Here is a 57,671-nt window from a genome sequence, read left to right as displayed (position 1 = left end):
GGGTCGCCCCTACTTGCGACCAATAGGCATTCAAAATCCTTATATTGCTAAAACCATTTATTCTTCATTTTATCTAGACAAAGGAGTAACTATTCTAAAACCATATTTTACCGGCTACAATAATGAACACACTGCTTTTATTGGAAGCAAGCAAAATGAACCCTTTTTTAAAAATGTAGAATTGCAATTCACAAAAGATAACGGTGTTGATAGAAGCGCAATTATTGCGAAGAACGTTTCAAAAATTAAAGCTTACCGGTATTCTATTCATTTACTAAAGCAATTGTTTTATTACAAGGACAAGTTTTTAAACGATGATTTAAAAAATCAGCTTTCTTTTTTCGACGACGATATTAAGAAGACACCTCTTTTCGAAAGCTTTTCTGAATATTTCACTACATCATCAATGTATGATAAAGCCTTTCCCTTAATTGAATTCGAAAATCAGAATGGCAGTTATCAAAAAATACATAGGGATGGTGCGGCCTATTATCTGATTGTTTACTGGGCCAGTTGGTGCGGACCTTGTAGGAAAGAAATACCAGATATTGTTGATCTCTATACCAAGTTTAATAAAAGAGGCTTAGCCATAACAAGCATTTCAATTGATGGAGACAAACATAATTGGAACACAGCTTTACAGCAAGAGAAAATGCCTTGGCAGCAGTTGATAGCAATTGATTCCTCGAAGGCATACATAGACTTGCATTACAACATCAAAGCGATTCCAAAAGCATATTTATTCAACGGAAAAAAGGAATTAATCAAAACGTTTGATGATGCATTGATGATGACTAAGACCATCGATCAACTGTTTGAAAATGCTAAGTATACACAATGACAAGGAATGTAACTATAGCAAGCCGGCTTCGGGAAGTGTTCCTCGATGGGTATTGGATTGCTAACACGAATTATAAGGAGCAAATACTAAGCGTAAGTTGGCAGCAGGCAATTCGAAAAGTTGACAACTTAAATACCATTGCGGCTTTGACTTATCATATAAACTATTACTTAGCAGGACTATTGAAAGCTTTTGAAAATCGAAAACTTGAAATAAGCGATAAATACAGCTTCGACCTTCCCCAGATACAATCAGAAGCAGATTGGAATAAATTAGTAATAGACTTCCTCAACAATGCTGAAAAGTTTGCAAGCAAGGTTGAACAAATGGAAGACAGCGTCTTTGATATGCCCTTTGTAGACGAGAAATATGGAAGTTATTTGCGAAATGTTGAAGGTGTTATCGAGCACAGCTATTACCATTTGGGACAGATTTCTTTAATAAGAAAAATGATACTATCAGATCAGTTGTGAGGTTTTCATGCGCAAGGTTTGAACGTTTAAAGAAGACATAAGTCAAATAGTCAAAATGCCTATTATAACGACAAGGCTATCGAAAAAACAATGTTTATAGAATTACAGCGTCGTGCTAAGCTTTCAACCTTTAAATCACTATTTTGCTTTTTCGGTTAATTGAAGCTCGGGTTTTCAATTACCACAACTTCAAACATTCTAACGTTGATAGCAAAACTGTTCTATGGCTTGGACAAATATTCTAACAGACCTTTTGAAAGTAAATTACCCAATAATACAAGCACCAATGCTTGGGGTATCTACACCAGAAATGGCGGCTGCCGTTTCTAATGAAGGTGGGCTTGGCTCCTTGCCTGTTGGCGGGTTGTCGCCGGATGCAACAAAACAACTTATTCGTACAACCAAAAGCCTTACCAACAAGCCTTTTGCCGTTAACTTGTTTGCTCATAACATTCCATCATATTCCGAGGATGACCTTGAGCCGATGCGAAAGCTACTTTTGCAATTGGCAGCAAAAAGAGGTTATGACCTCAATGCAGCGGACTTATCCAACTTTAAACTCTACAATTATCTTGACCAGATTGACATTTTAATTGAAGAAAAAATTCCCGTCGTCAGCTTCACATTTGGCTGTTTAGACCCCGATAGCATCGAGGCTTTAAAACGAAATGCCTGCACGTTGATAGGAACCGCAACCTGTGTAGAGGAAGCATTGTATTTGCAGCAGCAGGATATTGACATAATAGCTGTTCAAGGCATTGAAGCGGGTGGACACAGAGGAACGTTCATAGAGGACATGCCACTACCTCAGATAGGTCTTTTCTCCCTACTGCCTCAGATCAAAAAGGCTGTACGCATACCGTGCGTCGCAGCCGGAGGAATAAATAGTGCCAGGACCATGAAAGCAGCTGTTGAGTTGGGCGCTGATGGCGTTCAGATTGGAACAGCCTTTATCGGAACAGAAGAAAGCCAGGCAATACCTTCTTATAAAACCCGGCTTAACAACGCAAAAGATACAGACACAGCTCTCACAAAAGCTTTCTCAGGAAGATGGGCAAGAGGCATTAGAAATGAAATGATGAATGAAATTGAACAAGCTGGTATTCCCATTCCACCCTATCCTTTACAAAATAGTTTAACCGCCCAATTTCGAAAGTTAGCCCAGCAGAACAACGATATTGAATATACTACCTTGTGGGCAGGGCAATCCGCCGTACGGACAACACTGACGCAATCAAAAGACATAATTAGAAATTTGATTGAAGGGTACGAAGCGTTATAACAATCCAGCCGTGAATTGCTATTTTGCTTGTGTGGCTATTTGAACCTGAAATTCTCCAAATGCCACTACTTCATCAATACTTAACGTTAGTCAGAATTACAAAGAGAAAAAAATTAGTAAGAGCTTAAGATGAACCAGAAGAATGGACAATAACAAACTTGGCACAAAGCCGCATTATCAAATATTAGATGGACTTCGGGGTATAGCAGCCGTTATCGTGGTATTCTTTCACCTTGCCGAACCACTTGCCGCCAGCCGTCTCGACAATGTTGTAAACCACGGTTACCTCGCTGTCGATTTTTTCTTTCTCCTTTCGGGCTTTGTAATTGGTTATGCGTACGACGACAGATGGGACAAAATGACCATTGGCAGTTTTCTTCGTCGCCGCATTGAGCGGCTGCAACCACTCATCGTATTGGGCATGACACTTGGCGCCATTGGCTTTTACTTTACCGACTCAACTATATGGCCGCTCATTCATACAGTTCCTGTATGGAAGCTGATAGTCGTTATGCTAATAGGGTATACGCTTATACCTATACCCCTTTCTATGGATATACGCGGCTGGGAAGAAATGCATCCTCTTGATGATGTTGCCTGGTCTCTTTTTTTCGAGTACATAGCCAACATTCTGTACGCCCTCGTGCTAAGAAAATTATCTAATAAAGCATTGGCTTGTTTTGTTGTACTGGCAGGTGCAGTGCTTTTGCATTTTGCTGTTACCAACCCTAACGGAGACGTCACAGGAGGGTGGACCCTTAATGCCCATCATATGCGTGTTGGCATTACGCGTACGATATTTCCGTTTTTTGCCGGTTTGCTTTTATCTAGGGTAGCACGGCCGGTCTATATTAAAAATGCTTTCTTATGGTGTAGCCTGCTGGTTGCGGTTGTTTTGTTTATGCCAAGAATAGGCGGTGCAGAACATCTGTGGATGAATGGTTTGTTCGAAGCTTTTTGCATCATCTTTGTTTTTCCATTAATTGTGTATATAGGTGCGGGCGGTGTAGTACGTAGTCAGACGGAAGAGAAAATTTGTAAGTTCCTTGGCAATATTTCCTATCCCTTATACATGACGCATTATGTGCTTGTCTATTTTTACGTTGCCTGGGTAAGCAACCATAAGGGTATTACATTATCAGAAGCGTGGCCAACTGCCCTGTTAACATTTTCAGGAGTTATCATATTGGCTTATGCAAGTTTAAAGTTGTACAATGAACCGGTAAGGGCTTGGCTGCGAAAAAAGCTGAAGTAGCAAAAAGAGAAGAAGCTATTCACTTGCAATGTTTTGCTTTTTGCCGCAAAAGACCCTGCAAAACGTCGCACTTAAGCCCTCGTTGAATCACTAAAAGAAGCAATTTTGTGAACTAAACTAATTCTAGAAAAATGAGAAAGATAATTTCTTTTATGCACATATCGCTGGACGGTTTTGTTGCAGGACTGAACAGAGAAATGAACTGGATAAAAGTTGATGAAGAAATTTTTGATCATGTGGGTAAGCGAATAAGTGGGACTGACGCGGCGTTATACGGACGGGCAACCTATGACATGATGGAGAATTACTGGCCAGAAGCTGGCAAAAAGCCAAACGCCAGCAAGCACGATATTGAACATTCAAAGTGGTATAATGAAGCTCACAAAATTGTCTTATCAAAAACACTGAAAGAAGCTGACTTAAGCAACACAACAATTATTAGTAACAACCTTTCGGATACATTAAATGAAATAAAGCAACAGGCGGGCAGCGAGATCTTGCTTTTCGGTAGCCCAACGGCAACACATGCACTTATCCAGGAGAACCTAATTGACGGCTACTGGCTATTTGTTAACCCAATTATTCTTGGCCAAGGCATTCCTTTGTTTGCAAACATCAAAGACAAAACAAAACTAAAACTAGTAAGTACGCGACAATTTACTAGCGGGGTAACTGAATTAAACTACATAGTGGAGAGACCATAGTAACGAAGGGCTAAAAAAAGTATTGAGAGTCCAGAACTTTTTTGACGAGTCGAGAAAATGTGGATTGGATGTAAGAATGTGGGATGATGTTAGATTTTGGCGGATAGCTGACTAAAGAGGTTTTGTTGATCTTGTCTAACATATCGAAATTCGGTAGCAGCAACAGCTACAGAATCATTAAGTGTTTCTTAACGCTAACTTCCCCAGGTTTGATGTCTACACGAGTTAACTAAAAATGAACGCTGATGAGAAAAGGCTTACTAATCTTTTTTACTTTATTGTATGCCTTTACAAATGCACAGGTGCGAATTGGATTACAAGGTGGCTACAACTCCGCTCACATTTCTCCACGGCATTCGTCTTCTGTTATTTTTAGAAACGAATCTTCTTCGATAAGCTATGATTATACTACCTCCAGCTTTAGAGGCTTCCAGGCCGGAGCTGTTGCCGAGTTAACTCTTGCGCATGATTGGTTTCTTCGTTCGGGCTTGTTAGTAGACGGAAAGGGGACAAGATTAAAAAAGATTGGTTTTAGTGATACGAGTACAAGGTTTATAGAGCTTCTCTACATCGAGGTTCCTGTATCCCTGGTTCATAACTGGAAAATAGGTGAAAGATTGGACGCTTTCGGAGGCGTTGGATTATATGCTGCAAGAGCTTTCAGGGGTGTAGAAAAAGGCGAAGGCAATACACCCGGCATATCATACTATCTGTATAATCGGGTAAAGTTTACTTCGAGAAACGAAGAGAATGGGAGTGTTCCAACTCGTATAATTCCTATTGATTATGGGGCTACGGCTATAGCAGGGTTAGAGTGGCAAAGAATACAATTGCTGGTTAGCTACTTTCAAGGTTTTCAACGGGTTTTTCCTAAATCTCTTATATTTCAGGAAAAGTATACCAACAGAGTTTTAGGTTTTTCGGCTGTATACCTTTTCAACATAAAAAGGAAATAGAAAGCTCTGTATGAACACAAAAAGATCATCATGGAAAAGCAAATTCAGGACTTAATTTATAAAGCCTATTCCGCCTTTAATTCGAGAGACATTGATACCGCACTTTCAACAATGCATTCAAACATTCAATGGCCAAAAGCATTTGAAGGTGGTTATGTGACCGGGCACAATGGAATAAGAGAATATTGGACAAGACAATGGAAAGAAATTAATCCTACGGTTGAGCCAGTTGAACTTAATGAAAGGCAAGATGGAACTTTAGAAATTACTGTTCACCAAATAGTAAAAGACTTACAAGATAATTTGATGTTCGATGGAACAGTAAGGCATCTGTATACTTTAGAAGACAGCTTGTTAAAAAGAATGGATATAGAACTTGTGTAAGCATCAAAAAAATGCAGGACCAACGCATAAGCACGCCTTAATAAAATTGTTAACCAGCCCTTAGTTTCAAACAATAAACCTGCATTTTGCTTAAACTGTTAATTGAACTATGACTTTAATACACTTAAACGAGAGGCTTTGTTTCATTGCACACTCTCCTGATAAACACTTTTAGAATACGAAGAAAACAACTTAAAAAAGTAAAAACTATGGCACTTATCAATCCTCACATCAACTTCAATGGAAATGCCGAAGAGGCATTCAATTTTTACAAATCGGTATTTGGCGGAGAGTTCGCAATGGTTATGCGCCTCAAAGATTTATCAAGCCCTGAATTTCCAGTAGCAGAAAATGATGCAAATAAAATCCTGCACATTGCTTTGCCAATTGGCAACAACGTTTTAATGGGCAACGACGTTCCGGAAAGTTTGGGACCAGTCAATGAAAATGAAAACAGGTCTAAGATATCTGTTAGTGCAGAAAGTCGCGAAGAAGCCGACAAGTTGTTTGATGGACTTTCAGCAGGCGGAAATATTGAAATGCCAATGGACGACAGTCCGTGGGGTTCATATTTTGGTATGTTCAGAGATAAATTCGGTATCGAATGGATGATAGATTTCGACCCAAAACACAAGGGAAAAGTATAGGCACAAAATAACGATCGCACGTGGTGTGTTTGTCAGCTCAAGTTGTCGACTTTATTTTTTTAAAATATCTTAACGTCGGCAAGCAACTGTTATTTACAAGCAATAAGATCAGCAGTTCATTTTGAAGATAAATGTATACATACCGCAGAATGCACTTCGGGACTATGTACAATCAATTATGGTTTTCAGCTTAGAGACTGAGAAAACCAGTCCGATGCCGGTAAACCCATTTCCTCCTGTCCCTCAACATAGCTTGTTTTTTTACCTACATGATCCAATACAAACACTTTCAGACACAGATGAATTTATTACAGGACCACCTACTTTAATTGTAGGGCCACAGCTATCAAGGGTCGATATTAAAATGGGGCATTGTCACTTAATGGTACATGTTGGCTTTAAACCCGGCGGTCTCCATCAACTCATTAAGGTGCCGATGAATGAATTGGTCGACTCCAGTTGTTCTGCTTCAGATATTATCGGCCCGGAAGCTGACGCGGTTTTGGAGCAATTAAGAAATACGACGGGATGGCAACAAATGGTCATCATCTTAGAAAAGTTTCTATTAGAAAAGCTGAACAGAAGCAGACAAGCTGAACCGTTTGACAGCGCTATTTCTGCTCTGCTCGCTAAAAATGGAAACATCCCTATTGAAAAAGTAGCCGCAACGGCTTGTCTTAGCTTGAAACAATTTGAGCGAAAATGTAAAGAACGAGTTGGAATACCACCTAAACTATTTGCCAGGCTCATCCGCTTTTCAAGTGCATACCGCCTTAGGGAAACGAACCCCCAGATAAGTTGGACATCTATCTGTTATGAATGCGGCTATTTTGACCAGATGCACCTGATAAAGGATTTTAAAGAGTTTGCTAACGTGACACCTAAAATTATAGCCAACGATCTTAAAAAAACGCCCTACCGTCTGCAATCAAACATTCAACTCTAAGATGTCTGTTTTGTACTATTTCTTGGTATCAGCCAATAATAATTTTGGTTGATAAAAAATGAAAGAAATGAAACAAACGATTTTATGTTGCCTCTTAATTGCAAGCAGTTTTGTGGCGAGTGCCCAGGACAGAGCTAAAGATGAAAAACAAATCAATGACCAGATTGATTCGATGATCGCAGATTGGAACCGACACAATTTTGACAACCTCTCCAGGTATACCACTGCTGATTTCGATTGGGTAAACATAGTGGGCCATTGGTGGAAGGGGCAAAAGCAAAATAAGTTCGGCCTAGAAGCCTTCCACAATTCCTTCTTCAAAAACACGCCGCAGAAAAAGTCTCAAACGCACGTTCGATTCGTGACCAATGATGTAGCCATCGTTCATCTTTTCTGGAGTGTAGGCGCTTTTTATCCCCCTGATGGAGTTAATCGTGGTACCAATAAAATGGGAGACGACAAAGAGTTGGCTACTCTTGTTACGGTTAAGCAAAACGGTAAGTGGCTTATTACAGCAGGACAAAATATTGTTATTAATGAAGATGCTGAAAAGAGTAATCCAGTTAATTACATGCCGAAGGAATAATCTTTTCTGGTGTTAGGACCTTTCTTAGGTAATTCAAGTAACGTCGGCTTTAGGCAATGACAACAGGATATTCTTACCACGAAGTAAAATAATCATTCAATTTTATTGAAAGCGCTAAGTAAGGTCTGCTACTTCTGTCAGTGCTTAAAGCCGTTTTTGTTTGCTACTCGACGGTCATTAGTTTGATGCTTTCGTTCTTGCTGCCACTTTTGAGACAGGTATCTTCGGAGGGGTATATCATAGAAAACCATTACCAGGTAAGCAATAAACACCAGGAGAATGATGCCGGGTATGATGATATAGGGTAGCTGTGCTGCCGGTGGTTTTTTATTGGTAAAATAATTTCCAAAGACCCAGATGACTGCATAATGGGACATGTAGAGAGGATAGGAAATGTTGCCCGAAAACGTACAAACCTTTTTCCATCCGGTTGACAGGCTTGAACCAGCTCCCAGGGAAACAAGCAGTGGAAAATAAAGCAGTACAATCATTGGCTCGGTTAGCCAGTTCCATTTAGATCCGGGCATGAGAAAAGCTAAAAACAGCAAGATGCCCAAAGCCATAAACCCAAGGCTGTTTTTAATAATCCAGTTTGATCGATAAATTAATAAGCCCGCTAAAAAGGAGTAAGCTACACGTGCACCACCATCTAAAAAATTATCTTTAGACCATCCGCCCAGGAGATTGCCAGCCCTGTTGGTAACCATAAAAATGCCGGCGGCAGCGATCATAGTTAATACTGCGAGCATGCGACGACCAACCTTGTAAAGAACGAAAGCATAAAAGATATTAGCGACATATTCCCAAAAAAGTGACCAGGAAGGAGCATTGAGTCCAAAAAGATTAAAAGCCCGGTCTTGCATTACCGGAAACGGAATAAGGAAAACGGAGCAAACAAACAGCAAAGCAATTCTGCTCGCGTTGTAAGCTACGGGCGAAGCAAAAGGATCTAAAAAAAAGCCAACCAATCCCAATACAGAACCCAACACTACCAAGGGGTGAAGTCTTATCAATCTCAACCTGAAAAATTTCCCGACTCCCATTTCGGTGATACGGCTATCGTAAGCATATCCCATTACAAATCCCGATAAACAAAAGAAGAAATCCACGGCTAAAAATCCATGACCAATAAAGTTTTTATTGGGGTCAGTAAAAACCCATTCCATAAAGTGAAAAATGACAACGGCCAGTGCCGCAACACCACGCAACCCATCAAGGATCTCAAAATGCTGTCTCGTTTGTAAAACGTCCTGTTTCAAATTTTCTTTTTTCATAGTGCTTAGATCGGCCGAACAAAATGTCGCTGACACTCCCCCAGTAATAGCGACAGAATCGATAAATTTAAGCAACAAATTGTAATTAGGATTAATGGCTTGGGTGATTTAAAAATTACACAGCTGCCACTAATTACCTGCTTTAGTATCAGTTCAGTACGACTTTAAGTGTACCATCAATAGAAGATTATACCTTAAACCAGATTATCTTCAATAAACATTGAAAGTAGATGATGGGTAAGATTATAATAGCCTTGCTTCTTGTAGCTTTCACACTCCAGAACGATATAAGATGAGAAAAGTAATTGCAGCGATCAATATGTCCCTTGACGGCTTTTGCGATCACACTACATTGATTGCTGACGAAGAAATACATGATCACTACACCAAACTGTTAAGCAACGCCGGTACCCTTCTGTATGGAAGGATAACTTATCAACTTATGGAATATTGGCAGCCTTTCGTAAAAAATCCTAGTGGCGAGAAATCGTTTGATGATTTTGCGGTAATAATTGACAAGGTTCCCAAAATCGTCTTTTCCCGCACGCTAAAAAAAGTGGAATGGGAAACAGCAACGTTGGCTACGAAAGACATCAAAGACGAAGTTTCCGAACTTAAACAACAAGCAGGTAAAGACATTTTAGTCGGCAGCCGAAGTATAATTGTAAGCTTGTTAAATCTTCATCTAATCGATGAACTCCAGCTGTGTATACAACCAATTATAGCAGGAAAAGGTTTGGCATTATTCGAAAACATACATGATAGAAACGAGTTTAAACTGATAAAAACAAAAGTCCTGAATAGCTCTGGCTCGATGATACTTTATTACGAGCCCTTAAAGAAATAAGCTCGTGCCTTTATTAAGTCTTCTATTTTAAAATCTTTAAACGTTGTTCAATAACTCTTTACTATGAAGACAGAGAAAGAAAAGATGGTGGCGGGTGACATGTATGATCCGCTCGATAAGCAACTTGTTGAAGACCGATTACAAACACGATTGCTTATAAAAGCGCTGAACGAAACAAGTGAAGACAACATAACAGAAAGGAGTCGCATACTCAAAGATCTTGTACCGAATGCAGCACCTGACTTATGGCTGCAACCACCTTTTTATTGTGACTATGGATACAATATGAAAATAGGTGAACGTGTCTTTTTCAACTTTAATTGTATTGTCTTAGATGTTGCTCCGGTAACAATCGGTAGCCGAACTATGTTTGGTCCTAATGCGCAGGTGTATACTGCCACGCATCCTCTAAATCATATAGAAAGAAGTTCGGGGCTTGAATATGCCAAGCCTATTGTTATTGGGGAAGATGTATGGATCGGGGGAAGTGCTGTTATTTGTCCGGGAGTAACAATAGGAGATCGAAGCGTAATTGGAGCTGGCAGTGTAGTTACGAAAGACATCCCTCCCGATGTTTTTGCAGCTGGAAATCCTTGCAAAGTCATTCGCAGCCTGAAACAATAATGATGGGTTTGAATGTCGCTAAGCTTGCTTTATACTTTATTAAAGAATACAGCTTTGCCACCGCAAATTCATGAAATCGTAACGATTATTACAAGGCCAAACAAATATCGAAGATGAAAGAAATTGTTGTTACTAAAAGTGCCGCAGTTACAAAATTTCTTGACGCATTAAATCACCCGTTAATAAGCGAAATTGAACAATTAAGATCGACAATTTTAAGTGCCGTTAGCGGGTTAACGGAAAACATAAAATGGAACGGACCAAATTATTGCTATGAAAATGCTGACAGAATTACAATGAGAATTCAACCACCAAAGCAAATTCAATTAATCTTCCATCGAGGTGCAAAAAAACTTGCTCAACCTACGGGTAAGCTTATAGACGACAACTCGCAGTTGCTTATTTGGAAAGAAAATGATCGGGCAGTTGCAACATTCAATTGTATGGATGACATTGTAAAGCATCAATCTAACTTAATAGACATAGTTAACAAATGGATTGAAGCAGCGAAGTAAAAAACTACCAGAAGGCATGGTGGAAGCAAAATAATCTAGCATTTTATGAATTAAAATCTCAAAATGAAAAAAGCAAAACCGCCAGCAATAGTCACAGAATTTCTGTTTACAAGTGCACAAGGATTTTTGGATAATGCAATTAATCTTGCTCGATTAGCTAAACAACACAAAGGGCTTCAACTAATTTATTATTTAGCACCTGCAACTGTCAATATTAGCTTTGCTATTGAACTTCTTTTAAAAGGTGTAGTTTTTAAATCAACAGGAAAGAATGCTTACGGGCATGACCTTTCTAAATTATTTAATCAAATCCCATCTGGTATTCAGGAATTAATAAGGGAGAGTTATCTAAGTTACAAATTAACTCAAACAGCTGAATTAGGAAATTACAAAATAATGGCTTCTGATACAGATAACTCGTGCGTTAATAAACAGATAGAAACTAGTACAGTGGAACATTTACTTACAACTCACGCAAACTCGTTTGAAAAGTGGCGGTACGCTTATGAACTAAACGACTACGAATACTTTTGCATCGGCTTCAATGCACTGCATACTTTTGTAAAAGCAGTTAATGATGGCTGTAAAAAATACGCTCCTACCTGGGAACACAATGCCTAAAAATGGCGTAACACAAGTTTTAAGAGTCTTCACTATCTAGAAATAACACTTTGGGAGCAAACCCGCAAATGATAAGAATATTGCTACTAGTGGTCTAAAAGAGAGAATTAGCTCAACATCGTTATTGCCGTTGATCGTTGAAGAAGCAACTCGCTTTGAACAATAAAATAAATTTTTAATCTTTGATTAGATAGCTCATCGCAATGCAGACTTTTTTTAATGCTCTCGCGCATTAGAAATACTTTTTTCGTTTTACGTCATTTTAAAAAATTTCCCTAAACTCAAAAAAAAATTTATGGAACCACTCTCAGTGAAAACCTCTTTTGGCAACTGAAATCGGCGGTGTTACAGAAGCAGGATTAGATTTTGTTCAACAGTTAAGGAATTAAACTATCTGAATTGTAGGACCAACATTAAGCTATGTAAGAAAATGAGACGCTAACTAATAACCACCTTAGTAAACAGCTTTTGCAAAATCGCTTAAAATAGTTGTCACATTTACCCACCATAATTGTCGCATTCGCACTGCAATGTCTTCATGCTTGTTGACGAAATTTGTATTATAACAAAACCGAAATGTCATGAGAAAAATAATAGTTTTATCAATGATCACCTTGGATGGCGTTATGCAAGCGCCGGGAGGACCTAAAGAAGATACATCGGACGGATTTAAATTTGGGGGTTGGACGGCACCGTACGGAGACAAGGTTTATGATGAGGTGGTGCATAAAGAACTGCAGCCTGCAGATTATCTGTTAGGCAGGAAAACGTATGAAATTTGGGCTGCCTATTGGCCCCACCACGGAGATTTCTGGCCCGGCATTAATGAAGGCACTAAATACGTGTTTTCAAAAAACCTCAAAAAGTATGACCCTCTCGTTACAGGTTGGAAAAATTCCGTAGTGATTAAAAGCCCCGCAGATATTAAAAAGATCAAAAATTCAGAAGGCTCCGACATTCATGTTTGGGGTAGTAGTAAACTAGTTCAGCTACTGCTTAAGAATGACCTGGTGGATGAACTCAAACTCAAAATTCACCCGTTAACTTTGGGCAAGGGAAAAAAACTTTTCGACACTGGCGCAATACCGGCAGCATTTACATTAACGGATAGTATCGTTACATCCACCGGCGTTATCATTGCTAATTACAAGCGAGCCGGCAAAGTCACAACAGGCACTTTGGGAGTTTAAGAATGCGGTTGCGACACTCCCGAAGAAGAATCTCTAAACGTAAAAGTGACGAGGCATTAGCTATTCGACCCTATCAGCCTTTCTATTCTTTATCATACATTTGAAAGGACGAGAGCCTGTATGTTGAAGATAAAAATCCTCTTAATTAGTTGCCTGTTATTGGCCGCATTCTATCTACCTGCCTGTGATAATAAGCCTGAACAAAAGAATACCAGGAAAGCGGTCGATTATATCAGACGAATACCCGGTACGGATGATAGCATACCTGCCAGGGTAGTCCAAAAGGGTGAAGTGCTGATTGCCTATTCAGACTGCTACATTTGTCACAAGGAAGATCAAAAATCGGTTGGACCGGCTTTTAAAGATATAGCAGAAAGGTACCCTGCAAACAAATTGTATATTGAAATGCTTGCCCAAAAAGTAATTAGGGGAGGAAGTGGAAGTTGGGGTTATGCCGTCATGGATCCCCATCCTAAACTTTCACTTAAAGACGCTAAAACGATGGTTACGTATATTCTTTCGATGAAGAGTAAGTAACACTAAGACCGACACCGCACAATTAAACTAAACAGAAATTGCAAGGAACATAAGCTTACTATACTTTAGTATACAACAATAAATTACCATGAATCCAAAAGTTGATTTTTATTTCACGAAAGCAGACAAGTGGCAAAAAGAATTTGAAAGACTAAGAGTAATTGTTCTTAGCTGCGGGCTTACCGAGGAATTAAAGTGGGGTTGTCCTTGCTACACTTTCAATGAAAATAACATTGTTTTGATACATGGCTTTAAAGAGTACTGCGCACTTCTGTTTATGAAAGGCGCCTTACTAAACGATACCGATGGCATTCTCATTCAACAAACTGAAAACGTGCAGGCCGCCCGTCAAATTCGCTTCACAAACCTTAGAGAGATAGTTGAGAAAGAGGCTGCGATAAAAGCGTATATCTATGAAGCAATTGAGGTGGAAAAAGCAGGTCTGAAAGTACCCCTGAAAAAGACAGAAGAGTTTGCAATGCCTGCAGAATTCGAAAGTAAATTGAATGAAATGCCTGCTTTGAAAACGGCGTTTGAAGCTTTAACGCCGGGACGTCAAAGAGCTTATAAACTTTATTTTTCTGCACCCAAGCAGGCAAAAACGCGTGAGGCCCGGATTGAAAAATGTATACAGCAAATTCTGAATGGAAAGGGATTAGATGATTGATCAAAACATTGAAAGACCCGAAAAAGATCGTTGCACATTATACTGCTAAGGACTTTTTATAAGAAATAACTTGAAAGTATGAATGAGAATAAAAAGCAGTTGTCACCAGAACAACTTAAACAACTACTCAACATATTGAAAGCTCGGTTTGAAAAAAACATGAAGCGACACGAGGATCTTGAATGGTCTGCAATACAAGCAAGGCTGGAAGCGAATATTGAAAAAGTATGGTCGTTGCAGGCAATGGAAGAAACCGGCGGAGAACCAGATGTGGCCGGCCATGATATAAAAACTGGTGAATACGTTTTTTACGATTGTGCCGCCGAAAGTCCCAAGGGTCGCAGAAGTGTTTGCTATGATGGCGAAGCACTTGAGTCAAGAAAGGAGTTTAAACCGAAAAACAGTGCTATCGACATGGCAGCGTCCATGGGCATTGAGCTTTTAAGCGAAGAGCAATACAGGAATTTGCAGCAGCTGGGAAATTTTGACACGAAAACATCGAGCTGGGTGAAGACACCGACCGCAATTAGGGAACTAGGCGGTGCGGTCTTTTGCGATCGCCGCTACAACCATGTTTTCTTATATCACAATGGCGCCGAGTCTTACTACGCTGCAAGGGGGTTTAGGGGATCGCTGAGAGTGTAAGGTAACTGCGAGAGGTCTAGGCCGATTTCGAAGAACGCGTTAAGCAATACTATAATTTAAGCCTTTAAAATTGAAGTAAAAATGTTGTCCCCTGCCCTTCTATAGACTGTGCGTGTATGTTTCCATGATGAAGCATCATAATTTGCTTACAAAGGCTAAGTCCAATTCCACTGCCGCTTTTCTTTGTACTGAAAAAAGGAATGAAAATTTTATCAAGCACTTCCTCACTCATTCCCGGCCCGTTATCTCCCACTTTTATAATTATCTTTTTATTGTTGCTCACCTCTGCTGTAAGAACAATCCGGGCGTCTTCGCGGTCTTTTACAGCATCAATGCTATTCACTACAAGGTTGATTAAAACCTGCTCAACCAGCGTCACGTCAGCCTCTACCGCCAGGCTCGGATCTTTAAGAACAATCTCCATGTCGATGTTCTTTTTGTCAAGCGTCGGTTCCATCAAGGTGTTTAGGTTCTCAAACAAATCCCGCACATAAACCTTCTTTAGGTTAAGGGTTGTGATCTTATTAAGATTCCGATAAGTCTCCGCAAATTTCAACAAACCCTCACTTCTTCTTTTGATGGTATCAATACCAAGTTTCAAATCATCAACACTCCCCTCACTATTATTTAAATCTGAGACTGAGTCGTCCAACCGGTTTTTGAGTGTATCGGCAAGAGACGAAATGGGTGCAATTGAATTCATGATTTCATGCGTCATTACACTCAATAATTTTTGCCATGCCTTTGACTCTGTCTCGTCTAAAGCCTCATCCACATTTTGAAAAGCAATGAGGGTAAACTTTACTCCATCAGTTTGAAAACCCGTCGCTGACAGCAGCACTTTGAAAGATTTCTTTTCAGTGTGTGCAGTGGCAATTTTGCTCTCCCCCGGCTTCAGAGAAATTACCTGGTTATACAAATCTTCATCCCTTTTGCTCAAAGAATGAATCGTCTTTAAATAAGGCAGGTAAAGCATGCGTTTCAAAGTCTCGTTCATCCACACAACTTCGCCGTCGTTGTGCTTGTAAGAAAGAATACCGGTGTCAACCAGTTCGAGTATTTTCTGCAGATATTGATACTGCGTTTCTTTTTCTTTACTGATTACCTTAAATGTTGAATTGATTTCATTAAACCCTTTTCTTAGCGGTTGAATATCCACCGGTGCGTGCTTCACATCGAAGTTGCGCGAAAAGTCCCGGTAGTGAATAGCTTCAACAAATTGACTTAATTCCTCCTGGGCTTCACGATGAAAATTGAAGAAATCTACGACGAGGTAAATAATCACCGGCGCAAGCAATGCGGCGGCCAGGTACCAACTTTTTACAAGGCAAAATGACTCGGCGCAAAGGGTTACCAATAGCAGTACAACCCTTATTACTATGCGCCATTCAGTAGTTTTAAAAAACATTGATATTTTTAAAAGTGATGATTAAAGGTTTAAAGTAGCAGGGAATTGATGGAGTGAAAGTGGCTAAATATTTACCAAGAGCTTTTAAGCTTTTTGCAACATAAAACTCAAAACCGGTAAACATAAAATCCTATATATCATATTTACTCAATCTCCTGTAAAGGGCAGTCCGTGTAAGACCTAGTTCTTTTGCTGCCTTTGAAATATTTCCGTTGTGTTTTTCGATCACCCGTAAAATAGTGTTCTTTTCAACCAAGCTTAAATTCAATTCATCAGGCTCATCTTCTGATGGACGACTTGATTCGATAGGCGAAAAAATAATATCATTTCCTGATAGCACATCATCCTCTGCCATTATCACAGCACGCTCGATGGTGTATTGCAACTCTCTTACGTTGCCCGGATAGTTATAATGAAGCATTTTGTCTATCGCACTTTGATCAAGCTCTACACAAGGTTTTAAATATTTGGTACAATAGAATTTGCTGAAATAATTGGCTAAAAGAACAATGTCATTTCCTCTCTTTCTTAGAGGAGGTACCATTATTTCAACTGTATTAATTCTATAGATCAAGTCTTTTCTAAACCGGCTTTCGTTAGCCAGCTCCTGCAGAGGGACGTTGGTAGCACAAACCAATCTGATGTCTATTGGTATAACGCGGTTGTCGCCCAACCTCATGACCTGCCTGTTTTGTAAAACGCTTAAAAGCTTAGCCTGCTGGTGCAAAGAAATATTGGCTATCTCGTCGAGAAAAAGAGTGCCACCGTTCGCGGCTTCAAACCTGCCGGCCCGGTCCTCTCTTGCATCTGTAAATGCACCTTTCTTGTGTCCAAACAATTCACTCTCAAATAATGAGTCCGTTAGTGCGCCGACATCCACTTTTACATAAGGTTTATTAGCCCTTAATGATTGCTGGTGAATGGCCTTGGCGATTAAATCTTTTCCCGTACCGTTTTCACCTAATATTAAGATATTGGCGTCGGTAGGAGCTATTTTTTGAATCTTGTAAAAGATATCCTGCATGATGGAAGACTGGCCCAACAACTCTTTGTTGACGATACCATCTTCAGCAGGAGTCGTAGTTGACTTGCCTGTTGCCTTTTTATTCAGTGCTTCTTTTATGGTTGACAGCAGCTTTTCATTGTGCCACGGTTTTACTACAAAATCTGCAGCACCTTCTTTTAAACAGCGAATTGCAAGGTCAATGTCCCCATAAGCTGTGATCATAATGACTTCAGCATCTGACTTGAGTTCTTTCACCTTCTTTAGCCAAAACAAACCCTCATTACCGGTATTGATAGAACTGGTAAAATTCATATCGAGCAGGATAAGATCGAAAGTTTGTTTGGCAAGTATGGCCCGCAGGTTTTCAGGGTTCTTTTCGGTAAGTACTTCCTTTACCTGCGTCTTTAACATCAGCCTTACTGCAGTGAGCACATCCGGGTCATCATCAATGATTAATATCGAAGCGTTTTTGAGCAGCATGTCTTTAAAGTTGCCTTGGTTTATTGACTGCAAGTTTACCATAAATTCGAGAGGATTTTTCTTAAATTTTATATAATAACCTTTTCATTATTAGCAAATTACAGTAGTTAAAACATTGAAAGCTTGGGGCATCTCCATCCATTAGTAATCGAGCTTGAACTGCTACTTAATAACCCCTTTCTTCTTTGGTTGTAACATTCAGTGCTTTCTCCTGCAATTGCGTTAGGGTTACTACTAGCATACCACATACCTAAAACAGTGATAACTAAATAACTACCTAAAATAAAGTCTGAACGGTTGTATCAAAAGCGAACACTTATTGTAACACAAGCGAACATAACCAGCCAGATAAAAGATTTAAAGCAGGGTGAATATCAGTAAGTTATGGAATCGGCACGCTATTGCAGAGGTGTTAGAAGCAGGGGTTATTGTACAGGTAAAGTATAAAGGCGGATGAAGCAAAAGACGCATAAAGAAATCCGGTACAAGTGAGTGACACAACAACCGCCTGGTAAAGAACCGATGTTTGACACAAAAAAGATAGTAGTTAACTAAAAAAATAATTGAGACAGTGGATAGAGTTATTCAGAAAAAAAAGTGGAGTACTAAAAGAATTCTGACAATTGCAGGTATCGTGGCGGTGTGCGGTTTGATAGCAGCAAGTTTATATTTCACATCTGGCAAAAGCAGGCTGAACGTAGATACAGAAAGAATTACCATTTCTGAAATTAAGAAGGGTTCCTTCCAGGAGTTTATACCTGTAAACGGAATTGTTTTACCAGTAACAACCATCTACCTCGATGCGATGGAAGGCGGACGGGTGGAAGAAAAGTATGTTGACGATGGTACAGAAATGAAGAAAGGCCAGCCGATTTTGCGCCTGTCAAATACTGACCTGCAACTCGGTTTGGTGACACAGCAGACGAATGTATACAACCTGCTCACTCAAATGCAGATCTCAAGAAATGCTGCTCAACAAAATACGGTCAACAAGTTGAACCAGATGACCGATGTTGAAAGCCAACTAAAGGAGGCAGAGCGCGTGTACAAACTGAATAAACACCTGTACGAACAAAAGGCTATCGGCCTGCAGGAATTTAAGCAAGCAGAAAATAATTATAATTACTACATGCAGAAGAAAAGCCTGACCAAGACTATTCTTAAGCAAGACTCATCATCGAACCTGCAACAGTTAACCCAGGCAAGGCAATCGTACGAAGGCTCACAAAACGCCTTGAACGTCATGCGTAAAAAGGTTGGTGACCTGATTGTTCGTGCGCCGGTAGACGGGCAATTAACTTCACTGGATGCAGAAATTGGCCAAAATAAAAACAAGGGCGAACGCCTTGGTCAACTCGATGTTACCAGCGGTTTTAAAGTAAGAGCTGATATCGATGAGCATTATATCTCCAGAATATTTCCTGGTCTGATGGGCGACTTTACGCTGTCGGACAAAACGTATAAACTGAAAATCAAGAAGGTTTATACGCAGGTAACCAACGGGCGCTTCCAGGTAGATATGGAATTTACAGAAGCAGTTCCGCAAGGCATACGCCGCGGACAAACGCTGCAGATCAGGCTTGCATTGGGAGATGAAACACAGGCGATACTACTTGCCAAAGGAGGGTTCTTTCAACAGACGGGCGGCAACTGGATTTTTAAAGTATCAGAGAACGGGAATGTGGCCTATAAAGTTGACGTACAACTGGGTAGACAAAACCCTGACTACTATGAAGTTCTACAGGGTTTAAAACCGGGAGACAAAGTAGTAACGTCGAGCTATGAAAATTATGGAAATATGCAGGAGTTGGTTTTAAAGGCAGGCAACTCACAATAACGCAACCGGAAAAAACACCAAAACTAAAAGACTTTAACCCTTTAATGGGCACAATACCAACATGAGATTATGAAAAAGCTGTTTACAAATCTGCTACTTGCTGTGTTATTATACGGCTTTAGTTCCGCCACTCCTGCAACTTGCATTGGGCTGGTAAAAGTTCCCAACATCAGTAAGACATACGTTTCTGCCGATTATGAGATAAAGGTGCAGAAAGAAGTAGAATTTCAAGTTCATCCGCTCGATATACTTGCATTTAGATTTCGTTAAACCAAAACCAGTACAACTCAAACCACAAAAAATATGATAAGGATTCAGCAGCTTGAGAAAGTATACCGTACCGAAAATGTGGAAACGGTAGCCCTTAACAAACTAACTTTTGAAGTAAAGGAAGGGGAATTTGTAGCCGTGATGGGACCATCAGGCTGCGGTAAATCTACCTTGCTTAATATACTCGGGCTACTCGATGATCCCGATGATGGTAGCTTTCTTTTTAATGGAATTGAAGTCGCAAAATTTAATGAGCGCAAGCGAGCCGAATTACGCAAGCGCAACATTGGATTCGTGTTTCAAAGCTTCAACCTAATTGATGAGTTGACTGTATTTGAAAACGTAGAACTTCCCCTGATTTATCTGGGCATAAAAGCTCCCGAAAGAAAACAGCGCGTGGAAGCGGTGTTAGACAAGATGCAAATCATGCACAGGCGCAACCACTATCCACAACAGTTATCCGGCGGACAACAGCAGCGTGTTGCGGTAGCAAGAGCTGTTGTAAATAACCCTAAGCTAATACTAGCGGATGAGCCGACCGGTAACCTGGATTCGTCTAACGGTAATGAAGTGATGCAACTGCTCACCGACCTTAACGAACATGGAACTACGATAGTAATGGTTACTCACTCCGAGCACGATGCGCGATACAGCCATCGTATTATAAGAATGCTGGATGGACAAACAGTGACAGAGAACATTATGGTGTGACCTCACCCCGACCCTCTCCTTCCCAGAGAAGGAGGAAAGCCCGTCGATGATGTGGAAGTTATATTGTTTAAATATTTTAAAGTACCACTCTCTTTCCTGGGAAGGAGCAGGAGAAGGCGAAGGAGGATGAGGTTATGATCCGTAATTATTTCAAAATAGCTTTTAGAAATTTGCTGAAACACAGGTTTATTTCAGCCATTAATTTGTTTGGGCTAACTGTTGGTCTTGCCTGCTGCCTGCTGATACTTACTTATATTTTAAATGAAACAAGCTTCGACAAATTCAATGCTAAAGCTGACAGAATTTACCGGGTTACCAGGTCATGGTTTGGCCCAACAGGAGATGTATCCTTAAACCTTGGCGCAGTTGCTCCGCCATTCGGTCCGCTTTTAAAAAATGATTTTCCTGATATTGAAAAGGTGACCGTTTTACTGCCAAACGGAACAAGCACCTTTAAATATGGCGAGAAAGTATTTAATGAGAACAATGGGGTATTTGCGGACCAGAACCTCTTCGATTTCTTTAATGTAAAAGTGCTTCGTGGGAATCCTGCAAAGGCTCTGTCAGACCCTTTTAGCGTAATGCTCACGCCTGAATTGGCGAAGAAATATTTTGGCAACGAAGATCCAATCAATAAAGTAATCAGGTTAGACCGCCAGTTTCAATTTAAGGTAACGGGCATTTTCGAAAACCTTCCTTCAAACAGTCACTGGCACGCCGATCACTTATTATCGTTTAGCACTTTAAAAGACACCGCTGTTTACGGAGAAAGAAATCTCCAAACAAACTTTGGCAACAACTCTTTTTACACCTATTTGTTGCTTCCCAAAAATTACAATACAAAAAGCATGGAAGCGCAGTTTCCTGCTTTCATTGATAAGGTGATGCCAATGGATAATAATGGCAAACAAAAAACTTCTGCCGGTACTGCGCTTGCACTTCAAAAGTTGACTGATATCCATTTAACCTCTCATCTTGATTCTGAGATTGAGCAGAACGGAGATATAAAACGGGTCTACATCTTTTCTGCTATCGCTTTATTCATTCTTTTGATTGCATGTATCAATTACATGAATCTTTCCACTGCCCGTTCTGCTTTGAGAGCGAGAGAAATTGGCGTGCGAAAAGTAGTCGGTGCACAAAAATTTGAATTAATAGCCCAATTTCTTTTTGAGTCTGTTTTACTTACATGGGTCGCACTTCTACTGGCGGTCTTGCTTGCACAACTTGCTATGCCTGCACTTGATGCTTTGTCTGGCCAGAACTTGTCGTTAGGCTTGCTACTAAAATGGCAGGTACTGGTACCATTAACGCTTGTACCCTTTATTGTAGGCATTGTATCCGGCCTCTACCCTGCTCTATTCATGTCATCCTTCAAACCAATACTCGTTTTAAAAGGATTATTTAAAGTTGGAGCTGGTAACATCTCTTTTAGAAAAGTATTGGTTGTAACACAATTTTCCATTTCCATTATTTTAATCATTAGTACTGCTATTGTTTTCAAGCAATTGAAGTACATGCAAAAAAAGAATTTGGGTTACGATAAAGATTACGTCGTAACGATGGGTTACAATTCGTCATTAAACGACTCGTACCAAAGCTTTAGAAACGATCTTTTGCAAAACCCATCTATTAAAGAAGCTGCCCGTTCATCAAGGATACCATCGGGTCGGCTATTGGATTCAAGGGGTGCAGCAGCACCAAGCGGAGATTCTGTAATGCCGGTGACAACACCCATTAAGTACCTGGCCGTAGACGAAGACTTTATACCGGCTTATCAAATAAAGATGGCTGCCGGAAGAAATTTTTCCAGAGCTCATGCAAATGATACTGCATCTTTCATTTTAAACGAAGCTGCAGTTGCTGCATTAGGTATCAAAAATCACAACGATATTATTGGCAGGCCTTTTAAATATGGCAATACAAAAGGAGAAGTGATCGGTATTATGAAGGACATTCATTTTGAATCGCTTCATCAAAAGATTGTTCCGCTGATAATGCTTCATCCCCCTCAACCAAATTACAGTCGCTTGTCAATTAAACTAAGTGGACAAAACCTACCTGCAACTGTATCGCAGATCGAAAAAACATGGAAAAAATATTTGCCTGAAGTGCCTTTTCAATACACCTTCCTCGACGAGAGTTTTGGAAGATTATACGAGTCGGAGTTAAAGCAGGGTACCATCTTTACCACCTTTGCCGTCATAGCAATTTTCATCGCATGTCTTGGTTTATTTGGGTTATCAGCTTTTGCAATTACACAAAGGGTGAAAGAAATTGGCATAAGAAAAGTACTAGGCGCAAGCATAGGCAGCATCGTTACTTTATTATCAAAAGACTTTTTGAAGCTTGTTTTAATTGCTGCAGTGATAGCCTTCCCTGTTGCCTGGTATGCTATGCACAATTGGTTGCAGGATTTTGCTTACAGGATAAATATTCCGTGGTGGGTATTTATAGTCGCTGGTATTCTTGCAGCAACGATTGCCTTTATTACCATTAGTTCCCAGGCAATAAAGGCGGCGGTTTCAAACCCGGTGAAAAGTTTGCGAAGTGAATAGAACCGGCTTTTAGGGATTGGATTACAAAACTCCCAACTCGTTTATATGCTTAAGAATTATCTCAAAGTTGCTTTAAGAAACTTGTGGAAGAACAAGACGTTCTCCGCAATTAACATTCTTGGATTGGCAATCGGGATGGGAACTTGTTTGCTGATTGTTTTGTTTGTGCTGGACGAGTTAAGTTTTGACAAGTTTAATAAAAAAAGCGATAGGATTTATAGGGTGGATGCAGACCTTCGGTTTGGTGGGGCCGAACAAAAGTTTGCCGTTAATAATGCACCGCTAGCCTTTACGATGGTAAAAGAATATCCACAGGTTGAAAACGCTGTGAGATTTAGAAATTATGGTCCATCGGTGGTAAAGAAAGGCAACCAGAATATTAAAGAAGAACGCATTATTTATACAGATTCTACCCTGTTCGATGTCTTCACACTTCCAATGATTGCAGGTGATCCAACGAAAGCACTTACAGCACCAAAGAGCGTAGTGATTACCGAAAGCATAGCAAAAAAATATTTTGGTAAGACAGATGTTGTAGGGCAAAGCCTTTTGTTCGATAATAAAGACCTTTATTCAATTACCGGCGTAATTAAAGAGGTGCCAGAAAATTCTCATTTTCGTTTCGACTTTTTTATATCACTTGCAGGAGATGCAGCAAGTAAAGAGGATAACTGGCTAAGTTTTAATTTCAATACATACCTTTTATTAAAACCGGGAGTTGAGCAAAAGATAATACAGGCAAAGTTTGATGAAGTGTTGCAGAAACACTTATGGCCGCAGGCCGAGGCTATTATGCATACCCGGCAGGATGACTTTAAAAAGTCTGGCAACTATATGCATTTTAAACTTACTCCGCTTACAGATATTCACTTACAGTCGGACCGAATAGCTGAACTGGCGCCCAACAGTAGTTTGCAAACAGTTTATATCTTTTCGGCTATTGCTATTTTCATTTTGTTGATTGCATGCGTCAACTTTATGAACCTTTCTACAGCCCGTAGCGCCAACCGAGCAAAAGAAGTAGGTGTGAGAAAAGTATTAGGAACCCAACGATCAAATCTTATAAAACAGTTCCTGACAGAGTCTGTTGTGATGAGTCTGATTGCCTTTGTAATTGCTTTGTTGTTCTGCCTGCTTACAATGCCTTTATTAAACCAATTAGCTGCAAAACAATTTACCCTATCCCCTATTGTACATCCTTACCTGCTACCGATCTTACTTGGCTTTGCTGTAGTTGTTGGATTGATTGCAGGAAGTTATCCCGCTTTTTATTTATCAGCCTTTAAACCAATTGAAGTATTAAAAGGTAAGCTTAGCACTGGTTTCAAAAGCAGCTATTTCAGGAGTAGCCTAGTGGTGTTTCAGTTCTTCATTTCTATATTTCTTATCATAGGTACCATTGTTATTTATCGCCAGTTGAATTACATCCAAAACAAAAAGCTTGGCTTTAATAAAGAACAGGTGCTGCTGATTAAAGACACGTATGTATTAGATAAAAAAATACAAGCTTTTAAAGATGAAGCATTGAGGCAACCGGGCGTTATCTCAGCCTCCATTTCAGGCTTCCTACCAGTACCCTCTAGTAGAAATGACAGTCCGCTTTTTCCTGAAGGCGAAATAAATAACGATAAAGCCGTGTCAATGCAACAGTGGGAAGTAGATCACGACTACATCAACACTTTGGGAATGGAGATAATAAAGGGACGTAAATTTTCAAAAGAATTTGCTACAGACAGTACTGGAATTATCTTAAACGAATCGGCAGTAAAGCTGTTTGGTTACCAGGATCCAATAGGTAAAAAAGTGTCGAGAATGATGGATAGTGAGGGTAAGATTTTAAAGAGTTATACAGTCATAGGAGTAGTCAAAAATTTTCATTTTGCTTCCTTGAGAGAAAATATTGGAGCCCTTGGAATGTTCCTTGACCGGTCGACTGGTGCTGTTTCACTTCGATTACAAACAAACAATGTTGGAAGTACCATAAAGAGCATCGAATCCCTTTGGAAAAAGATGGCGCCTGGTGAAGCATTCACTTATTCTTTTCTGAACGAAGACTTCAACAACATGTACCGCTCTGAGCAACGAGTGGGTCGCATCTTCATAGCCTTTGCAATACTAGCACTCTTCATTGCCTGTCTTGGTTTGCTTGGCCTTGCTACGTATGCTGCTGAGCAACGAACAAAAGAAATCGGGATAAGAAAAGTGTTGGGCGCAACTGTATCAAATATTGCAGGCATGTTATCAAAAGATTTTTTAAAGCTTGTGGTTGTCGCGGCTGTCATCACATTCCCGGTCGCATGGTGGGCAATGAGCAAGTGGTTACAAGATTTCGCATACCGCACTAGTATCAGTTGGTGGATTTTTGTATTAGCCGCTATTGTTGCCGTGGTTATTGCGTTAGTAACGGTTTGCGTACAGGCTATAAAAGCAGCTATTTCCAATCCTATAAAAAATTTAAGAACTGAATAGAGTAATGGGATATTGTAACAATTTGAAAATTTGAAAATGACGCAATTTGAAAATCGTGCAACAACGCTTTATTGACTTAATCACCTGGTAAGTATGATTAAAAACTATTTCAAAATAGCCTTCCGAAACCTTCTGCGAAACAAGGGTTTTTCTTTTATCAACATAGTTGGTTTAGCTATTGGTATGGCTAGTGCACTGCTCATTCTGCTATGGATAAAGAATGAAGTGAGCTATGATCAGTTTCACGTGAAAAAAGATCGCATCTACGAAGCCTGGAACCGGGCTGCGTTTAGCGGCGAACTGCAGTGCTGGAACACCACTCCGAAGGTGTTAGCCCGCACGTTGGAAAAAGACTTTCCCGAAGTTGAGCAGTCTGTAAGGGTAAACTGGCCTAGCAGCATTCTCTTTACTATCGGTGAAAAAAAGTTAACTGTAAAAGGCAACATGGTCGATTCAAACTTTTTACAAGTGTTTTCTTTTCCGCTCATAAAAGGAAATGCACAAAATGTTTTAAAGGACCAGCACTCCATAGTACTTACAGAAACCCTTGCTAAAAAAATCTTTGGCGAAGAGGATGCAATGGGTAAGGTGATAAAACTTGATAACAAAGACAATGTTACTGTTTCAGGCATTGTAACAGATCCACCTGCGAACACCAGGTTCAAGTTCGAATACCTTCTGCCCTACAGCTATTTTCGGTTGCAAGGCGGAGACGATGAGAATTGGGGCAATAACTCCATTCGTACTTATGTCTTGTTGAAGCCCAACGCCAGTCTTGCTTCTGTAAATGAGAAACTGAAAACTTTGAAGCCTCGCTATGACAAGACCGAGCCGAAATGGGAGATGTTCATTTATCCTCTTAAAAGATGGAGACTGTATTCAAGTTTCACAAATGGTGTAGAGGACAATGACGGACGAATAGAATTTGTGAGACTATTTGCTATCATAGCAGGTTTTATTTTGTTGATTGCCTGTATCAACTTCATGAACTTAAGCACTGCCCGTAGTGAGAAAAGAGCAAAAGAAGTAGGCATCCGCAAAGTGGTCGGCGCGCAAAAAGGTTCTCTCATCGGCCAGTTCATTGGCGAGTCAATTTTAATGGCATTCCTTGCCGGCATTATTGCAATTATTATTGTTGCAATTACTATCCCCGCTTTCAACAGGTTAGTAAATGAAACAGTAGCGCTTAACTTAACCAGCATAAGTGCATGGCTTGCAGGGTTAGCGTTTATAATCTTCACTGGTTTGCTCGCTGGCAGTTATCCCGCATTTTTTCTTTCTTCTTTTCAGCCGGTAAAAGTGCTGAAGGGCACCTTTAAAAAAGCCCATGCACTTGTTACTCCACGTAAAGTTCTTGTAGTACTGCAATTCACGTTTGCTATTGTGTTAATCATTTGTACCATTATTGTGAAACAACAAATAGACTACGCAAAGGACAGGCAAACCGGCTACGACAAGAACAACCTGGTTTATCATTTTATGACAGGAGACATAGCAAAGAATTACGACCTGATCAAAAATGAGTTACTCGGCTCAGGCATCGCTTCATCCATCACCAAAACAAGTTCGCCGCTAACTGAAAGCTGGAGCGACGGCTGGGGGCAGGAATGGGAAGGCAAAGATCCGAACGATAAAACAGACTTCTACAGGTATACTGAAGATGGTGGACTTGGAGTTACAGCAGGCCTGCAGTTTGTTATGGGCCGTGACATTGACTTGAAACAATTTCCTACCGACTCTACAGCAATGATCATAAACGAGTCGGCCCTGAAAGTAATGAAGTTTAAAGACCCAATTGGCAAAATCGTCAAAGACAATGGGGTTGAATGGCACATCGTAGGAGTGATAAAAGATTTTATTCTTACCTCACCTTACGAACCAACAAGGCCGATGTTAATCGCAGGGCCAAAAACGAAATGGCTTAACGCAATGCTGGTAAAGCTGAACGACAAAAACACTACTGCAAGCAATTTAAAAAGAGCTGAAACGATTTTCAAAAAATACAACCCTGAGTATCCTTTCGACTACAAATTTGTGGATGAAGAATATGCATTAAAATTCGAGGATGAAAAACGAATAGGAACATTAGCCGGAATATTCTCAGCCCTCACAATTATCATCTCTTGTCTCGGTTTATTTGGTCTTGCCACTTACATGGCAGAAAACCGCATTAAAGAAATTGGTGTTCGCAAAGTACTGGGAGCATCAGTGTCCGGTATCACTACTTTGTTATCCAAAGACTTTCTAAAACTGGTTTTTGTATCCTTTGTTGTAGCGGCACCAATAGCATGGTGGGCGATGCATTCATGGTTAAAAGATTATCCTTACCACGTCGAGATCAAGTGGTGGATTTTTGCTTTAGCCGGGCTATTGTCTATCCTTATAGCTATTGTAACAGTAAGTTACCAGGCAATAAAAGCAGCAGTTGCAAACCCGGTAAAGAGTTTAAGAACGGAATGATAAGGGCTATATATGTCCTGTCAGTTGTGAATGGTAAATAAATCCGAAATCAACTTCTATGTTTAAGAATTATTTTAAAACGGCATTTAGGAGTTTGACCCGCAACAGGAATTACGCTATGATCAACATAGCCGGTTTGGCTGTTGGTATTGCCGTTTATATAATGATCTTTATGATCATTCAATTCCAAACCAGCTACGATGGCTTTCATGCAAAGAAAGATCGCATCTATCGTGTACTAACTGAGTCTCATAATACAGACGCCGCAACTACTTCCTATGCGAGAAACGTTCCTTTTCCAATGCCAGAAGGATTAAAAACGGCCTTTCCCCAACTGGAACAAGTAGCTCCTGTTTATGCAAGTCACAATGATGAGTTACAGGTTCTTGATGCAAATGGAACGCACATAAAAAATTTTAAGGAGCAAAGCGGTGTCTTTTATACATCGCCTTCATTCTTTGATATATTTAGTTTTCCTCTACTCGCAGGTTCCTACGAATCATTAAAAGATCCGAACAATGTATTGCTTACAAAAGAGATTGCAGAAACGTACTTCGGCGACTGGAAAACAGCAATAGGCAAAACCATAAAGCTATCGGGATATTACAGCATGGGAGCAGCATTGTTCCAGTTTCCACCAGTTGCGCTAAAAGTGTCGGGCATTCTTGCAACCATGCCGGCAAACACCGACTTTCAGCTGAAATTAGTAGTTGCATGGGGAACAGATTTTACCGGAGATAAAGAATACGGATTTCTACAACCTGCCTGGACTGGAACAGCCGCGGACTTCGGCTGTTACGTGTTGTTGCCGCCTAATACCTCTGTTGACAATTTCAATCAACAGCTAAGAGCATATTCGAAAAAGGTACTGCCTGCAGACATTAAGGATAGTCATATTCTACAACCATTAAATGCGGTGCACTATGACACACAAACAGGTAATTACAGCAACAAAACTATCAGTCATGAATTAATTAATGTATTGTGGCTAATTGCAGCATTCATCCTGTTAATTGCCTGCGTAAACTTTATCAATCTTTCCACTGCACAGGCGGTTAATCGTGCAAAAGAGGTTGGCGTAAGAAAAGTTTTAGGAAGTAATAAACTACGACTGCAGATCCAATTTATTGTCGAAACCCTTTTGATTGTTGCGAGTGCTGTAATACTTTCGACAGGTATTACCATGCTTGCATTGCCTTATGTAAACCAACTTTTAGAACTTTCACTATCATTCAACATTCTAAAAGATCCTGCAATTATTTTATTTCTTTTGGCCCTAACAATTGTTGTGACCGCACTTGCTGGTTTTTATCCATCTATTGTCTTATCCGGTTTTAACCCCGTAAATGCTTTAAAGAGTAAACTCACCGTAAATGCTACAAAAGGAATTTCTTTAAGAAGAGGGCTGGTGGTGTTTCAATTCATCATTGCACAGGCACTTATTATTGGAACACTCATCATTGTTCAGCAGATGAAGTATTTCATGAACCAACCCTTAGGGTTCGATAAAGATGCCATTGTAAATGTTCCTTATCGTCCGACCCACAATAAAGCTGAAGACTTTGTAAAGCAGCAACTACTGTCTATAAACGGCGTGCAAACTGTAAGCTTTAGTTCCGCCACCCCTGTTGAAGATGATAATAATATGATGAGCTCGGTAAGATTTGACCATGCAATAAAAGAAGCAGATTTTAAAGCTATTACAAAGTTCGCTGACCACGAATATGTGCCGGCTTACAAACTACAACTGGTTGCCGGAAGAAATTTGCGACCATCCGGTCCTACAGCAGAATTTCTAGTGAATGAATCGTTCGTAAAAAGTTTAGGACTCAAAAAACCGGAAGATATATTGAACAAAGAAATAAGCATCATGGGTGGCCTGATAACCTGCCCCGTTGTTGGCGTGCTAAAGGATTTTAATGACAGGTCTTTTCGCCATGATCTTGCACCATTGCTGATTACTACAAACAGTACCATGTACCGCCAGGCGGCGATAAAACTTACAACTACAAACATTTCTTCAACGATGCAATCAATCCAGGAAGTCTGGCAAAAAACGTTTCCTGATTATGTGTATGAGTACACGTTTCTTGATGATAAGATTGCAAGTTTTTACAAGCAGGAGAACCAGTTAGCTCAGTTGTATAAAATTTTTGCGGCCATCGCCATATTCCTTAGTTGTCTTGGCTTGTATGGATTAGCCTCATTTATGGCAGTACAACGAATTAAAGAAGTGGGCATTCGCAAAGTGCTCGGCGCTACAGCCGGCAGTATCATTTACCTCTTCTCAAAAGAATTCGTCATACTTATTTCAATTGCATTTTTAATAGCTACGCCTCTTGCATGGTATTTCATCAACAGATGGTTGCAGGATTATGCTTATCGCATCAACATCAGTTGGTGGCAATTTGCTGCAGGAGGGGTTGCTGCAATAATCATTGCACTTGCAACAATTAGTTTCCAGGCAATCAAAGCTGCGATAGCAAACCCAGTGAAAAGCTTGAGGACAGAGTAGAAACAGATTAAGCGAATTTATGAATTAGAAGTAGATAAGAATTTATGGACCGGGCACTCGTACAAGGATAGAATATTGTTGCGTCGCACTCTTATACTATAAATGAAAATTCGGCTTTTTTTTGTTCAAACTAAAGTTCATCAATGAATACGAGGATGAACGTAATGCGACGCAACGCTGAAGCTATGAAAAGCAAAAGCTGGTAACAAAAACATAACTGACCAAAACAGGAACCACATGATAAAGAATTATTTAAAAGTTGCACTACGTAAACTTTGGAGACACAAAGCTTTTTCGTTCATCAATATCATTGGATTGGCAGTAGGTATGACCGCCTGCTTTTTAATTTATCTCTATGTCGGTTTTGAATTAAGTTATGACGCGTTTAATACTAAAGCAGATAGGATTTACCGCGTCGTAGCCGATTTGAAAACGCCTACTGAAACCGTACATCCAAGTGGTCCGGCTTGGGCTGTTGCGCCCAATGCAAAAGATGAATTTCCTGAAATTGAGGAATTTGTACGCACTACAGGAACCAGCATATTGGTGCGAAAAGGAGACGTAAAGTTCCAGGAGCAAAATGCAATGTGGGCAGACTCTGCCTTGTTTAAAGTGTTTGATTTTAAGCTTATCAAAGGCGATCCCCGTACTGCATTAAAGGAACAGCTGAGCATAGTACTTTCAAAAACTGCAGCTAAAAAATATTTCGCTAATACAGATCCCATCGGGCAAACTGTATTGGTTACGGGAGATGCTTTTCCGGCGAAAGTTACCGGGGTGATGAAAGATATACCGGAGAATTCCCAGATAAAAGCGGACGTAATCTTGTCTATGTCTACTCTGACTCAGAAGTTTAACAGCAGCCTCGACAGCCAATGGACCAACTACGGTGCTTCGGCCTACTTGCTTTTGAAACCCAGCGCCGATGCAGAGAGATTGGAAAAAAAGTTTCCTGCATTTTTAGAAAAGCGCAACGGAACGGAGATGAAAAAAATTCAGATGTTCCCAACCCTCAAATTGGAGGCATTAAAAGACGTTTACCTGCGATCAACTCACGGGGACAATAAAACAGGTAACATCGTCAATGTCTATATCTTCTCAATTGTGGCTGTTTTTATCATGTTGATTGCATGTATCAACTTTATAAATTTAACCACTGCCAGGTCAGCAGAGCGGGCCAAAGAGGTAGGCATCAGAAAAGTAGTTGGAGCAGCAAAAACACAACTTTCGGGGCAATTTATCGGCGAGTCAATTATGCTGTGTTTGATTGCATTTGTAATCACCGTTCTTTTATCGGCGATCTTACTTCCGTCGTTCAATACGTTGGCAGGAAAGACAATCAGCACGGGCGTTTTTGCCAGGCCCCTCTTAATACTCGGACTATTCTTAGCAGCGATCGGAATAGGTCTATTGGCGGGTATTTATCCCGCACTTGTGTTGTCTTCTTTTAAACCTGTGGTTGTTTTAAAGGGCCGCTTCGCAACAGGCAATAAGGGAATTGCTTTGAGGAAAGGATTAGTAATTGCACAATTCACTATTTCGATTGTATTGATCATTTCAACCATTGTTGTCTACAACCAGATGACGTACATGCGCAACCAGGAACTCGGTTTCAATAAAGAGCGCATGCTAATCATTGACACGAATGGAGATCCTAATAAGAAAGCTTTCCAACAATCGATTGCTAGTCTGCCTAACGTAGTGTCAACCGCAACATCATCGAGTGTGCCCGGAGGAGGAAACCCCGGCGCCTATTCGGAGGTTGAGAATGTAAGAGGCGAGTTACAAATCGCTAACCTCGACCTGTACTTTGTTGACTTTGACTATATCAACCAGTTTAAAATTAAGATGGTTGCAGGTCGCGCCTTTTCAAGGGAATTCGGCACAGATACCACACAAGCCATGGTTCTTAATGAAGCGGCAGTAAAAATGTTTGGCTACAGCTCGCCTGAGGCTGCCGTAGGAAAACGCTTTAAACAATGGGGTCGCGAAGGAAAAATTATTGGGGTGATGAAAGACTTTCACTTTAAAGGTTTGCAACAACCGATCAAGCCTTTAAGCATGCGGATAGAGCCTGACAACAGTGGACTTGTATCGGTTAATCTTTCCTCAGCTAATCTACCGTCCACCATAGCTGCTATCGAAAGCAAATGGAAAACCTTCATCCCTAACAGGCCCTTTAGTTATTATTTCCTCGACGAATTTTTTGATAAACAATATCGCACCGAAGAAAGATTTGGTAAGCTCTTTTTAAACTTCGCCATTCTTGCCATCATCATCTCGTGCCTTGGCTTGTTAGGGCTTGCATCTTACAGCACCATGCAAAGAACCAAAGAGATCGGCATTAGGAAAGTATTGGGAGCCTCAGTGTCAGGAATTGTAAACCTGCTGTCTAAAGAGTTTTTAACGCTGGTAATTATATCATTTGTAATTGCTGCACCAATAGCCTGGTACTTTATGTACAAGTGGTTGCAGGACTTTGCCTACCATACCTCGATAAGCGTTTGGGTGTTCGGCCTTGCCGGACTTTCTGCACTTGCCATTGCCTTATTAACCGTAAGCTTCCAGGCAATAAAAGCGGCAGTCATGAACCCGGTAAAGAGCCTGAGAACGGAATAGCGAGAACCGGGATTTATAGGATTGATGGATACGAGGATCTGGATTTTTTATGAGGTCAGCTTTAGTACAAGTATCTGGCTTTGGTTGCGTCGCACTCTTGTACTGTCTATCGTAATGCAACACCTAACCGCGGAAACTAAAGTTGCTCAATGATCAGCATGATGAACGTAATGCGACGCAACAATGCCACTATGAAAAACAAACGCAGGTAACCGACAGACGTTAAACACAAAACTTATAACTGGTTTATGTTTCAGAACTACTTTAAAACAGCACTGCGAAACTTATGGCGAAGCCGTACTTTTTCGCTGATTAATATTTTAGGCTTGAGTGTTGGTCTTGCCTGTTGCATGCTGATTTTTTTATACAGCAAAGATGAAATCAGCTACGACCGCTTTCATGAAAAGAAAGACAACCTCTATCGCCTTACGGTCGACATGACCCATAGTGACGGCAAAGTCGATAAGATTGGCAGCACGGGAATGGTTCCTGGCCCGGCTTTCAAAAGAACTATCCCCGAAGTTGAAGATTTTGTACGGGTGCAAAGCGCTTCCTTCAATATAAAGCATGGCAAGGATGTCTTCGATCAACCTGCGCTTTATGTTGACTCTAATTTTTTCTCGGCTTTTTCTTTTCCGCTTGTAGCCGGTAACTCAAAAACAGCACTCAATGATATTCATTCAGTAGTGTTGTCAGAAGATGTAGCTAAGAAGTATTTTGGGCAACAAAAAGCTATTGGCCAAATTCTGGAGTTGAACACCGGCGAGAGGTTTGAGCCTTTTATTGTTTCGGCAATTGCCAAAAGATCTCCTCAAAACTCTTCTATTAAGATTGACATGTTGGTGCCCATGAAATTTGCACAATCGCAATCCGAAGACAACCAGTGGATGAATTTTTTTCTTAACACTTTTATCGTTTTAAAACCAGCGACAAATCCCCGCGAAGTAGAAGCAAAATTCGAAAGTGTTTTTAGAACAGAGGCCGCTGTGCAGGTAAAAGAAATGGAAGAAAAATTCGGATTAAAGGACAAGGTCCGATTTGGATTGCAGCCGTTGCTACAAATGCACCTAAGCAAAGATTATCCTGCCGATAATGGTTTAACGGATGCCAGTAACCCGATATACTCATATATTCTTACCGGCATTGCCTTGTTTATCCTGTTGATTGCCTGTATCAATTTTATTAACCTCACGGTAGCTCATTCTTTAAAAAGAGCAAAAGAGATCGGTATTCGCAAAGTGATAGGCGGACAAAGAAACCAGCTAATTCTGCAGTTTTTAGGCGAGACGTTTATACTTACATTCATCGCATTTGTGTTTGCAATTCTCCTGCTGAAACTTGTACTTCCATTCTTTAATGAACTTGCTAACAAGTCTCTCGCTATCTCATATCTTTTCGATGTAAAACTGGTAGCGGGCTACGTTTTCTTATTTCTGCTAACCGGTCTTCTAGCCGGTTTTTATCCGGCGCTGGTCTTATCACGTTTTAATCCCGTTCAAACTTTGTACGGAAGATTTAGATTAACAGGGAGAAATTATTTAGCTAAAGGCCTCGTCGTTTTTCAATTCACACTGGCTACTTTTCTTATTGTCGCCACCATGATCATTTACTCGCAATTTAATTACCTAACCCATTTTGATCTTGGATACAACGATGAAAATGTCGCCATTTTAAATACAGGCCATATCGATAGAGAAAAGCTGGAAGTGTTTAAAACTGAATTGCTGAAAAATTCATCGATAGCAGGTGTAACGGCAGACCAGGGTGGCAGATGGGGAACTATAGCTCATGTAAACGATGGAAAGGAAATGAACTTCGACTTTAAACATGTTGACGAAAACTATTTTCCTCTCTTTAAAATACCCATAGTAACCGGCCGCAATTTCTCAACTGATTTTGTATCTGATACTGCCGAAGCTGCAATCATCAACCAGACTTTCGCAAAAGAAGCAGGTTGGAAGGACCCGGTCGGTAACCAGGTTGATTTTTTCTACATGAATAAAAAGTACCGCGTGGTAGGCGTTATAAAAGACTACCATTACTTGTCGCTCGCAGAAAAAATTGGCCCGCAACTCTTCACTATGAACCCGCGGTACAAGTATCGTGACGTCTTCATAAAATTAAAACCGGGCAATGTTTCCGCTTCCTTAAAATACCTTGAAAAAACGTTCAAAGCCTTGTTTCCTGCCCGCCCATATCAATACAATTTTAAGGATGCACAGAACGATGCGCAATATGAACGCGAAGCAAAGTGGAAGCAAATTATTACGTTCGGAGCTGTACTCACCATCTTCATTTCGTGCATCGGGTTGTTTGGTTTAGCAACACTATCTGCAGAAAAGCGCACCAAAGAAATCGGTATAAGAAAAGTGTTGGGTGCGTCAGTGACTATAATTGCAGGCAAGCTTTCTACAGATTTTCTAAAACTTGTTATGCTCGCTTCAATCATTGCCTCGCCAATTGCGTGGTGGGTGATGAACAAGTGGCTACAGAATTATCCCTATCGTGTCCCAATAAACTGGTGGATGTTTGGATTTGCAGTGCTGGCGGTTGTGCTGGTAGCATTTGTTACAATTAGTTACCAAGCTATAAAAGCTGCCATCGCGAATCCTGTCAAGAGTTTGAGGACAGAGTAGAATAATTTGAAGATGACCGAATTTGAAAATTTGAACATGGAAGAAAGCGAATTTTTCGCAGTGGGCTTCTAATGCAAATTTGGGTTGCAGTGGTGATTGCTAATTTGAAAGCTTGAAAATAGCTACGCCGGGTAGTTTCAAAACCTTCTTTTAAAATGGGATTGTATGTTTAAAAATTATTTAAAACAAACCTGGCGAAGCATAACGAAGAACAAGACGTATTCAGCTTTGAATATTATTGGTCTTTCCGCTGGCTTAACCTGTTTTGCATTTATTGCTCTTTGGGTAACTGATGAAATAAGCTATGATAAATTCAATACTAATTATGACAGGATCTTTCGACTAATCTCAACCACCAAAACTGAGACCGGCACTACAGAATCTGCAGTCTCCAGTGCTCCAATGGCTAAAGCCCTTAAGAATGATTATGCTGAAGTAGAGAACACGGTTAGGTTGAAAATGCGGGAAGAAATAATTACGCACGAAAATCAGCAAGTACTTCAACCGGGAATATTACTAACAGATCCTTCTTTCTTCGACGTTTTTACATACCACCTTACAAGGGGAAACGTGGCTAACGCATTAAGCGAACCTTATTCGATCATTCTAACAGAATCAACCGCAAAAAAATACTTTGGTAACAAGAACCCAATAGGCGAAACACTTGTGATGAATATGTATGACAGTACTAACTCTGGTGCTTCGTACAAAGTGACCGGTCTAATGCCGGACCCGCCTCAAAACGCCCATTTTACCTTTAGCATGCTTGCTTCTTTTAAAACAATTGAAGTTGCACGGCCGGATGTACTTACCGTCGATGGTTGGGGTGATGGAAGTTTTTATACTTATTTGCTACTAAAGAAAGGAGTTGACTATCGGGCTTTTTCAGGTAAGATTCAGCAATTCTATGGAAAGTATGTTGGTGAGTTATTTAACATCTGGCGATCAATCTATTTTTATAGGCTCCAGCCTTTGAGGGATATACATCTACGGTCCAATCTCGAACATGAAATAGCACCAACAGGAAACATCACACAGGTTTATATCTTTTCATCGGTAGGCATTTTTATTTTACTGCTGGCAGCAATTAACTATACCAATCTCGCTACCGCACGTGCGGCAGGCAGGGCAAAAGAAGTTGGTATTAAAAAAGTAGTTGGCGCTGCTAAAAAGCAACTTATCCTGCAATATTTATCAGAGTCTGTCGCCACCGCATTCATAGCTTTATTGCTTTCATTTTTATTTTCTTTTTTGCTGCAGCCTCTTTTCTACCGGGTTACGGCCAAAAATCTTTTACTGTTTTCATCGCCACCACTCCTGTTTTTCCTTGTTGCTGTAACTGTTTTCCTGGGAGTTCTTTCAGGTGTTTATCCCGCCATTATTCTTTCGGCTTTTAAACCGGTGGTTGTATTAAAAGGCTCATTTAAATCGGGCGATAAAGGAATCTTGTTAAGAAAAAGCCTCGTCATTTCGCAATTCGTTATTACCATGATCCTGGTAACGGGCATCGTCATCATCTACTCGCAGATGTCTTTCATTAAACATAAAGATCTTGGATACAATAAGGATGAACTACTTTTTCTACGGGCAAATGGAAACGCAGAGGTGGTAGATAATTATGAAGCTTTCAGGAATGAGCTTAGAAGCAGTCCAATGATTTCAGGTATTGCCAGATCCAATTCATCCATTGTAGGTGGACTAGGCACTGGCGGAGCTGAAACCGTTGATGATGCCGGAAGTCCACTGCAGGTAAATACCTCAAGATTACGGGTGGATAGCAATTACTTCAATGTTTATGGAATTAAATTATTAGCCGGGAGAAATTTTACAACTAATGCACTAACCGATACCATTCGCCAGGTTATTGTAAATGAAATGGCGGTCAAAGAATTTGGATGGAAAACCGCTGAAGCAGCAATTGGTAAGCCGTTTAAAATGGGTGATCAAAAAGGGATAGTGGTGGGCGTAACAAACAATTTTCATTTCAACTCTTTGCAGCATGCAATTGATCCTTTAGCCATCTACCCTGTTGATAAACATTTTTCAAGAATTACATTGAAGGTTGATATTAAAAAAGCCGACCAGGTCATAGCAATGATTGAAAATACATGGAAGAAGCATTTTCCGTCCGCCTTATTTGACTATGATTTTGTAAGTCAACAGATAAAGCAGCAATACCAGTCAGAAGAACGTTTTTCAACCATATTTCTTTATTTCTCTATCCTCTCATTACTGATCGCCTGCCTCGGTTTGTACGGCCTCATCTCTTACACCATATTTCAAAAAACAAAAGAGATCGGAATAAGAAAGGTGCTCGGTGCTTCTGCCCAGGGCGTTGCAGCTATTTTATCAAAAGATTTTTTAAAGTTGGTTTGGATAGCGTGCCTCTTTGCCATGCCCGTGATCTGGTACACAATGAATAAATGGCTTCAAAATTTCTCCTACCGGATCAACATATCGTGGTGGATGTTTTCAGCTGCAGCTTTATTGATTCTGCTAATTGCTTTTATTACTATCAGCTTCCAGGCTATAAAAGCTGCCCTCGCCAATCCTGTCAAGAGTTTGAGGACCGAGTAGAATGGATGGAGGACTTTATGGCTTTTAAAGAAATAGGGTGCTTTTTGAACCAAACCTTAGAATAACTATTATACATAGTTGCGTCGCACTCTTGTACTATTATTTATAAACTCATCCTATACCTAATCCCACGAAGGGCTCACAAAATCAAAACTTATAGCATGTTCAAAAGCTACTTTAAAACTGCCTGGCGAAATTTATGGAACAACAAACTGTTTTCTCTCATCAACGTTTTCGGACTTGCGCTCGGTATAGCAGTATTTGTTTTCATAATGCAGTACGTGAGTTCCGAATGGAATGCAAACCGCTTTAATAAAAATTATAACAGGCTATACCGCACCAACGTGCAAGACAAAGATGGAAACGCCGGCTATCTTTTACCTTCCGGGTTTGCTCCAATCATTAAAAATAATATTGCAGGAATTCAAGAATGTGTAAGAGTTGCAGAAGGTATTGGAAGCGGAGTATTAACTATCACAGGCCAAAACAAGCCTGACGAAATAGCCTCTTTTAGGGAAGACAAAATTGCCTACGTCGACGGAAGCTTTTTAGAAGTTTTCACTTACCCCATAATAGCAGGCACTCCTTCATTGCGCGAGCCTAAGACTTTAGCTATATCTGAAAACCTTGCTAAAAAATACTTCAACGATGCCAATCCCATTGGTAAAACTTTGACTGTAAGTAACCAGTTTGGAAACACTCTTTATACAATTAATGCGGTATTTAAAGACATGTCTGAGCAAAGCGACATCAAGGCCAACATTCTTTTATCACTTCATACACTGGAAAGCGCTGCAAATAGAGATGGCAACGACTGGGCCGATCCGAATGGCACAAACGCTGGGTTTACAAGTATCTATGTTTTGTTGAAAGAAGGGATAAACTCAAAGCAACTAGGTGACCAGATAACCCGGTTTATAAGATCAATTAATCCAGATTCTAAAGACGACCGCGTTGCCCTGCAACCCTTCAGTGAACTACATCTCGCGCCTTCATTCAATTATCCTTTTCAAACTTTTGGAAGTTTATTATTAGTTACCGTTTTCTCCGTAATCGCATTCCTGATACTATTGATTGCCTGGGTAAACTATATAAATCTATCTACTGCCCAATCCATCAATCGTGCAAGGGAAGCAGGTGTAAGAAAGGTGTTGGGAGCAAGACGTTTTCAACTAATTACACAATACCTAACAGAAACATTCATTGTAACGATGGCTGCTGTAATCCTCGCTTTGCTGCTGGTTAATAGCTTTCAACCTTTATTCAATGAATTTACCGGGAAGCAATATTCTTTATCGACGCTCAACCCCGGCAAATTCTGGATAAATGGACTGGCAATGATCATTGCAGGGTCAATATTAGCAGGCGGATATGTAGCCTTCGTATTAAGTTCATACAAACCCATCAAAACAATTCGTGGGAAAATAGAGAATGTTGGAAATGCATTTTCCTTAAGAAAGAGCCTGGTTGTTTTTCAATTTACCATTTCTATCGTTTTCATAATTGCTGTAGTAGTTGTCTACAACCAGCTGCAGTATATGAAAACCGAAAATCTCGGTATGAACCTGAAACAACTCCTCATTATAAAAGGGCCGACTGTATCAAGCGATGGCCAGGCCAAGAGAAACCTCGCATTTAAAAATCAGTTGACACAGCTGCCGTTTGTAGAAAAACTCTCAGCTAGTAATAATGTACCGGGTATCGGTTATAACTTTTCTGCAAATGGAATAACAAGTCTTAACCCACAGCCCGGTGACGATCAGAAAGGTTATTCGATGTTCATTGCGGACGAACGGTTCTTTGATACTTATGGAATAAGCTTCGTTCAGGGTGGAACTTTCTCCGTTGACGATGCCGAGAAAAGTTGGAACAATTCGCCGAAAGTAATCATCAATCAAAAGGCTGCAGAACAACTTGGTTTCAAAAAAGATGAAAATGTAATAGGCAAAAAAATTCTATGGGGAAAGCCATATGAGATTATCGGACTGGTCAAAGACTACCATCATCTTTCTTTAAGAGAAACTATTCAACCCGCCATACATCTCGCATCTGTATCGTACGGGTTCTTTACTATCCGCACCTCGCAACAAAACATGGCATCGAAAATTAGCACAATCAAAAAGTTATATAACGAGCAATTTCAAGGCAACCCGTTCGAATATTTTTTTGCAGACGAGTCGTACGACAAACAATACACGCAAGAACAAAAGTTAGGAAGAATATTTATAGCGGCTGCGCTGATTGCCGGTTTAATTGCAGGCATGGGCCTTTTTGGGCTGGCCACTTTTTCTGCACAACAAAGAATAAAAGAAATCGGAATAAGAAAAGTATTAGGCGCGTCAGTAACACAAATCACTACGCTGTTATCAAAAGACTTTGTAAAGCTGGTGATAATTGCTTTCATCATCGCTTCTCCCATTGCTGGCTATGTAATGAACAAGTGGCTGCAAAACTTTGCTTATAAAGTAACTATAAGCTGGTGGATCTTTTTGTCTGCAGGAATAATTGCCATAATAATCGCCATACTAACCGTCGGTTTCCAGGCAGTAAAGGCAGCCGTTGCAAATCCATCAGATAGCCTGAGAACAGAGTAACGAATTGCAGCATCTTTCAAAAAAAATCAACAAGCAAAGGCTTGCCGTTGCGCAACCCTTTTTATCAATCTAAAATTTATACTCATGTTCAAAAGCTATTTAAAAACTACGTTCCGTGGTTTGCTAAATAACCGCTTATATACTTTTATAAATGTTACCGGCTTAAGTATAGGTATTGCCTGTGCCATTTTTATTTTCATGTACATAAAAAACGAATTGAGCTACGATAGCTTTCATGTCAATTCATCTAATATCTATCGGGTAACATCTGTGCAGGACAATGCAGGTGAAATTAATTCAATAGCAACTACATCACCGCCTTTAGCAGCCACACTAAAAAAAGACTTTCCTGAGATAGAAAATGTGACGCGCGTGGGGCGCTGGCATGCAGACTTTAAAAGTGGAAAAGACGTTTTTGAAGAACAGAATATATACGCTGCCGATCCATCTTTTTTGACTGTTTTTACATTTCCACTTATCCAGGGAAAATTCACCAGTGCTTTACTTAATCCCGAAGCAATTGTGTTAACCGAGAAAACAGCAGAAAAGTATTTTGGAAAAAACTGGAAAACGGAAAATGTAGTTGGTAAAACGGTATCCTCAAAAGCCGGAAAAAGTGAATTCAATTTTACAGTGACCGGCGTATTGAAAAACATTCCTCTTAACTCTTCAACGCAATTCGACTTTTTGATACCCTTTTCGTTTCTGGAGAAATTTGATAATGCAGAAAATCAGTGGGCTTTTAGTTCCTACTATACCTACATCCAAACCAAAAAAGAAGCAAATACAAACGCCTTAGCAGAAAAAATAAAAAACCACATAGCCACTTACGGACCCAACTCTTCGACTTTATTGCAAATACAACCTTTAAAAGATATTTATCTCAATTCTCATTTTGCCTTCAACTCCGAACTTGTATCTGTAGGAAACATGACCTATGTAAAAATCTTTACCGTAACTGGTATTATTATTCTTTTACTGGCTTGTATAAATTTTGTAAACCTAAGCACTGCACGTTCAATAAAAAGGTCAAAGGAAGTAGGTTTGCGAAAAACGATAGGAGCATCAAGAGGCCAATTGATATTTCAGTTTTTGTCTGAAGCACTCATCTTATGTACAATAGCTTTAATTCTTTCAGGCTTGTTGGTTGAAGTATTTTTCCCTGCTTTCAAAATACTTTATGGAAAAGACATCCAACTAAAATATGATCGCTCTTTCTTTGCGGGCTTGTCTTTACTTTTTTTAGTAACCGTATTGTTGTCGGGCTTTTACCCGGCGTTTTATCTATCATCTTTTCAGCCATTGAAAGTATTGAAGGGCGTTTTTGTTGAAAACAAAACCAAACGCTTTCGTGAAGCAATGATCTTAACGCAGTTCACTTTCTCAGTTGTAATGATTATTGCAGCAATGATTATCTCAAAACAATTAAAATACTTGCAGTCAAAAGATTTAGGTTTCGATAAGTCGCAACTGATGTATGTGAGATTAAAAAATCCGGATGTTAAGAAGAACTACCAGCTATTGAAATCAGACATTCTTCAAAGAGCTGATATTGCTGGTATTACTGCAACTACTGCAAGCATGGTTGATGTCAGCAATTCGACCAATGGAATAAAGTGGCAGGATATGAAAACGGATGATGATTTTTTAATGACACAAATGACGGTAGATGAAGACTTCGTGAAGACAATGGGAATGAAGATAATCCAGGGGAGAAACTTCTCAAAAAATTTCCCAGCCGATTCGATGGGCTATATCATCAATGAGACTGCTGCCAAAAGAATGGGAATGAGTGACAACGCTATCGATAAGAAATTGACCTTTTGGGGAGTTGAAGGTCGTGTGATCGGTATTGTAAAAGACTTTAATTACCAGGCTTTAACTACCACCATTCAACCCATGGTTTTAAGGTATCGACCAGATGAATTTCATGTTAATTTAATCATTAAAACTAAGCCAGACAAAATACCTGCAACGGTCACTTTGGTGGAGAGCTTATATAAAAAGTATGATACGGACGGGGTTTTTGAATATGGGTTTGTAGATCAGGGTATCGATAATCTTTACAAATCGCAGCAAGGCACGGGCAGAATTATATCTTCCTTTACCGTCTTAACCATTCTTATATCGTGCATGGGTCTCTTTGGTCTTGCTGCTTATACAACCGAACAACGCACAAAAGAAATTGGCATTCGCAAAGTGCTTGGTGCAAGCGTGGCAAGTATTACCTCAATGCTTTCAAAGGATTTTGTAAGGCTTGTTTTGATAGCAATAATTATTGCCTCCCCCATCGCCTGGTTTGGTTCGTATAAATGGCTCCAGGATTTTGCTTACCGCATTGATGTGGATGCATGGGTCTTTGTTGCCGCCGGAATTTCAGCCATAATGATTGCGTTGGTAACGGTAAGTTTCCAGGCAATAAAAGCGGCAATTGCTAATCCAATGAAGAGTTTAAGGACAGAATAGTCTGAACCAGGATTTAGAAAGATTTTATGGATTTTGTTGAAATGAGGAATTGGGTTTCGAGTCTTGGGTTTTGCGTTTGACTATTGAACATTGAATATTGAACATTGAATATTAAACGTTGAATATTAACACTAAGCAGCTGCAACCAAACAAGGGGTATTATTTGTCATTCCGCTTTTGGTAACCAACAAATCTGCATTCATCCCTGCCCATATTTTTCAATTGAAAATCGAACAATAACTGTACGTTTTCGTACAGTTATTGTTTTATGGCCAAAGTATAAACACCTCAAAAAGAATGAGTTATCTTTTCGGCACTGGCATTGTTTCTTTCTTTTATCTCCAATAATATCTAAGCCATTCTGTTGAATTTTAGAATAAAGTACAAGTGAGTGACACAACAGAAGCTGCATAAGGAACAATTGCCGGTAACAAAAAAGATATACTATGTTCAGGAACTTTTTTAAAACAACACTTCGCAATCTCTGGAAGAATAAAAGCAACAGCTTCCTAAATATTTTTGGTTTAGCCATAGGCATTGCATGTGCAGGCCTCATCTTTTTGTGGGTCGAAGATGAGATGGGCTTCGACAAGTTCAATGCAAAAAAAGACAGGCTGTATAATGTGCGGGTAAACCAAAAGTATGATGCTTATGTGCTTACCCACAGCTCAACACCCGGCGTAATGGGGCCTGCAATGAAGGAAGAAATTCCGGGGATTGCAAACACCTGCAGGGCAACTGAAGGAGAGACTGCGGTTCTTTTTAGAGTGGGTGAAAAATCATTATATGCCAACGGACGCTACGCTGAAAGTTCAGTGTTTAGCATGTTTACATTGCCTTTCATACACGGTAACGCAGCCTCTGCTTTCGCGGAACGCTATTCGATTGTGCTTACAGAAAAGGCAGCGGCGAAGTTTTTCGGAGACACAAAAGACGCAGTCGGCAAAACGGTAAGAGTAGATAACAAACAGGACTTTGTGGTAAGCGGCGTGGTGCAAGACCTTCCATCTAATTCAACCTTGCAATTTGAATGGTTGATGCCTTATGACATTTGGTTTCAACAAAGCCCATGGGCACATGAATGGGGTAATTCAAGCATAAGCACTTATGTAGAATTGAAAACAGGTGCAAGTCCCGAAACAATCAACAAGCAGCTATACAACTACATCCAGAAAAGAGTTCCTGCATCTATCAGTCACCCGTTTCTGTTCAGTATGAACGACTGGCATTTGTACGACCAGTTCGAAAACGGGCAGCAAACAGGCGGGGGAAGAATAGAATATGTAAGACTCTTTTCTATCATCGCGTGGATTATTTTATTTATTGCGTGTATCAACTTCATGAATCTTGCTACCGCAAGAAGTGAAAAACGTGCAAGGGAAGTTGGTGTAAGAAAAGTGCTGGGCGCAGGGAAAAAAGCCTTGATTATACAGTTTATTGGCGAAGCATTATTTATTTCAGGAGTGGCGTCGGTATTAGCAGCGATATTTATTTCACTCGCACTGCCGGTGTTTAACACCATCGTACAAAAGCAACTTTCACTTGACTTATCGAAGCCGCTTCACATCCTATCCCTGCTAATTATACCGATCATAACCGGGCTGGTTGCAGGCAGTTACCCGTCTTTATACCTTTCATCGTTTAATCCTGTTTTTGTCTTAAAAGGCATAAAAATGAAAACGGGAAGTGCTGCTTTTATCCGCAGAGGTTTAGTGGTAGTACAGTTTACCATCTCTATCGCACTCATCACGGGAACGATCATCATATACAAGCAGATACAACACGTGAAAGGGCGGAACCTCGGGTTCAATAAAGAAAACTTGTTGGAGGTAAGCATACAGGGAGAGGCAGCCTATCATTTTGCTGCAATCAAACAAGACCTGCTTTCTGCCGGGGTCGTAGAAAATGCAGCTTTGTCTGACCATACAACATTGTATGCCGGCAATAATACTGATGCTCTAAGTTGGGCAGGCAAAACTGCCGGAAGCAAAGTACTCGTGTCCGGAAGAAATGTTACTCCGGAATTTTTTGGCACGACCGGGCTACAGGTTTTAGAAGGCCGTATCCTGCAGGAAAGCGATTCTGTGCAAACGGATGGCTCATCAAAAGATATCAATGTGGTGATTACAAAGTCGTTGGCTAAACTGATGGGAAAAGAAAGTGCAATAGGTAAAATATTGTTCAACGAAGGTGACCCTACAACCAAGCTTACGGTGGTTGGGGTTGTAAATGATTATGTATATGGCAACATGTATGGAACACCCGATCCTGTAGCCTTTATGTGGCTGCCACCTAAATATGCCAGCGTAATGTATGTGCGTACGAAAGCGCAGGCAGGTACAGAAAAGGTGCTGGCAAATATAGAAGCGGTGCTTAAAAAATACAACCCGGCCTACCCTTTCAATTACCGGTTTGTAGATGACCAGTTTAATAATATGTTTTTGAGTGAAATGCTGATTAGCAAATTATCACGGGTATTTGCTGCACTGGCCATCATCATTTCATGCCTTGGTTTGTTTGGCCTTGCAGCTTACACTGCAGAGCGTCGCACAAAAGAAATTGGTGTTCGAAAAGTATTGGGTGCATCCGTATCAGGACTTGCTGGTTTGTTGTCGAAGGACTTTTTAAAACTCGTCGCGTTATCATGTCTCGTTGCATTCCCGATATCATGGCTCGCTATGAATAAGTGGCTGCAAAACTATACTTATCGCATCGATATCAGCCTTTGGATTTTTGTTGCAGCGGGCGCGTTGGCCATAGTAATTGCTTTGGCAACAGTAAGTTTCCAGGCGATTAAAGCGGCTGTTGCAAACCCTGTTAAGAGTTTAAGAACCGAGTAGAAGCCCCGACCCTAAAGGGAGAAGAGAGATTTTTATTAGCCCCCCCCTTTAGGGGGTTGGGGCAACATCGTTGCGTCGCACTCTTGTACTGAAGCAATTTGCTGAGCTAGCTAAAAATGTACAAGTGAGTGACACAACAGAAGAAGAGTGGAATACTAATGTCGGCCAACAAAAAAAACTATGCTAAAAAACTATATCACGATTGCCTTTAGAACGCTTTGGAAGAATAAAGCTTTTACAGCTATTAATGTCTTTGGCCTTGCCATTGGCATCAGTGCTTCTTTGGTTATTTTTCTGCTGGTCAACTATCATCTCAGTTTTGATAAGTTTCAAAAAGATAATGACCGCATTTATCGTGTTGTTTCCAACTTTAGTTTTTCAGGCGAAATCTATCATAACTCAGGTGTTATGGATCCTTTGGCTAATTCTGCCCGGATTGAGCTAACAGGGCTTGATGCAGTTATTCCTTTCCGCACCTGGAACGGGGATGCAAAGGTTTCAATACCTGGTGTAGCAAAGGAGCCGTTGGTACTGAAACACGAAAAAAACATTGTTTTTGCTGACAGCAATTATTTTAACCTGCTCAACTATAACTGGCTGGCCGGTTCATGGAGAAGCTCTTTGAACAATCCGTACAGTGCGGTACTTACTGCCTCAAATGCCAAACGTTTTTTTCCAAACCTCACTCCTACCCAAGCCATCGGCAAACAGGTATATATTGATGATTCAGTAGGTTTAACCGTCACCGGAATTGTACAAGACATCGCTGCAAATACTGATTTCACTTTTAAAACATTTGTTTCTTATGCCACTTTAGAAAAAACCTCTTTAAAACCTCAAAACTGGGACTCGTGGGGATCAACCACCGGCTCGCAGCAATTGTTTTTGAAATTGTCAAAAGGCGCTTCAGTCAAGCAGGTTGAAGATAAGATTGCCGGATTGGTGAAGAAGAACAAGAAAGTCGACGCGGGTGATAATAGTAAGACATGGCATACTCTACAACCATTACAAGACATTCATTTCAATGGCGATTATGGCACTTATGATTTACCCGTTGCAAGTAAAGCGACATTGTACGGTTTACTCGCCGTCGCCGTGTTTTTGTTGTTACTTGGCTGCATCAACTTCATTAATCTAACAACAGCCCAGGCATCGCAACGATCAAAAGAAATCGGCATCCGAAAAACAATGGGTGGGTCGAAACGGCAACTTGTTTTTCAATTCCTCAGCGAAACATTCCTGCTTACATTATTGGCCACAATACTGTCTGTTGCATTCACTCCATTGATCTTGAAAGTATTCTCTGGCTTCATTCCTGAGGGACTGCACATCGATTTACAATCGCAGCCGCTTATCATATTGTTTTTGGTTATCCTTATCGTAACAGTTACCCTGCTGGCCGGCTTTTATCCTTCCCTTGTACTTTCCAAGTTTAAACCTGTTACCGTTTTAAAAAACCAGGTCAATGCCAATACAGGTAAAACGAGGAATGCATGGTTACGAAAGTCATTGACGGTTTCTCAATTTGTTATTGCACAGGTTTTCATCATGGCTACCATGCTGGTAAGCAAGCAGATTTATTATTCGCTCAACAAAGACATGGGCTTTAAGAAAGAGGCTATCGTCTACCTGCAAACAAATTATAATGATACAGTAAAAGCAAACAAGCGAATATTACTCCAAAAGCTGCGAGCTATTCCTGAAATAGCGATGGTAAGCCTTAGCACGAATCCACCGTCGTCAAATAGTACCTGGAGCGGAACTGCAAAATATAAGGATGGAAAAAAAGAGGTGGAAACGGATGTTCAGCAGAAATATGGAGACACCAATTACATTAAACTTTACCAGCTTAAATTGGTCGCTGGCCGTAATCTCGTTCATTCTGATACTGTAAGAGAATTTTTGATCAATGAAACTTATGCTCGAATTCTTGGCTTTCAACAACCACAAAAAGCTGTAGGCAGATACATCGAATGGAGTGACAAGCAAATACCTATTGCTGGTGTCGTGGCAGACTTTAACCAGAAGTCTTTGCACGAACCAATAAAGCCGCTAATGATCGGTAGCTGGGATAATACAGAGCGTACAGTAAACATTGCGCTTCAGCCGCAAAACAGTGCAGGCACAACCTGGAAAACGGGTATAGCAAAAATCGAAAAAGCATTCAAAGAAGTTTATCCTAATGATGATTTCGATTACAAGTTTTTCAATGAGGACATTGCTAAATATTATGAAAGCGAGCAGAACATTTCGAGCTTGTTGACATGGGCTACAGGTCTCGCAATCTTTATTAGTTGTCTTGGCTTACTCGGTTTGGTTATTTACACAACTACGCAACGAACGAAAGAGATCGGCGTAAGAAAAGTATTAGGTGCGTCCGTCTCTCAAATCGTGACACTGATTTCAAAAGATTTTTTAGGGTTGATCATGCTTGCCTTTGTAGTGGCAGTACCGCTGTCGTGGATTGCCATGCATAAGTGGTTAGAAAACTTCGCCTATCGCACAGAGATCAGTTGGTGGATTTTCATTACGGCAGGAGCGGTGATGATAACAACTGCATTTGTTACACTTGGCTTTCAAACTATCAAAGCTGCCATTGCAAACCCGGTGAAGAGTTTAAGAACGGAGTAAGTCTGAACCTGGATTTTGGGGGATTTTTGGATTGTGAGGAAATAGGAGATTTTTTGTTCAAAGCTTAAGAATAGGAATTAAGCTTTCGTACTAATGAACTTGAAGCCCCTTTTCAGGTTGGAGTTTCTCTTGCGGCCCACTCTTGTACTCCTATCGTAATGCAGCACTTGGCAGCAGAAACTAAAGGTGCTAAATGATCTGAATGATGAACGAACTGCGACGCAACGATGCTGCCATAAAAAACAGACGCCCGTAACAAAAGACGTTAAACACAAAACTCAAAACACAAAACTCAAAACTGGCTATTCATGTTTAGAAACTATTTAAAGATTGCATTCCGCAACATGGTTAGGCAAAAAACTTTTGCCATCATTAACCTCGGCGGATTAGCATTGAGCCTGGCTGCAGTTTGGGTGATCGCACTTTTTGTAATGGATGAGTGGAGCTATGACAAGTATCATCTAAAAGCTGAGCGCATTTTTAGGGTCGTTTCTCATGGTCATTGGGGTGAAGAAAAGTTTGATGTTACAGGTACTTCCGGGCTTGCGGCTGCAACTTTTAAAAAGGATTTTCCCGAAGTAGAAGAGGCGGTACGTATTGATAGGGAAGGTGGCGGAGTCATGAATTATGGTGACAAAACGATAAAGGAAGATGCAGTTTTTTTAACCGATCCTTCGTTCTTTTCTGTCTTTACCTATCGTTTTCTTGCAGGTACCGCAAATGCGTTGCGGCAGCCAAATACTATTGTTCTTACCAAAACATTCGCAGCTAAGTTCTTTCCAAATCCACAGGATGCGCTTAACAAAGTAATTTATGTAGACAAAGCTCCAAATGTCGTAACGGGAGTTATTGAAGACGTTCCTTCGCAATCGCATTTTTCGTTCAATGCATTACGTCCCTTTCCTGAAAATTACCAAAGTGACTGGAGCAACATTAGCATCTACACATACCTACTGCTCAAACAAAATGCAGACATCAATTCTTTGCGCTTAAAAATGCCTGCGTTTGTTACAAAGTATCTTACTCAAAATGCCAACGACATTAATTATAATTTGGAGTTGCAGCCTGTTACTTCAATTCATCTGCATTCTCATCTCGCTTACGAATTGGGAGAAAACCACGACATAAAATACGTCTACGTTTTGTCTGTGGTAGGCCTGCTGATCCTCATCATTGCGTTAATTAATTACATCAACATTACAACTGCCCGGGCAGCTGTTCGACTAAGGGAAGTTGCAGTAAGAAAAATAAGCGGCTCAAGCAGAACCAGCCTTGTTAGCCTCTTTCTTACAGAGTCAATAATCACTATTCTTTCCGCTGCAATTATCAGTGTTTTTTTAGTTAGTCTTGCCATGCCTGTCTTTAATTATTTAACCGGGAAGCAACTATCCATCTGGCAGTTTGGCATCGCTACGAGCATTTTATCGTTACTCACATTTTCTCTGGTGGCAGGACTAATTGGTGGCTTATACCCTGCTTTTTTCTTATCCCGCTTTCAACCCATACCGGCTTTAAAAAATCAACTGGGCGATGTAAAGGGACAATCCCTTTTTAGAAAGTCGCTGGTGATGTTTCAGTTTGCAGTAACCGTTGTTATGATAGCTGCCTCGTTTATTATTTACCTGCAGCTGAAATATGTGCGTAACAAAGACCTGGGATTTAATAAAAACCAAATGCTCACCTTCCATATTGATACAAGGAGTGTGAGAGAAAAAGTGCCGGCCATTCGAACTGCATTGTTACAAAACCCGATGATAAAAGCAGTCGCATCTGCAGGTAATCCGATTGGCAATAACGATATTGGTATGATGGATTACAGCGTCGAAAAAAACGGCGTTTTAGATGAACATTCTAACCTTGCTTATGGGCTTACCGTGGATGCTGATTTTATTCCGGCAATGCAAATCAAAGTCTTGGAAGGGCGCAACTTCTCTAACGACTTTTCCTCTGACAGCAACGACGTGGTAGTAAACGAAGCGTTTTTAAAGAGGCAAGGTTGGACGACAGGAATCGGCAAGCGTATATCACGTGGAAAGGATTCAACCGGAAAAGTATTCTTTGCCAATATTATCGGTGTGGTAAAAGACTACCATATCTACTCGTTGCAACACATCATAGATCCTATTGTCATGCAGCTACCCAAAAAAGCCACGGACAGGGATAACATGTACGTGCGGGTGGATGAACGCAACCTTTCGCAATCTTTGGCTTTTATCGAAAACACCTATAAAAAGTTCGATGCTGCTGCCACCTTTAACTATAGCTTTCTGGATAAAAATTTTTCGACACAGTACCAGGCAGAGCAAAGGCAAGGCGAAGTATTGCTTGCATTTACCATTCTTACTATCAGCATTGCCTCTTTAGGTTTGTTTGGTTTGATTACGTTTACTGTTGGCCAACGGGTAAAAGAAATTGGCATACGCAAAACGCTAGGCGCAAGTGTTACCAGCTTGGTTTCTTTGCTAACTGGCAGCTTATTGAAAGTAGTATTGATGGCTATGTTTGTAGCAATTCCCCTTTCATGGCTTGCTATGAACAAATGGCTGCAAGACTTTGCATACCGCATCACCCTTCAATGGTGGATGTTTGTACTGGCAGGAGCGATCGCGGGCATCGTTGCTATTATTACAGTCAGCTTTCAAGCTATTAAAGCAGCAATTGCAAACCCGGTGAAAAGTTTAAGAACGGAGTAGAACCTGGATTTAAGGGATTTTTAAGGATTGGGAGGAAATGAGAGATTTTTTGTAACCAGCTTATGAATAGGAGTGGAGCTTCTGTTGCGTCGCACTCTTGTACTTAAGTAATTAGTATCAGCAATTGCAAGCTAGATAGCAACTGTTCTCCTTGATTTGGAGTTTTGAGTAAAAGGGCTTCAAAAGGTTCGAACTATCAAAATAAAGCGTCATGAAAATTGTCATCATTTCTTTTTGTCTATTGATCCTCGCTACTTGTATTGCGAGCAATTTAAATGCACAGGTAGTCAAGCCCGATCTGCAAAATCTGGCTGGCTTAAAAGTCATCAACCGATCTGCAGAAGCCATCAATGAAGACGGCAAAAAGGCAATTCGCATCAGCGAAGCAGCAAACGAAGGATTTGTTATTTTAAAAGAAATTGACTTTTCAAACGGAACTATTGAGTTCGATGTAAAAGGTAAAAATGTAGTACAGCAAAGCTTTGTTGGCTTTGCATTTCATGGCCAGGATGAGAAGACCTATGACGCTATTTACTTTAGGCCATTCAATTTCGTAAACCCCGATACAGCACGAAGACGCCGCGCAGTTCAATATGTTTCGATGCCAAATTATCCATGGGAGAAATTGCGGGAAACTTTTCCGGGAAAATATGAGAACAAGGTCAATCCTGTTCCAAATCCCGATGGTTGGTTTCACGCAAAAATTACTATAAACGGAAAACGAGTTGCTGTATTTGTAGACAACGCTACAACGCCATCCCTTGAGGTAGAAAAGCTGACAAGTGTATCAAAAGGCGGGGTTGCACTTTGGGTAGGAAATAGTTCAGGGGGAAGTTTTGCAAATTTATCTATTACGAATCTGTCATCTAACACAGGTGCCGGTAACAAATAATTACAACTGTTAATCATACTATGCTTATCAACTATTTTAAATCCGCGATGCGTAGCATCTTAAAAAATAAGATGACTTCCTTCATCAATATTGGCGGCTTAGCCATAGGTATAACAGCAGCAGTACTGATATTATTTTGGGTACAAAACGAATTAAACTTCGATGGGGATCACCCAAATGCGGATCATATTTTCAGGGTTACTACCAGCATTAAAGAGAACAACTGGATTTGGGAGAGCAGCCCTTTGCTTCTTGCTGAAGCTGCAAAAAAACAGGTACCAGAAATTGAAAAAGTTGCAAGGCTTAATACTTCTAACTGGCCGGTATTTAAAATAAATGGAAACCTTGCTTACGAAAAGAAAGTTGCTTATGTGGATGACGATTGGTTCAGCATATTCAATTATAGCTTTCTTGATGGTAATGCAGCCTCTTTTAAACGAGATCCTAACGGCATTATCCTGACTGCCGCTACTGCAGAAAAATATTTTGGTAAAAGCAGTGCATTAGGTGCAACGATTCGAATTGATAGTATGAATTACGAGGTGAAAGGCATAGTAAAAAATGCTCCCTCCAATTCCAGTTTTCAATTTGATGCCTACCTGCCTTTGGCAGCTTTATTAGCTGATCCGAATAGAAAACAAAACGATGAGAACTGGGACAATTTCAATTACATAACTTTTATACAGTTGAGGCCAGGTTCCAATACAAATGCTACAGCAAAAAAGCTTGCGCACATTTTGCCGGGCAATAACGAAGAAGGGACCACTATTTCACTGACGCCGCTAAAAGACATGCATTTTGATACCGAGGTACAATTTTCGTCGTTTGTTCTTGGCAGCAAAAACACTGTATACGTCTTTTCCATACTTGCTTTCTTATTGTTATTAATTGCTTCGATAAATTATGTAAACCTGACAATAGCAAAAGCAAGTCTCAGGGCAAAAGAAGTAAGTGTAAGAAAAATGGTAGGTGCAAAAAGGATTGACCTTTTTTACCAGTTTATTGCAGAATCATTATTAACCAGCCTTATCTCATTATTCATTACACTCGTTCTCATTCGACTGTCTTTGCCGCTTTTTAATAATGTTACCGGAAAAGCTTTTGATTTAGATCTTTCATCTCCAAGTGTATGGCTTGTTATAGGGGTTACACTTTTAGCAGCATTTACGCTTACCAGTATTTACCCTGCATTAATGTTATCTACTTTTAAGCCTTTGAATGTTTTTAGGGGCTTTACTGTTCTTAGAGTAAAAGACACCTATTTCAGGAAAGGTTTGGTTGTAGTACAATTTACTATTTCTGTAATGTTGATTTCCGCAACTATTATCATCTATAGCCAAATGAGATTTGTACAACAAACGAATCCTGGTTATAACCGCTCTCAGGTGCTGTCGTTTCCTTTACCGATGGATATTGATATGAATAAAAAGGAATCATCGGTGCAATCAATAAAGCAGGAATTACTTGGTAAAACGAGTATTCAAAGCGTAACGCTATCAAACCAACCAATCATAAATATTGGAAGTATATCAACGGGTAGCGCCGATTGGAACGGACATGATACGACCTTCAATCCTAAAATCGCCCAGCTATCCACCGATGCCGACTTTCAGAAAACAATGCAATTACAAATGAGGGAAGGCAGGTGGTTGGAGCATGGTAACGAAGCCGATAAAAATAATGTTGTACTAAATGAAACCGCTATAAAGGAGTTAAACATACCACGACCTTATATTGGACAACGCTTCACTTTTAAGGGCAGAACGGGACAAATCGTTGGTATAGTAAAAGACTTTACCTATAAAAGTTTCCACGAAAAGACGGGTCCGCTTGTTGCCTTTACTGATCCTGCCTGGTTTAGCTATTTTACGGTTCGCATTGCCGCAGGAAACGTAACAAAGGCAATAGCTGATGTACAAAGTACCTGGAATAAAACCTTGCCTGGGCGACCACTTGAATACAATTTCTTAGACGATAGTTTTGACAATTTGTATAAAGAAGATCAACAAGCCTCTTTCCTCATATTCCTGCTTGCTATAATTGCCGTTGTAATTTCTTCACTTGGCCTATTCGGCCTGGCTGCCTTTACTGCTGAGCAACGGACAAAAGAAATGGGCATCCGGAAAGTGCTGGGCGCAACCATTGGAAACATCACTGCACTATTGTCAAAAGATTTTGTAAAGCTTGTATGCATTTCAATATTGGTAGCAACGCCAGTGGCCTTTTGGGCAATGCATCAATGGATACAAAGTTTTGCATACCGCATCAACATTACATGGTGGATGTTTGCTGCGGCTGGCCTTCTTGCATTGCTGATTGCGTTACTAACAACATGCTTCCAGGCAATAAAAACAGCATTGGCTAATCCTGTGAAAGCTTTGAGAACGGAATAGTCTGAACCTGGATTTGGAAGGATTTTATGGATTGCGAGGAAACTGTCTGAACAGGAAGTGTGAGATGATTGGGATATGTGGGATAAGACGATATAGATAGAGTGACCGGTTAATGTATATAGTTTGATGTGGAAGATAAAAATGAATGGCAAAGAACTTTTGCGCGGCTCCGTCTGCCTAGAGAATGAGAACCGGGATGAGCCGATACTACAATCAACCAAACTCTAAACAAAAACCTATAACTCAGAACTTTAAACTCGAAACTTTTTCTCATGCTTCAAAACTATCTAAAGATCGCCTGGAGGAATCTCACCAAACACAAGCTGTTTTCATTCATAAATATTTTCGGACTGGCATCAGGTATGACTGTTTGCATGCTGGCAATGATTAAGGTAAAGGATGCTTATGATTACGATACTTTTCATCCAAATTCTGAAAAGAGTTATCGAATCCTTACTAACTTAAACCGTAAGAACGGGGAGCATTTTTTGTGCGCCAGCTCTCCTCTACCATTAGCAACTTATCTAAAAAATAATTACAACGCTGTCGATAAAAGTACAAGCGTATTTTTTTCGCAACGTGAAGTAACCATTGATGAAAAAAAGCTGTCTGCTAAAGAAGCATTTGTTGATGCAGATTTTTATAACATTTTTGGATTTACCTTAAAATCCGGTTCTCCTGCAATAAAGTCCCAAACCGCTGTTCTAACCGCTGAAACTGCTGAGCGTTTTTTTGGAAAGCAAAATCCAATTGGCCATACAATTACTATTGGCAAGTCTGTTGGCTTTATTGTAACCGGCGTACTTTCTAAACCGGCTGGTCCTTCGCACCTTACATTTGATTTGCTCGCATCAACGTCTTCAATTGCCTTGCTGTACCAGGACAGGGCCAACCAGGAATGGAGCGATGAAGCTGCTGCTTATACTTATGTTCAATTAAAACCTTCGGCATCGAAAGAAGTGTTAACGAACATTTTAAAGAACGTTAGTAAACAGGTTAACACAATCATTGCCCCTTCCGGTGAAAGCTTTGCCTTCGATATTCAACCCTTAGATAAAATTTCTCCAGGTAGCATTCCTTTGTACAATATTACCAATGAACCCATCCTTCCTAACTTGGTAATCTTCGGCTTGATTGGCTTTTCTATGCTGTTACTTGCCTTCTTTAATTATGTAAATCTTACCCTTGCCCGCTCGCTAGATCGTGCACGTGAAGTGGGAATACGAAAAGTGGCAGGCGCTTTAAAAAGACATTTGATATTTCAATTTTTAAACGAGTCGGTATTGGTTGCAATATTTGCCTTTTGCCTCGCATATCTACAACTAAGATTAATCAGTTCTTTACCTGCTGTCAATCGCCTTATTGGTAATGCCGCACAAGACAAAGCCCTTTGGCTATATTTTGTTTTGTTTACTATACTAACCGGCCTGTTTGCCGGTTGGATCCCTGCAAAAGTCTTGTCTTCTTTCCAGCCTGTGAGGGTCTTAAAAGGAAAGTTTAATACAAAGTTGTTTGGTGGAGTTGGGTTAAGAAAAACCCTTACTGTTATTCAATTTGCTACGTCTCTTGTTGCAATCGTAACCCTTGTAATTTTCTATCGTCAATCTGTGTACATGGCTACAGCCGATTACGGATTCGAGCGGCAAGGGATTTTGAATATTGACCTTCCAGCTAACTCGTACGAAAAAACAGCAACAGCCTTTTCTACCGTACCAGGAATCGAAGACGTAGCAGCGACGTCGGATCTATTAGGTTTTTCAGGGGGAGATGGCAAATTTATAAAACAAGAGAAGGTAGGCGACTCACTTCATGCGGCATATTTTGCAGTAACTCCATCATTTGTAAAAAGCATGGGAATTGAATTGATTGCCGGAGAAAACCTGCCCAATGCTACATCTGCATCGGGTAGTCGTTTTGCATTGATAAACGAGCAGGCAGTTAGTTCTCTAAAGTTCAAGACGCCTTTTGAAGCTACAGGCAAAACCATATGGTTAAACGACAGTACAAGCTACACTGTCGCAGGCGTTATAAAAGATTTTCATTATGCAAGTTTTTTACGACCCATTAACCCATTGATACTGGTGAATAAGGTGGATGAATTTAGAACGATGAGCGTTAAAGTTGCAAAAGGGGCCGAAGGAACCATTATCCCTAATCTTGAAAAAGCATGGAAAAAGATATATCCAAATCAGCCTTTTAAGGCGGACTGGTTTGATAAGCAATTATACGATCAACACCTGCATAAAGACGATTTGATGTTTATAGGATTGCTAACATTTATGGCGCTTTCTATTGCCTGCCTCGGCCTTTTAGGTATGGTGATTTATACTACAAAAAATAGGGAAAAAGAAGTAGGTATCCGCCGGGTGATGGGTGCTAAAGTTGTGCAGGTAATTGCTACGATTTCGAAAGAGTTTGTTACGTTGCTATTGATATCTGTCTGCATTGGTTTGCCAATAGGGTTCTTTGTGGGCAAGCAGTTTTTACAACAGTATGCTTATCGTATTCCCGTTAACTTCTGGCTACTTGCAGCAAGCGCGTCCGGGCTACTTTTGTTAGGCGCTCTTACCATTGGCTGGCAAACTTATCGAACCGCGTTAACCAATCCCGCTAAGAGCTTGA

39 protein-coding genes (2 of these 39 cut by a window edge) are annotated in these 57,671 nt (G+C 40.3%); 36 read left to right on the top strand and 3 right to left on the bottom strand.

Features of this window, described 5'->3' with window-relative positions:
• The 10 genes from SAE01_RS08765 to SAE01_RS08720 all read left to right on the top strand — a co-directional run.
• On the top strand, window positions 1–841 hold the 3' portion of the coding sequence (locus SAE01_RS08765; protein WP_147203372.1) for a TlpA family protein disulfide reductase. Its footprint begins 401 nt before the window's first position; 841 of the gene's 1,242 nt are visible here — the last part of the coding sequence; its start codon lies beyond the left edge, outside the window; it ends in the stop codon at window positions 839–841.
• Window positions 838–1,314, top strand: a complete 477-nt coding sequence (locus tag SAE01_RS08760; protein WP_147203371.1) for a DUF1572 domain-containing protein — start codon at window positions 838–840, stop codon at window positions 1,312–1,314. Before SAE01_RS08765 ends, SAE01_RS08760 begins: the two co-directional genes overlap by 4 nt.
• A 223-nt stretch (window positions 1,315–1,537) precedes the next feature.
• Window positions 1,538–2,596 carry an NAD(P)H-dependent flavin oxidoreductase gene (locus SAE01_RS08755; protein ID WP_147203370.1) on the top strand — a complete coding sequence of 353 codons (1,059 nt, stop codon included), beginning with the start codon at window positions 1,538–1,540 and terminating at the stop codon, window positions 2,594–2,596.
• A gap of 142 nt (window positions 2,597–2,738) precedes the next feature.
• Window positions 2,739–3,851, top strand: a complete 1,113-nt coding sequence (locus SAE01_RS08750; RefSeq protein WP_147203369.1) for an acyltransferase family protein — start codon at window positions 2,739–2,741, stop codon at window positions 3,849–3,851.
• A gap of 131 nt (window positions 3,852–3,982) precedes the next feature.
• The gene (locus tag SAE01_RS08745; RefSeq protein WP_147203368.1) at window positions 3,983–4,555 is read left to right on the top strand and encodes a dihydrofolate reductase family protein; all 573 of its coding nucleotides are present in this window, start codon (window positions 3,983–3,985) and stop codon (window positions 4,553–4,555) included.
• Window positions 4,556–4,800: 245 nt separating this feature from the next.
• Window positions 4,801–5,511 carry an outer membrane beta-barrel protein gene (locus SAE01_RS08740; protein ID WP_147203367.1) on the top strand — a complete coding sequence of 237 codons (711 nt, stop codon included), beginning with the start codon at window positions 4,801–4,803 and terminating at the stop codon, window positions 5,509–5,511.
• A gap of 30 nt (window positions 5,512–5,541) precedes the next feature.
• Entirely contained in the window at window positions 5,542–5,895 is a 354-nt protein-coding gene (locus tag SAE01_RS08735) for a nuclear transport factor 2 family protein (protein ID WP_147203366.1), read from the top strand.
• Window positions 5,896–6,104: 209 nt separating this feature from the next.
• Window positions 6,105–6,542 carry a VOC family protein gene (locus SAE01_RS08730; RefSeq protein WP_147203365.1) on the top strand — a complete coding sequence of 146 codons (438 nt, stop codon included), beginning with the start codon at window positions 6,105–6,107 and terminating at the stop codon, window positions 6,540–6,542.
• Between the two features lie 121 nt (window positions 6,543–6,663).
• Window positions 6,664–7,488, top strand: coding sequence for a helix-turn-helix domain-containing protein (locus SAE01_RS08725; protein WP_147203364.1), 825 nt, complete (start codon window positions 6,664–6,666; stop codon window positions 7,486–7,488).
• Window positions 7,489–7,555: 67 nt separating this feature from the next.
• Complete coding sequence (locus tag SAE01_RS08720) at window positions 7,556–8,074, top strand: SgcJ/EcaC family oxidoreductase (RefSeq protein WP_170234118.1); 519 nt, start codon at window positions 7,556–7,558, stop codon at window positions 8,072–8,074.
• 137 nt (window positions 8,075–8,211) lie between these two features.
• Here the strand turns inward: SAE01_RS08720 and SAE01_RS08715 are convergent, their stop codons facing one another.
• Window positions 8,212–9,348, bottom strand: a complete 1,137-nt coding sequence (locus tag SAE01_RS08715) for an acyltransferase family protein (RefSeq protein ID WP_147203362.1) — start codon at window positions 9,346–9,348, stop codon at window positions 8,212–8,214.
• Between the two features lie 292 nt (window positions 9,349–9,640).
• Here SAE01_RS08715 and SAE01_RS08710 point away from each other — a divergent pair, with 292 nt between their 5' ends.
• From SAE01_RS08710 to SAE01_RS08675, 8 genes are all read left to right on the top strand, one after another.
• Complete coding sequence (locus SAE01_RS08710; protein WP_147203361.1) at window positions 9,641–10,195, top strand: dihydrofolate reductase family protein; 555 nt, start codon at window positions 9,641–9,643, stop codon at window positions 10,193–10,195.
• Between the two features lie 63 nt (window positions 10,196–10,258).
• Window positions 10,259–10,819, top strand: a complete 561-nt coding sequence (locus SAE01_RS25140; protein WP_147203360.1) for a sugar O-acetyltransferase — start codon at window positions 10,259–10,261, stop codon at window positions 10,817–10,819.
• Window positions 10,820–10,932: 113 nt separating this feature from the next.
• Complete coding sequence (locus SAE01_RS08700) at window positions 10,933–11,334, top strand: DUF1801 domain-containing protein (protein WP_147203359.1); 402 nt, start codon at window positions 10,933–10,935, stop codon at window positions 11,332–11,334.
• A gap of 63 nt (window positions 11,335–11,397) precedes the next feature.
• On the top strand, window positions 11,398–11,955 hold the full coding sequence (locus tag SAE01_RS08695) for a HEPN domain-containing protein (RefSeq protein ID WP_147203358.1): 558 nt from the start codon (window positions 11,398–11,400) through the stop codon (window positions 11,953–11,955).
• A 581-nt stretch (window positions 11,956–12,536) separates the two neighbouring features.
• Window positions 12,537–13,145 (top strand): dihydrofolate reductase family protein, encoded by a 609-nt coding sequence (locus tag SAE01_RS08690; RefSeq protein WP_147203357.1) that lies wholly within the window; start codon window positions 12,537–12,539, stop codon window positions 13,143–13,145.
• 120 nt (window positions 13,146–13,265) lie between these two features.
• The gene (locus tag SAE01_RS08685) at window positions 13,266–13,682 is read left to right on the top strand and encodes a c-type cytochrome (RefSeq protein ID WP_147203356.1); all 417 of its coding nucleotides are present in this window, start codon (window positions 13,266–13,268) and stop codon (window positions 13,680–13,682) included.
• A gap of 88 nt (window positions 13,683–13,770) precedes the next feature.
• Window positions 13,771–14,349, top strand: coding sequence for a YdeI/OmpD-associated family protein (locus SAE01_RS08680; protein WP_147203355.1), 579 nt, complete (start codon window positions 13,771–13,773; stop codon window positions 14,347–14,349).
• A gap of 78 nt (window positions 14,350–14,427) precedes the next feature.
• Entirely contained in the window at window positions 14,428–14,994 is a 567-nt protein-coding gene (locus SAE01_RS08675; RefSeq protein ID WP_147203354.1) for a DUF4256 domain-containing protein, read from the top strand.
• Window positions 14,995–15,058: 64 nt separating this feature from the next.
• On the opposite strand, the gene SAE01_RS08670 is transcribed toward SAE01_RS08675, so the two are convergent.
• Both SAE01_RS08670 and SAE01_RS08665 read right to left on the bottom strand, forming a co-directional pair.
• Window positions 15,059–16,402, bottom strand: a complete 1,344-nt coding sequence (locus SAE01_RS08670; RefSeq protein WP_147203353.1) for a sensor histidine kinase — start codon at window positions 16,400–16,402, stop codon at window positions 15,059–15,061.
• Window positions 16,403–16,532: 130 nt separating this feature from the next.
• Complete coding sequence (locus tag SAE01_RS08665; protein ID WP_246113189.1) at window positions 16,533–17,930, bottom strand: sigma-54-dependent transcriptional regulator; 1,398 nt, start codon at window positions 17,928–17,930, stop codon at window positions 16,533–16,535.
• Window positions 17,931–18,459: 529 nt separating this feature from the next.
• On the opposite strand from SAE01_RS08665, the gene SAE01_RS08660 reads away from it, so the two are divergent.
• The 18 genes from SAE01_RS08660 to SAE01_RS08575 all read left to right on the top strand — a co-directional run.
• Window positions 18,460–19,725: an efflux RND transporter periplasmic adaptor subunit gene (locus tag SAE01_RS08660; RefSeq protein WP_147203352.1), complete on the top strand. Its 1,266-nt coding sequence runs from the start codon at window positions 18,460–18,462 to the stop codon at window positions 19,723–19,725.
• Between the two features lie 69 nt (window positions 19,726–19,794).
• Window positions 19,795–19,995: a hypothetical protein gene (locus SAE01_RS08655; protein ID WP_147203351.1), complete on the top strand. Its 201-nt coding sequence runs from the start codon at window positions 19,795–19,797 to the stop codon at window positions 19,993–19,995.
• Between the two features lie 33 nt (window positions 19,996–20,028).
• Window positions 20,029–20,706, top strand: coding sequence for an ABC transporter ATP-binding protein (locus SAE01_RS08650; RefSeq protein ID WP_147203350.1), 678 nt, complete (start codon window positions 20,029–20,031; stop codon window positions 20,704–20,706).
• 170 nt (window positions 20,707–20,876) lie between these two features.
• The gene (locus tag SAE01_RS08645) at window positions 20,877–23,264 is read left to right on the top strand and encodes an ABC transporter permease (protein WP_246113188.1); all 2,388 of its coding nucleotides are present in this window, start codon (window positions 20,877–20,879) and stop codon (window positions 23,262–23,264) included.
• A 45-nt stretch (window positions 23,265–23,309) separates the two neighbouring features.
• Entirely contained in the window at window positions 23,310–25,733 is a 2,424-nt protein-coding gene (locus tag SAE01_RS08640) for an ABC transporter permease (protein WP_147203348.1), read from the top strand.
• Window positions 25,734–25,826: 93 nt separating this feature from the next.
• Complete coding sequence (locus tag SAE01_RS08635) at window positions 25,827–28,193, top strand: ABC transporter permease (protein ID WP_147203347.1); 2,367 nt, start codon at window positions 25,827–25,829, stop codon at window positions 28,191–28,193.
• A 58-nt stretch (window positions 28,194–28,251) separates the two neighbouring features.
• Window positions 28,252–30,708, top strand: coding sequence for an ABC transporter permease (locus SAE01_RS08630; RefSeq protein ID WP_147203346.1), 2,457 nt, complete (start codon window positions 28,252–28,254; stop codon window positions 30,706–30,708).
• A 237-nt stretch (window positions 30,709–30,945) separates the two neighbouring features.
• On the top strand, window positions 30,946–33,327 hold the full coding sequence (locus SAE01_RS08625; protein ID WP_147203345.1) for an ABC transporter permease: 2,382 nt from the start codon (window positions 30,946–30,948) through the stop codon (window positions 33,325–33,327).
• 248 nt (window positions 33,328–33,575) lie between these two features.
• Window positions 33,576–35,963, top strand: coding sequence for an ABC transporter permease (locus tag SAE01_RS08620; protein ID WP_147203344.1), 2,388 nt, complete (start codon window positions 33,576–33,578; stop codon window positions 35,961–35,963).
• A gap of 165 nt (window positions 35,964–36,128) precedes the next feature.
• The gene (locus SAE01_RS08615; protein ID WP_147203343.1) at window positions 36,129–38,540 is read left to right on the top strand and encodes an ABC transporter permease; all 2,412 of its coding nucleotides are present in this window, start codon (window positions 36,129–36,131) and stop codon (window positions 38,538–38,540) included.
• A gap of 161 nt (window positions 38,541–38,701) precedes the next feature.
• Window positions 38,702–41,134: an ABC transporter permease gene (locus tag SAE01_RS08610; protein ID WP_147203342.1), complete on the top strand. Its 2,433-nt coding sequence runs from the start codon at window positions 38,702–38,704 to the stop codon at window positions 41,132–41,134.
• 84 nt (window positions 41,135–41,218) lie between these two features.
• Entirely contained in the window at window positions 41,219–43,600 is a 2,382-nt protein-coding gene (locus SAE01_RS08605) for an ABC transporter permease (RefSeq protein ID WP_147203341.1), read from the top strand.
• A 446-nt stretch (window positions 43,601–44,046) separates the two neighbouring features.
• Window positions 44,047–46,440 (top strand): ABC transporter permease, encoded by a 2,394-nt coding sequence (locus tag SAE01_RS08600; protein WP_147203340.1) that lies wholly within the window; start codon window positions 44,047–44,049, stop codon window positions 46,438–46,440.
• Window positions 46,441–46,620: 180 nt separating this feature from the next.
• Window positions 46,621–49,071 carry an ABC transporter permease gene (locus SAE01_RS08595; RefSeq protein WP_147203339.1) on the top strand — a complete coding sequence of 817 codons (2,451 nt, stop codon included), beginning with the start codon at window positions 46,621–46,623 and terminating at the stop codon, window positions 49,069–49,071.
• Window positions 49,072–49,379: 308 nt separating this feature from the next.
• Window positions 49,380–51,764 (top strand): ABC transporter permease, encoded by a 2,385-nt coding sequence (locus SAE01_RS08590; RefSeq protein WP_147203338.1) that lies wholly within the window; start codon window positions 49,380–49,382, stop codon window positions 51,762–51,764.
• Window positions 51,765–51,975: 211 nt separating this feature from the next.
• Window positions 51,976–52,656, top strand: coding sequence for a 3-keto-alpha-glucoside-1,2-lyase-like domain-containing protein (locus SAE01_RS08585; protein ID WP_147203337.1), 681 nt, complete (start codon window positions 51,976–51,978; stop codon window positions 52,654–52,656).
• Between the two features lie 71 nt (window positions 52,657–52,727).
• Window positions 52,728–55,049, top strand: a complete 2,322-nt coding sequence (locus SAE01_RS08580; RefSeq protein WP_170234117.1) for an ABC transporter permease — start codon at window positions 52,728–52,730, stop codon at window positions 55,047–55,049.
• A gap of 272 nt (window positions 55,050–55,321) precedes the next feature.
• Window positions 55,322–57,671 carry the 5' portion of an ABC transporter permease gene (locus SAE01_RS08575; protein WP_147203335.1) on the top strand. 11 nt of this gene lie beyond the right edge of the window, so the window shows 2,350 of its 2,361 coding nt (coding positions 1–2,350); the start codon lies at window positions 55,322–55,324; its stop codon lies beyond the right edge, outside the window.

The sequence above is a fragment of the Segetibacter aerophilus genome (assembly GCF_007991655.1).
In the GTDB taxonomy this organism is placed as follows: domain Bacteria; phylum Bacteroidota; class Bacteroidia; order Chitinophagales; family Chitinophagaceae; genus Segetibacter; species Segetibacter aerophilus.
Note: the sequence above shows the minus strand (reverse complement) of the source record. Positions and strands in the feature narration are given on the sequence as shown.

What these genes read in the sequence shown, in the direction of transcription:
- SAE01_RS08760 (WP_147203371.1), top strand. Translation starts at nt 838, where the DNA reads ATGACAAGGAATGTAACTATAGCAAGCCGGCTTCGGGAAGTGTTCCTC.
- SAE01_RS08640 (WP_147203348.1), top strand. Translation starts at nt 23,310, where the DNA reads ATGCTTAAGAATTATCTCAAAGTTGCTTTAAGAAACTTGTGGAAGAAC.
- SAE01_RS08720 (WP_170234118.1), top strand. Translation starts at nt 7,556, where the DNA reads ATGAAACAAACGATTTTATGTTGCCTCTTAATTGCAAGCAGTTTTGTG.
- SAE01_RS08655 (WP_147203351.1), top strand. Translation starts at nt 19,795, where the DNA reads ATGAAAAAGCTGTTTACAAATCTGCTACTTGCTGTGTTATTATACGGC.
- SAE01_RS08755 (WP_147203370.1), top strand. Translation starts at nt 1,538, where the DNA reads ATGGCTTGGACAAATATTCTAACAGACCTTTTGAAAGTAAATTACCCA.
- SAE01_RS08695 (WP_147203358.1), top strand. Translation starts at nt 11,398, where the DNA reads ATGAAAAAAGCAAAACCGCCAGCAATAGTCACAGAATTTCTGTTTACA.
- SAE01_RS08740 (WP_147203367.1), top strand. Translation starts at nt 4,801, where the DNA reads ATGAGAAAAGGCTTACTAATCTTTTTTACTTTATTGTATGCCTTTACA.
- SAE01_RS08700 (WP_147203359.1), top strand. Translation starts at nt 10,933, where the DNA reads ATGAAAGAAATTGTTGTTACTAAAAGTGCCGCAGTTACAAAATTTCTT.
- SAE01_RS08630 (WP_147203346.1), top strand. Translation starts at nt 28,252, where the DNA reads ATGTTTAAGAATTATTTTAAAACGGCATTTAGGAGTTTGACCCGCAAC.
- SAE01_RS08730 (WP_147203365.1), top strand. Translation starts at nt 6,105, where the DNA reads ATGGCACTTATCAATCCTCACATCAACTTCAATGGAAATGCCGAAGAG.
- SAE01_RS08670 (WP_147203353.1), bottom strand. Translation starts at nt 16,402, where the DNA reads ATGTTTTTTAAAACTACTGAATGGCGCATAGTAATAAGGGTTGTACTG.
- SAE01_RS08585 (WP_147203337.1), top strand. Translation starts at nt 51,976, where the DNA reads ATGAAAATTGTCATCATTTCTTTTTGTCTATTGATCCTCGCTACTTGT.
- SAE01_RS08675 (WP_147203354.1), top strand. Translation starts at nt 14,428, where the DNA reads ATGAATGAGAATAAAAAGCAGTTGTCACCAGAACAACTTAAACAACTA.
- SAE01_RS08685 (WP_147203356.1), top strand. Translation starts at nt 13,266, where the DNA reads ATGTTGAAGATAAAAATCCTCTTAATTAGTTGCCTGTTATTGGCCGCA.
- SAE01_RS08610 (WP_147203342.1), top strand. Translation starts at nt 38,702, where the DNA reads ATGTTCAAAAGCTACTTTAAAACTGCCTGGCGAAATTTATGGAACAAC.
- SAE01_RS08665 (WP_246113189.1), bottom strand. Translation starts at nt 17,930, where the DNA reads ATGGTAAACTTGCAGTCAATAAACCAAGGCAACTTTAAAGACATGCTG.
- SAE01_RS08625 (WP_147203345.1), top strand. Translation starts at nt 30,946, where the DNA reads ATGATAAAGAATTATTTAAAAGTTGCACTACGTAAACTTTGGAGACAC.
- SAE01_RS08590 (WP_147203338.1), top strand. Translation starts at nt 49,380, where the DNA reads ATGTTTAGAAACTATTTAAAGATTGCATTCCGCAACATGGTTAGGCAA.
- SAE01_RS08735 (WP_147203366.1), top strand. Translation starts at nt 5,542, where the DNA reads ATGGAAAAGCAAATTCAGGACTTAATTTATAAAGCCTATTCCGCCTTT.
- SAE01_RS08595 (WP_147203339.1), top strand. Translation starts at nt 46,621, where the DNA reads ATGCTAAAAAACTATATCACGATTGCCTTTAGAACGCTTTGGAAGAAT.
- SAE01_RS08745 (WP_147203368.1), top strand. Translation starts at nt 3,983, where the DNA reads ATGAGAAAGATAATTTCTTTTATGCACATATCGCTGGACGGTTTTGTT.
- SAE01_RS08710 (WP_147203361.1), top strand. Translation starts at nt 9,641, where the DNA reads ATGAGAAAAGTAATTGCAGCGATCAATATGTCCCTTGACGGCTTTTGC.
- SAE01_RS08750 (WP_147203369.1), top strand. Translation starts at nt 2,739, where the DNA reads ATGGACAATAACAAACTTGGCACAAAGCCGCATTATCAAATATTAGAT.
- SAE01_RS08690 (WP_147203357.1), top strand. Translation starts at nt 12,537, where the DNA reads ATGAGAAAAATAATAGTTTTATCAATGATCACCTTGGATGGCGTTATG.
- SAE01_RS08605 (WP_147203341.1), top strand. Translation starts at nt 41,219, where the DNA reads ATGTTCAAAAGCTATTTAAAAACTACGTTCCGTGGTTTGCTAAATAAC.
- SAE01_RS08600 (WP_147203340.1), top strand. Translation starts at nt 44,047, where the DNA reads ATGTTCAGGAACTTTTTTAAAACAACACTTCGCAATCTCTGGAAGAAT.
- SAE01_RS08680 (WP_147203355.1), top strand. Translation starts at nt 13,771, where the DNA reads ATGAATCCAAAAGTTGATTTTTATTTCACGAAAGCAGACAAGTGGCAA.
- SAE01_RS08650 (WP_147203350.1), top strand. Translation starts at nt 20,029, where the DNA reads ATGATAAGGATTCAGCAGCTTGAGAAAGTATACCGTACCGAAAATGTG.
- SAE01_RS08635 (WP_147203347.1), top strand. Translation starts at nt 25,827, where the DNA reads ATGATTAAAAACTATTTCAAAATAGCCTTCCGAAACCTTCTGCGAAAC.
- SAE01_RS08580 (WP_170234117.1), top strand. Translation starts at nt 52,728, where the DNA reads ATGACTTCCTTCATCAATATTGGCGGCTTAGCCATAGGTATAACAGCA.
- SAE01_RS08615 (WP_147203343.1), top strand. Translation starts at nt 36,129, where the DNA reads ATGTTTAAAAATTATTTAAAACAAACCTGGCGAAGCATAACGAAGAAC.
- SAE01_RS08715 (WP_147203362.1), bottom strand. Translation starts at nt 9,348, where the DNA reads ATGAAAAAAGAAAATTTGAAACAGGACGTTTTACAAACGAGACAGCAT.
- SAE01_RS08620 (WP_147203344.1), top strand. Translation starts at nt 33,576, where the DNA reads ATGTTTCAGAACTACTTTAAAACAGCACTGCGAAACTTATGGCGAAGC.
- SAE01_RS25140 (WP_147203360.1), top strand. Translation starts at nt 10,259, where the DNA reads ATGAAGACAGAGAAAGAAAAGATGGTGGCGGGTGACATGTATGATCCG.